Here is a 50,112-nt window from a genome sequence, read left to right as displayed (position 1 = left end):
CATACACCACCGGGACACCCGACTCCGGGAACGACGCCTTCGACACAGCCACCGCCGTATCGAAACGATCACCACCCGCCTGCCGCGACACATTCGGAACCGCCGGGGTGACAGCAGAAGAAGCAGCAGAGGCGGCGGAGCTTCCGATGCTGTTCCGCGCGACGACTGTGAACGTGTACGAGTCCCCGTTCGTCAGACCTGTCACGACGGCCTCAGTGGCCCCAGACGTCGATACGGTCTTGCCGCCCGGCTGGGCCGTCACCGTGTACCCAGAGACCGTCGCGCCGCCGTTTGCGGCCGGCGCGGTCCATGAGACGGCGGCCTGACGATCACCCGCGGTGGCCACCACCCGAGTCGGCGCCCCCGGCCGGGTCGCCTGCGTCGATCCGAACCAGTCAGTGAAGTAGTTGTAAAAGTTCCGGTTGCCGTAGCTGGAGCACGAGTTGCCGGTGCCGTAGCCGGCCTTCAGGGCGGCCGCGTTCGGCTGGTATGGCGTGTAGTAGTACAGCGCCGAGGTCGCCTTGTTCGCAACGTAGACGGGCGAGGTGCCGCACGCGCGGTTGGGGTGGTAGAGGATGTTCCACGTCTTGCCCGGTGCGTACCAGGTGAAGTAGCGGCCTTCCATGTACATCTGCATCTGCCGCGCCGCACCGTAGATCTGGTGGAAGAAACCGACGTACGCCGGGTTGCACGGCGCATCGTCGGGGCACCCCTGACCGAGCGCCTTGTCGTACCGCCAGGCGCTGGGCCACGTGTGCGTCACCAGGCTCTGCTCCTTCTGGAGCATGACGATGAGCACACGCGGGTTGATGTCGCATGCCTGCGACACGCGGTAGATGATGCGTGCGGCACTCTCGCCTTTCGCACCGGTGTACCCCTTGCAGTACTTGTCCGCGGGGCGGTTGACGGAGTCGATGCGGAAGTTCTTGAGGCAGACGATCGGACCCCACTTGTCGGATCCGCCGCGGCAGGTCTTCACCTTGGAGTTGAAGAACGACTGGATCTGAGCCTCGGTCATGGTGCCCTTGTCGGTGAACACCGCGTCGCTGATGATGTTGCCGGCCTTGAAACCGGCGAGCGAGGTCTTCACGGGCCCGCCCGGCGCACGGGTGACGACCGACGCAGAGGCCGACGAGAGGGACGCGGATGCCGCATTCACCGGCGCGGCTGTGCCGAGCACGAGTGCGAAGACGGCGACCAGGGTCGCGACCAACCGCCCTTTTCCGAACGGGTGCGAAGGCCGAGATCCATGCGCAGACATGTGACTAGTGTGACTGAAGTTGCGCCATGATGCCACTGTGGTGACGTTTTCGGTGATTGGACCCGGCGTGTCGCGCCGTTCACGGCGGGCTTTCAGGCGTCGTCAGAGATCCGCGTGCAGGGCCCAGACCCGCTCAGCCGAGCTCGCCCACGAGAACGCCCGCGCGCGGTCCGAGCCGAGCACCCGCAGCCGGCGCGCCCCATCCCCCAGGGCATCCATCAGGGCGTCACCGAGCTCCGCGGCATCCACCACGGCGCCACCGTCCGCGATCACGTCGCGGTGCACGCCTGAGTCCGCCGCGACCAGCGGCGTTCCCATTGCCATCGCCTCCACGGCCCGCCACGGCCAGGCCGAGATCGTGGATGCCGCGACGACCGCTCCCGCTCCGCCGATCACGGCGGCTCGATCGGCATCGCCCAGTGCACCGCGGATGTGCGCGCGCCGCTCGGGCAGACCGGCGGCGGATGCCGCGTCGGCGAGCGCGGGCTCGGCGCCGTCGGCGGCATCGAGCATCACCACGTCGATGTCCGCGCGCGCCGCGGCGCGGAACCCCTCCGCGAGCGCATCGCCCTCCCCCGTCACCACGACGTAGCGCTGCGGCAGCTGAAGATCGTCTCGCCGGCGCTCCGCGTCGTCAGGCACGCGGAAGCCGTCGGGCGGTGCGCCCGCGATCACCCGGATCCGATCGCCGAACGAGGCGATCCCGGCGAGGCGCTCGGCCATCGCGTGCGAGGGCACCACGACCGCGTCGGCGTGCTTGACGGCGCGCTTCAGCATCGCTCGCTGCCACACGACGCTCGCCTTGGGTAGAGCATCCGGCGTCTCCCACGCTTTCAGATCCCACACCGTGACCGTGGTCTGGTCGTTGTCGTGCAGACGGTCGTGACGCACCAGCGGCGCCATCAGACTCGGCGCGTGGATCAGCCCGCCACCCACGCCGGGGGCCATGCCGAGCTGCCATGACGCGGCGAGCTCCCGCCGCCCGAGCGGGAGTGTTCGCACATCGTGCACGCCGCGCAGGTCGACCGCGCCACCCGAAGGCACGAGTGCCGACACGAGGCAGCCTCGCGGCGCCGTCGACACGAGTCCGGCGGTCAGCGACAATGCCGCGCGTGCCTGATCGGCATCGACGACCTGCACCGCCTGATCGAGGACCACCCGCAACTGCACGCTCATGAGGCAAGCCTAAGCGGGCGAGCGAGAGAACCCCCGAGGCGGGGCCGTCGACGCGGCACGATGATCAGACGACGTGTCCCGTCGCAGACGTCCGCCCGGCAGCCGGCTTCACACCTCCGCGCGATCGACCGGCTCGAGCAGATCGCTCTTCTCGATGGCCTCGAGCGAGAGCACGCGGTATCCCTCACTCTCGAAGAACACCGTCATCCGATCCTCCTCGACGGCCATGACCGTACCCGGCCCCCACTCGCGGTGCCGCACGCGCTCATCGACGCGATATCCCCGCTCGCCGGCGCCGCCATCGTGAATCGCGTCGGACGCGCTCTGCTCGAGTTCGAGCTGCGCGGTTCCGTCGGCGCAGGTGTCGCAATTGCCGCACGGCGCGTCGAGCTCCTGACCGAAGTAACTCAGCAGCACCTGACGGCGGCATCGGCGGGTCTCCGCATAGGAGCGCATCATCTCGATCCTGGACTTGTCGATGCGCTCGCGCTCTTCGGCGCGCTCGAGCGCATCCGAGACCGCGTCCTCCTCGGCGCTTCCCGCCAGCAGCCGCGCACCGCCGCGGTTGATGCGCACGTGCCCGGTGTCCGACAGCAGCACGAGCAGCGACGTCACGCGGCGCGGCGAGACGTCTGCGCGCTCGGCCAGCTCGGCGCGGCGACGGCCGGCTCCGTCCAGCGCCCGCACCAGGCTTCTCAGCTCGCCGCCGGCGGGCCGGCGACCGGCGAAGTACTTCCTCAGGCCCAGGTCCTCGGACCGGAAGTGCAGGGTCGCCTGCGCGACCTCGCCGTCGCGGCCGGCTCGGCCCAGCTCCTGGTAGTACGCGTCGACGGATTCCGGAGCATCCGCATGCACGACGAAGCGCACGTTCTCCTTGTCGATGCCCATCCCGAACGCCGAGGTCGCCACGACGACGTCCAGCGCGTCGTCGAGGAATGCGGTGTGCACCTGCGTTCGCCTCTTCGCCGCCATTCCGGCGTGGTAGGCCTCGGCGCGCAGACCCCGCTCGCGCAGCTCGCCCGCATAGCGCTCGGTGTCGCGACGCGTCGCGGTGTAGACCAGACCCGGATGCGGCAGCCGGGCCGCCTCGTCGACGACGGCCGCCCGCTTGTCGGCGTCCTGCGTGTGCCGGCGCACCGACAGCGCGATGTTGGGTCGATCCAGATCGCCGATGCAGAGCACCGGATCCGTCAGGCGGAGTCTGCGCACGATCTCGGCGCGCACCGGCGTCGACGCGGTCGCGGTGAGCGCCACGATCGGGGGCCGGCCCAGTCGCTCCGCGAACGCCCCCAGCATGAGATAGTCCGGGCGGAAGTCGTGCCCCCACGATGCGATGCAGTGGGCTTCGTCGATCACCAGCAGAGAGACGTCCAGCTCGGCCAGGGCGGACAGCACGTCCTCCTTGGCGAGCTGCTCGGGCGCCAGCAGCACGAACTCCGCGCCACCGGCGCGAAGCCTTCGCCACGCCTCCCGCTTCGCCCGCACACCACCGGCGGAGTTCAGCGCCACGGCCTCCGCGGCGTCGGGGGCGTTCTCGATGCCGACGAGCTGGTCCTCCTGCAGGGCGATCAGCGGCGAGACGACCACCGTGACGCCCTCGCGCAGGGTGGCAGCGACCTGATAGACCGCCGATTTGCCGTATCCGGTGGCGAGCACGGCGAGCACGTCCCGCCCGTCGACCGCGGCGGCGATGGCCTCCCGCTGCGCCGGTCGAAGCTCGTCGATGCCGAACGATTCGCGCGCGACGCGCTCGATGTCCTCTGAGGTCACCGGTACATCCGATCGCACAGCGGCGCCGCACGGCAACCGGGTTGCGCGGCTGAGCCGATCACCCTAGGGCGCGGGCGTGGAGGTCGGCGGGTGCAGCGTCTCCTCGATCATCGCGCGGATCTGCTCGTAGTCGGGCTCGTGCTCGTCGACCCCGTTGTCGGGAGTCAGCTCGATGCGGGTGACCGGATGCTTCTTCGCCTTCATCACCAAGTCGAAGAACTCCGGCAGCTTGTCCTTCGGCAGATCGGTGTCCACCAGCGACGTGCCGGCGGCGGCGATCTCGTTGAACCGGGTCAGCACGTTCTCGGGCGTGAACTGCTCGAGGATGGCCACCTGCAACTCCCGCTGGCGTTTCATGCGATCCCAGTCGTCCGTCGTGTACCGCGAGCGCGCGTACCACTGCGCCGTGTCGCCGTTCATGTGCTGCTTGCCCGGCTCGATCCAGCCGATGGCCCATTCGCCGACATCCTCTGGACCGCCATGCCACCCCTCGGGCGGGCCGCCCTTCGGCAAACGCTCGGTCACCTCGATGTCCACCCCGCCGAGCGCATCGACGAGCTGCGCGAAACCGTTCATGTCGAGGAAGACGTAGTACGGGATCTCGAGGCCCAGCACGCCCTCCGCGGCGTCCTTCGTCGCCTCGATGCCGGGCGCAGAACCGTGCGCTGCGGCATCCGGGTAGAGACTCTTGCCGTGATCCTCGCGGCAGACCTCGGCGGCGTTGCGGATTTGGTTCATCCATCCGTTCCACCCGCAGGTCGCACTCGACTGCCCCGCGAAGCCGTCGGGGTACAGCTCGAGCATCGGGCTGCCCTCACTGAACGGGGCGTGCGGCAGCTCGCGCGGGATGCCGGTGATGGTCACCGCGCCGGTCTCGGCGTTCACCGACACCACCGAGATGCTGTCGAACCGCATGGAGTCTCGTCCGTCGCCGCTGTCGGCGCCGAGCAGCAGGATGTTGTAGTAGCCGTCACTGGGCGGCAGGCTCGGCCCGCTGTTGCCGAAGATCGCATCGAGGGCGCCGCGACTCGAGGCCGCGACGGTCGAGGCGTACACCGCTCCCCCGCCGGCCAGCGCCATCACCAAGAGCGAGGCGATCGGCACGACCCATCGCGACACGGCCGGCAGCCTGACCAGCCGCACCAGGCGCAGCGCGTCGACGGTCAGCACCAGCCAGAGCACGGCATAGCCGATCAGCGCGACCTGCGCCAGCGTCAGCACGATCCACGACAGCGGACCGGAGACGAGCCAGATCAACGCCGGGCGGGCGACCAGGGCGAGACCGGCGCCGAACACGAGCAGAAGCCACCCGATGAGGGTCGCGCCGAGGCCGAAGCGACCCAGCCGGCGGTTGCCCGCGAGGACCTGAGCCGAGCCGGGGATGAGCGCGTTGAGCACGACCAGCCACCATCCGCGCCGCCCCATCATCGCGGCATCGCCGAGGTCGGGGTTGCGCAGCGGGCGCGTCTCGATCAGCGGGCGCGCGCCTGGCCGAGAGGTGCGCGGAGCCGCCAGAGTCACAGCGAGTCCTTCAGCCGCTCGTTCTTCTCGCCGACCTGTGCCTCGAGCTCACGCGCGTACGCCTCGACGCGGTCGGCGAGCGCCGCATCGGAGGTGCCGAGGATGCGCGCGGCGAGGATGCCGGCATTGCGGGCGCCGCCGATCGACACGGTCGCCACCGGGATGCCGGCGGGCATCTGCACGATCGAGAGCAGCGAATCCATGCCGTCGAGGTACGCCAGCGGCACGGGCACGCCGACGACGGGCAGCGCGGTCATCGAGGCGAGCATGCCGGGCAGGTGAGCGGCACCGCCGGCGCCGGCGATGATCACCCGGATGCCGCGGCCGCGCGCCTCGCGCGCGTAGCTCATCAGCTTGTCGGGGGTGCGGTGCGCGGAGACCACCTCGACCTCGTGCGGGATGCCGAAGTCCGTGAGCGCCTGCGAGGCGTCGCTCATCACGCGCCAGTCGGAGTCGGAACCCATCACGACGCCGACCAGGGGCGAACTCGAGGAATGCAGCGGCTCAGTCACCATGACAGGCTACGGCCCGCCGCTGAGAGATTCCGGCAGCGGCACGCGTCACGACGGTCCGCGCCGGCTACAGGAACTGCGTGGCGGCCGCGCGGGCGGTGTACATGACGTCGTCGAGATCATCCCCCGAGACGTTCACGTGGCCGACCTTGCGCCCCGGTCGCGGCGCCTTGCCGTACGTGTGGATCTTCGCTTCGGGATGCTCTGCCATGGCCTGTGCGAAGCGATCCTCCAGCGCACCGTCCGCAGGGCCGCCCAGGATGTTGACCATCACCGTCCACGGCGAGCGCGGCTCCGTGCGTCCCAGCGGCAGGTCGGCGACGGCGCGCAGGTGCTGCTCGAACTGCCCGGTCACCGCCCCCTCCTGGCTCCAGTGACCGCTGTTGTGCGGACGCATGGCCAGCTCGTTCACCAGGATGCGCTCGTCGTCGGTCTCGAACAGCTCGACCGCGAGCATGCCGGTCACGCCGATGCCCTCGGCGATCCGGCGGCCGATCTGCTCCGCCATCTGCACGAGCCGGTCGTGACCGTTCGGCGCGGGGGCGATGACCTCGGCGCACACGCCGTCGCGCTGCACCGTCTCGACCACCGGGTACGCCCGGATCTCACCGCTCGGCCGGCGCGCCACCTGCTGCGCGAGCTCGCGGGTGAACGGCACCAGCTCTTCGGCGAGCAGGGCGTCACCCTCACCCGCGGCGTCGAACCAGTCGGCGGCATCCGATCCGGCGCGCACCACGCGCACGCCCTTGCCGTCGTAGCCCCCACGCGGCGTCTTCACCACCGCGCCGCCGCCGTGGTCGTCGATGAACCGCTGCAGCTCGTCGACGTCGCGCACGGCCGCCCAGTCGGGCTGCGGCACATCGAGTTCGGCGAGCCGGGCGCGCATGACGAGCTTGTCCTGCGCGAACTGCAGCGCGTCAGGCCCGGGATGCACCTGTACCCCGTCGGCGACGAGGGCGCGCAGCACCTCCTGCGGCACGTGTTCGTGATCGAAGGTGACGACGTCGACATCCCTGACGAACGCGCGCACCGTCTCGAGATCGCGGTAGTCGCCGATGGCGGTGGCCGCCAGCCGGGCGGACATCCCCTCGTCCTCGGCGAGCACCCGCAGGTCGATACCCAGCTCGACCGCCGGGGCGATCATCATCCTGGCCAGCTGTCCGCCGCCGATCACGCCTACGCGCACCGTCATTCGCGTTCCCTTCGTCGGCCACCATTCTTCCGCATCGGCGGGCACGGCGAGGCCCGGTCTGCTAACACCGGGCATCCGCGCGCCCCTGGCGGTCAGCGCCCGTCGAGCGGATCCGAGGACTGCGCGTCGCGATGCGCCAGGATCTGGTTCACCTCGACCTGATCGGCGAGCGCCTCGTGCACCAGGTTGACGCTGGGCACGTTGAGCAGCCGCAGCGGCGCGTCGACGCCGTTGCTGAGGGTGATGGTGCCGGCTCCCCACATGCGCTGCAGCAGTCCGCGACGCACGGCGATGGAATACCCGCGGGTGTGCGACAGCTCCCGGCGTCGGCGCGCGCCGAGACCTTCGCGCACGATCACCCGCCGGGTCGTGATCGTGTAGGTGCGCGACACCCACACCACGAACGGCGCGACGACGAGCAGAACGATCACGGCCACGGCTGCGACGACCAGCATCCAGTCCTCGAGTGGAGACCGCAGGTTGCCGTAGAAGTACGCGGTGGCACCGCACACGCCGATGAGCACCGCAGCCGACCAGAACAGCCGGCGCGCGTGGCTGCGGAACCGCGCGACCAGCAGCTCCTCGGCGGAAGCGCCGGCCGGCGGCATCATCGGCCGGCCTCCGAGCGTGACGGGCTGGGTCATGCCTCCATTGTGCCCACCGCAGCGCGAGGCGTCGTTCGGCGCGCCGAGGTGCTCACACCGGGCGGACGTGCACCACGTCGCCGGCGGAGACGGCATGCTCGCCCTGGCCGTCGTCGACGACCAGACGCCCGTCCTCGTCGATCCGGGCGGCGGTGCCCACCATCTCCCCGCCGCCGGGGAGATGCACCCGCACCGGCTGCCCGAGGGTGACGCAGCGGGCGACGGCGGCCGCGTGAAGTCCCGAGGCGACCGCTCCGTCGCCGAGGGCGGCGACGATCGCCGCCAGGCGAGTGAGGTAGTCGGCGATCAGCGTGTCGGCGTCGACAGGCGCGCCGAGCGCCGCGAACGAGGTCGCCGTGGGCACCGGCAGCTGCTCGGCGGTCATGGCGGTGTTCACGCCGGCGCCGACGATCACGGAATCCGGCGTCGCCTCCGCGAGGATGCCGCAGATCTTCCTTCCATCGACGAGCACGTCATTGGGCCACTTCAGGCCGACCCGGTGCCCTGGCAGCTGCGCGGCGACGGCATCCGTCATGGCGACGCCCGCGGCGAGCGGGATCCACCCTCTCTCCCGCGCACCGGACGGCAGCTCCCGCAGCAGCACCGACGCGGCGAGCGCGGAGCCGGGTGGCGTCACCCAACTGCGGTCCAGGCGTCCTCGTCCGGCGGTCTGCGTATCGGTGAGCAGCACCGAGAGATGCGGCCACGACACCGCATCGCGGGACGCCTGGCGCAGCTCGGCGTTGGTGGAGGGGCTCTGCGCCGCGACGACGAGCCGCGAGGCGACACCGGCCGCGCGGTCGAGACGCATCAGTCCTCGTCCTCGTCGTCGTCCTCATCGTCGTCGACCTCTTCGTCGACGGTGCCCCGCGCGAGATCGCGACCGTGCCAGTCGTCCCACGCATCCATCAGCTGTTCGATCGCGGCATGGAACTTGGCCGTGGCGGCCCCTTGGGCCGTGTCGCCGAAGTAGTGCTGCACCCAGGTGCGCAGTCTCGCGACCGCCTCGTCGTCGGCGCGCACCCGCTCGACCTCCGCGACGACGTCGGCTGCACCGTCGACCGTCAGCCATTCACAGGCGGACAGGTACCCCTTCGTGTCGATCGACGCCCGCTCATCCGCCGGACGCGTGATCAGCAGCGGGCGACCCGCGGCGAGACGGTCGTAGACCATCGCGGAGATGTCGACGATCGCGACGTCCGCCGCGGCGAGCTGCCAGCCCAGATCCGGCCCGTCGTCGTAGACGTGCTGGGCGGCCGGGTCGGCGGCGTTCGCCTCGGCGATCGCGGCGAGGATGCGGCGGTGCGCCGCGCCGTACTCCGACCTGACCACGCCGCTGCGCGGGTGCGGACGGTAGATGACGCGGTGCGTGCCGGTGGCGAGCAGTCCGCGCACGATCGCCTCACCGTGGCTGGCGATCGATCCGTAGTGCGCCGACGGCCGGTCGCCCTCCCAGGTCGGGGCGTATAGCACGACCGTGCGATCGTCGGGCGTGTACGGCAGGGTTCCGGAGTAGTGGTCGGCCTGCGGCCTGCCGATCTCGATGGTGCGGCGATCCAGGTCGTAGTCCCACAGGGTGCGGCTGAGTCGATCGCGCGCGGCCTGCCCGGCGATCAGCGCGTAATCGTACGCCTTGTACTGGTTGGTGGTCATGTACATCTTGTCGGACTCGCCGTGGTTGATGAACACGTGCCAGCGCCGGCCGTACCGGAACATCTGGAAGTTGCGGGTGTTCTGGTTCACGTACAGCACGACGCGGATGTCCTGCGTGGCGAGGAAGTTCTCGAGGTTGCGCACGGTGGGCACGAAGGCGACCGGCGGGCCGTCCTCCTCGATGAGCTTCTCCGCACCGGTGGGGCTGCGCGAGAGCACGACGACCGGCCAGCGCTGGGCGAGCCCCGCGAGCGGCTTGTACCACTGCCGCATCTGATACATGTTCACCGCGCCGTCCGCGAAGTAGACGGCGATGCGGTAATGGTCGCGCGGGTGCGGTCCCTGGGCAGCGAGTGTGCGCCTGACGTGCTGTACCGACTTGCGCGAGGCGAAAGCCTTGCGCAGCAGTCGAACCGCCTTCTTCCCGTCCGAGACGACACCCATCGTTCCAGAATACGGCTTCACGACGCCGCGCCGTCGCGGGCCGCCTGCTCCTCCCAGGCATCCGCCAGCCACTGGATCACGGCCTCGAAGCGCGCCGTGGCCGCGCCCGGAGTGGTGTCGCCGAAGTACCGGGTGGACCATCGCCCCAGCCGCGCGATCGCCTCGTCATCCGCCCGCACCCTGTCGATCTCGGCGGCCACGTCGGCGGCGGCCTCGGCGCTGAGCCATTCGCAATCGGACAGGTATCCGGTGCGGTCGACCTCGGCCTCAGCACTCACGGGACGGGTCACCATCAGCGGCTTTCCCGTCGCGAGGCGGTCGTAGATCATGGCCGACACGTCGAGGATCGCGACGTCGGCCGCGACCAGCTGCCAGCCGATCTCCGGCCCGTCGTCGTACACGTGCTGTGCACCGCGGTCGGCCGCGTTCGCCGCCTCGATCATCGACACGATGCGCCGGCTCGCGTAGCCGTAGGCGTCATCGATGACACCGGTCCGCGGATGCGGGCGGTAGATGACGCGGTGCCGGCCGGTGGCGAGCAGCTGCTCGACCAGCGTCACGCCGTGGCTGAGCACCGAACCGTAGCTCATCGACGCGCGATCGCCCTCCCACGTCGGCGCGTACAGCACGACCGTGCGATCGTCGGGGGTGTACGGCACCGTCCCGGCGAAGTGATCGGCCTGGGGCCGGCCGATCTGCAGCGTGCGCCGGTCCACGTCGTAGTCCCACAGGGCGTCGGCGAGGCGGTCGTGGGCGGCCTCTCCCGCGATCAAGGCGAAGTCGTACGCTTTGTACTGGTTGCTCGACATGTAGATCTTGTCGGACTCGCCGTGGTTGATGAACACGTGCCAGCGCTGCCCGTATCGGAACATCTGGAAGTTGCGGGTGTTCTGGTTCACGTACAGCACGATGCGGATGTCCTGTCCGTCGACGAACTCCTCGAGGTCGTCGACCCGTGGCACGAACGCCACCGGCAGCGCGCCGTCCCGCAGCAGTCCCTCGGCTCCCAGCGGCGAGCGCGCGATCACGACGACGGGCAGGCGGTCCGCGATCGCCTGCAACGGCCGGTACCACTGGCGGATCTGGTAGAGGTTCACGTCGGTGTCGGCGAAGTAGACGGCGATCCTGTAGCGGCGCTGCGCGTGGGGGCGATGCTCCGACAGCGTCCGCCGCACGCGCGCACCCGCTGCTCGCGTCGCGACCGCCCGGCGGAGCAGGCGATAGGCCTTCTGGGCATCGATGAGCAGATCCATTCGCGGCACCGTAGCGGTTCAACCTCGGAATCGTCCGAGCAGCGCACGCGCCCGCGCATGACATGATCGACGAGTGCACGACAACGACAGTCTCGAGGCCGCGGGGGTCTCGTTCGTCATGCCCGTGCTGAACGAACGGGACTACCTGGAGCACGCGGTCCGGTCGGTGCTGGGTCAGGACGTCGCGGGCCCGACGGAGCTCGTGCTCGCGCTCGGCCCCTCCACCGACGGCACCACCGCGCTGGCCCGGCGCCTGGCCGCCGAAGACGACCGGGTGCGGTTGGTCGACAACCCGCAGGCGCACATCCCGGTCGGGCTGAACGCCGCCATCCGCGCCAGTCGGCACCCCATCGTGATCCGCGTGGATGCGCACTCCGAGCTCTCCCCGGGATACGCGCGCACAGCACTGCAGACCCTGCAGCGCACCGGCGCGGCGAACGTCGGTGGCGTGATGCGCGCCGACGGCCGTACGCCGTTCCAGCGCGCCGTGGCGCGCCTGTACAACTCGCCGGTCGGTCTGGGTGGCGGCGCCTACCACGGTGGTGCACGCGAGGGCGAGGCGGAGTCGGCGTACCTCGGGGTGATGCGCCGGGAAGTGCTCGATGAGGTCGGCATGTTCGACGAGAGCATCCGCCGCGGTGAGGACTGGGAGCTGAACCTGCGCATCCGTCAGGCCGGGCATCTGGTCTGGTTCGACCCGGAGCTGTCGGTGACGTACTGGCCGCGCGAGAGCTGGTGGCGCCTGGCGCGTCAGTTCCGCGCAACCGGCGCGTGGCGCGGCGAGCTGGTGCGCCGCTACGGACGCCGCAACAGCCTGCGATACTTCGCCCCTCCCGCTCTCGTCGTGCTCACCGCCCTGTCGGCTGGCATCGCTGTCCTGCAGCTGTCCGGTGTGCTGCGCGGTGTGGCGGCGCTGATCGCATCGCTCGTCTACCTGCCGCTGGCCGCGTACCTGCTGCTGGTCCTCGCCGTCGGGTTCGGCGGTGTGGGCATCGCACGCGGGCCGCGGGGCATCCGTGAACGACTGTGGACGCTGGCCGTGCTGCCCACCATGCACGTCGCCTGGGGACTCGGCTTCCTCGCCGGCGCACTGCGCGGCGCGCGCGACACCGTCGACGCGTCGCGCCTGGGCGATCGCAACACGCCGTTGCCCTGAGCGGGCGGGTCCGGGCCAGAGGGTCAGACGGTCAGACGGTCAGCCAGCCCTGGTCGAGGATGCGCGACACCACCCGCTCGGCCGCACCGCCGTCGTCGAGACGGTTGAACTGCGCGCGCCAGGCCGCGTAGCGCTCACGGTACGTCTCCGGAACCTCGAGATCGCCGAGAGCGCTGACGAGTTCGGTGTGACTGCGCACCAGGGGACCAGGTGCGCGCTCGGCGAGGTCGAAGTAGAAGCCGCGCAGCTCACCCCTGTAGTGCTCCAGATCGGGTACCAGGAAGCACATCGGCCGTCCGGTGACCGAGAAGTCGAACATCACCGACGAGTAGTCGGTGATCAGCGCGTCGGCGATCAGCAGAAGACGTGCCGTCTCCGGGTATCCGGTGACGTCGATCACTCGCGCACCCGCCCTGTCCCGCCCCGGCCGCAGCGTCCGGGAGTGGCCGCGCACGAGCACCACCGAGTCGGTGTCGGCCGCCAGCCGCTCCGGATCGACGAAGTCCACCATCTCGGCCCGGTCGTCGCGCCAGGTGGGCGCGTACAGCAGCACCCGCTCGTCGACGCCGATCCCGAGGGAGGCGCGCACGGCAGTCGGGTCGCCGGCGGCGAGCACGTCGTTGCGCGGGTACCCCTCGACCCAGATCGGCTTGCCGAAGAAGGCGTACGCCTTCCTGAGGATGCGGGCCGCGTACACGTTCTGTGCGAGCAGCGCATCCCAGCGGCGGGACTCCTTGACGACGGCCGCCATCCGACGCGGGGCGAAGCCGGGGCGATGCAGGGCGAGCCGCTTCAGCGGCGTGCCGTGCCAGGTCTGCAGCACGCGCTGACCCGGCTTGCGCACGAAGCGGCGCCGCAGCCAGTCGTTCACGACGAGCAGCCGGGCGTCGCCTCGAGCGCGCCACCATGCGGGCGACCCCTCCACGACGGCGATCGCTCCCTCGGGCACCTCGACCGACAGGTCGGTCACGCTCCAGTACCGGGTCACGGCGGGGGCGCGTTCGGCGAGCACCCGATCGATGGCCCGCGGGTTGCAGCCGGCGTTCTGGCCGTAGAAGCTCTCGAAGAACACCGCATTCTCGCTCGCCCCGACCTGCGACACGTAGCGCTCCTCGAGCGTACCCTGGCCCTCGGCGGTCTCGTAGATCGGGTCGAGCGGAGGCGCGATGAGCACCGTGGAGCCCTGGACTTCGATCCGCAGGGTCGTCAGCAGCGTGGGGGCGAGCATGACACCGTCCGTGGCGATGCCGTCTATCTGCAGCGTGTAGGTTCCCGACGGCAGCGGCAGTTCCTTGCCGCCCCAGCGCGCCACCTGCAGCCGGAAGGTCGCCTTCCAGGTCTTGCCGCCGCCGGTGATCCTTCCGGCGGTGCGCGCACGGGGACCGTCGAGCGAGGCGGATGCCGGTCGCGCGCCTGTTCCCGAGACGATCAGCGTGTGCGCGTTCTCGTCGACGCGCGCCTGCGCGTCGGTCCGGGCGGTCGTCATCGTGCTCCCTTCGGCGCCGGGATCCCCCGTGCGCGGATGGTCTGGTACACGCGGCGGGCGTTGTGTCCGTCGCGATGTGCGTGCATCAGCGCGCTCAGCGCGGCGGAGCGCGCGGAGCGCCTGGCCTGCTCCTCGCCGTCCTCGAGGAGGGCGTCGAGCTGCGTGATCGCGCCGTCCCAGTCGCGCGCGAAGTCCTCCCCTGCGACCTCCGCGTAGCTGCCGTAGAAGCCCCGGTCGCGGGCGTAGTCCTCGGCATCCGGGGCGAGATACACCACCGGCATGGCCAGCAGCCCGACGTCGTACGCCAGCGACGAGTAGTCGGTGATCAGGGCGTCGAACCTGGGCAGCGCGGGTGTCACATCGGGCAGCAGCGCCGCGCTCAGCATCCGGACCCGCCCGCTCGACCATGGCGGCGCGTACGCCCCCTGCCCCAGCGGATGCGAGCGCACGAACAGCACCGCATCCCGACGTTCCAGCAGCTGCACCAGCCGCACCCACTGCTCCGCTGTGGGGATGGCGGGATCCGGCGCTCCGTCGCGCCAGGTGGGTGCGTACAGCAGCGCGCGCTGACCCGGCAGCAGCGGGCCGGTGCGGGTCAGCAGAGCGGTGGCGGTGACGCGACGTTCTGCGGGGGACCCGGCCGACAGTACGTCGACGCGGGGCTCACCGGTGACGATCACCCGGTCGTCGCCGAGGCCGAAGGCGGACTCGAGGCGGCCTCGGGAGCGATGCGAGGCGGCGGGCAGCACGCGGATGCGCTGCGCGGCAGCACGGTACATGACGGCGATCAGGCGACGCAGCAGCGGGGCGCCGGGCACCGCCGGCACCTGCACCGTCGCCGGCGAGTCCAGTCCGATGCGCTTGAGCGGGATGCCGTGCCAGAGCTGCACCACGAAGGCGCCGGTGACGGCGTAGCGGTTTACGTCGCCGAATCCGTGCGTCACCACGACCACACCCGCCCGGGCGGTCCGCCACCAGCCGCGGAGACTGTCGCGGCGCACCGTGCGGATGCCGAGCGCGCCGGCATCGACGTCCTCACGGGCCGAAGCGGTCAGCCAGGTCACCCGGTGCCCGGCGCCGGCCGCGACGCGGTGCAGCGCGAGGGCGCCGTCGCCGACCCCCGCCCCGCAGCCGATGACCCAGCCCTCGCCGCGTCGCACGAGCAGCGTGCCCAGGCGCCCTGCGGCGTACAGCGGCAGGCGGAGCAGCTTGGCCGCGTTGCCGGTGCCGAAGGAGAAGGACGCCACCCCGCGAGCCTATCGCGGGGTGGCGTCCTTCTCTTGCGCGGGAAGCGCGTCGGCCGCTCGGCTCAGAGCTTCAGCTCGCCGAGCTCCAGCTCGACCTGATGGGTCTCACCGTCGCGCACGTAGGTGACATCGGCGCTGCTGCCGGCGGCGGCCGCTCGCACCTGCGCGGTCAGGTCCGTCGCGCCGGTGATCGGCACGCCGTTGAACTCCGTGACGACGTCGCCCGCCTCGAGCCCCGCCTCCTCCGCCGCTCCACCCGGAGTGGGTTCGGCGATCAGCGCGCCGGCGACGGTGGCGCCTTCCTGACCGGCCGCGTCGCGCACCATGGCGCCGAGCAGTCCGTGCGTCGCGGCGCCGTCGGCGATGATCTCGTCGGCGACGCGCTGGGCGATGTTCGACGGGATCGAGAAGCCGAGCCCGATCGACCCCGACTCCCCCTGGGACGAGCCACCGGCCGTGGCGATGGCGACGTTGATGCCGATCAGCGCGCCCTTGCTGTCGACGAGCGCACCACCCGAGTTACCGGGGTTGATGGCGGCGTCGGTCTGGATCACCGCGATGGAGATCGACTGGGTGGGCTGCTGGTTCGGCATCCCCGGGATGTCGAACTGGAACGGACCGCCCTCGTCGTCGCCTTCGGAGCCGTCACCGGGCTCCTCGCTGTCCGGCACCGTCTCGGGGACGGCGGCGGACGCGACCTGGATGCTGCGGTTGAGCGCGCTGACGATGCCGGTGGTGACCGAGTTCGACAGCCCGAGCGGCGCGCCGACGGCGACCGCCGTGTCTCCGACGTTGAGCTCGGAGGAATCGGCGAACTCGATCGGGGCGAGATCCTTCGCACCTTCGAGCTTGATGACCGCGAGGTCGTAGATCGGGTCGGTGCCCACGACCGACGCCTCGTAGATGTGCCCGTCGGACGTGGTGACGCGGATCGCCGGATCGGCGACGGCTCCGCCCAGGGTGACCACGTGCGTGTTGGTGAGCACGTAGCCGTCCTCGGACAGGATCACGCCGGACCCGCTGCCGCCCGCCTGGGATCCCGCGACCTCGATCGTGACCACCGAAGGCAGCACCTCGGTCGCGATCGCGGTGGTCTCGTTCACCGAGCCGGGGTTGTTGACAGTGACGGTCTGCGGTCCGGACTCGGTCGGCGACGCCGGTGTGGCGAACACGGCATTGCCGATCGCGCTGCCACCGAATCCGGCGGTGCCGCCCACGAGCGCCGCCGCCAGCAGGAGAGCCGCGACCTTGACCGGCCCGCCGCTCTTTCGCTGCTTCGGCTCGGCGTTCGCCGGGGCGGCGAGCAGCGAAGGGTCCAGTGGGACGGTGGCCTGGGTGTGCGCGTGCGCGTCGTAGGGCTGCGGCGCCGCTCCCTGCGCAGGCTGGGGCCCGGCGCCGTGTGGGCCGGCGGCGTAGCCGAAGGCTGCCCCGTGCGCGGTACGGTCATCGGAGCTCGTGCCGGACGGGCTCGGGGCGTACGGCGTGGGCGCCGGTGCGCCGGCCGGCGGCTGCCAGCCCGCCGGTGCGTGCGAGCCGAACACGCCGGGGATGTCATGGCCCGCCTGCGCGGGTGCCGGGTGGTCGGAGCCCGCGGGGCGCTCGGGCGGCGTGGTCGGCTGCGGGGCGGACGCCTCCTGTGCCGGAGTGTCCGGCACGCCTGCGGCGGAAGCGGGCGTACCGGCGGCGCCGGCCGCATCCGCTCCGGGCTGGTCGCGGTCCGGGGTCTCGCCGGGGGTGCTGTTCTCGTTCATGGTGTGCTCCTTGTCAACGCTCCTTCAGCGTGACCCCCGAGTCTGTGCGTTTCGTATGGCGCGCATGGATTTCGCCTATGGTCTTAGCCTGTCTTGCATGGATGTCATCCCCGGCGCCTGGCGGCGCACTGCAGCAGGAGCAGGCCTTCTGTCCCCGGAAGGAGAGGTCGCGCCCACCATCTTCGCAGAGATGTCCGCCGCGGCGGCCCGCACCGGCGCGATCAACCTCGGGCAGGGATTCCCGGATGAGGACGGGCCGCTCGAGGTGCTCGAGGCCGCCCGCGAGGCGATCGCGCAGGGCGCGAACCAGTATCCGCCGGGCCGCGGCATCCCGGCCCTGCGCGACGCGATCAGCGAGCACCAGCGGCGCTTCTACGGGCTCGACGTCGACCCCGAGCGGGAGGTGCTCGTCACGGCCGGCGCGACCGAGGCGCTCAGCGCCACACTGCTGGCCCTCATCGACGGCCCCGACGACGAGGTCGTCGTGTTCGAGCCCTACTACGACTCGTATGCCGCCGCCGTGGCTCTCGCCGGCGCGAGACTGCGCACGGTGCCCCTGCGACGCCCTGGCTTCCAGCCGGACCTCGACGAGCTGGCCGCCGCGGTCACCGACCGCACCCGCATCATCCTCGTCAACGATCCGCACAATCCCACGGGGGCCGTGTTCGGTCCTGAGGTGCTCTCCGAGGTGGTCCGGCTCGCGCACCTCCACGACGCCGTGATCGTCACCGACGAGGTGTACGAACACCTCTCCTTCCACGCTCCGCACACGCCCATCGCGACATTGCCCGGTGCGGCGGAACGCACGCTGACGATCTCATCGGCAGGCAAGACGTTCTCGACGACCGGCTGGAAGATCGGCTGGGTGCACGGGCCCGCCGCCCTGATCACCGCGGTGCTCACCGTCAAGCAGTTCCTGACCTATGTGAACGGCTCGCCGTTCCAGCCGGCGATCGCGGTCGGTCTTCGCCTGCCCGACCCCTACTTCGCCGACGCCGCGGCGGCCCTGCTGCGCAAGCAGGAGCTGCTGGGCGAGGCGCTCACGGACGCCGGCTTCGTTGTGCACGCCCCGCAGGGCGGGTACTTCACCGTGGCGGATGCGGCGCCGCTCGGGGGTGCGGATGCGGCGGCGTTCTGCCGTGAACTGCCCGAGCGGGCCGGGGTCGTGGCGATCCCTCTGACGGCCTTCGTCGCCGCCGAGCACCGTGCGGAGTACGCCGGGCTGGTGCGCTTCGCCGCCTGCAAGCGGGTCGAGGTGCTCGAGGAGGCGGCACGGCGGCTTGCGGGCCTGCGCTGACGGCGGTCAGGATGCCGGGCTGACGCGATAGCGGCGCAGCCGCAGCACGGGGTTCGTCTCGCGTGTGCGCGCGATGAGCGCGGCGTCGACGGAGGCCATGGCGATGCCCTCCCCCGAGCTGGCGCCGGCGACGACGACCCCCTGCGGATCGATGATCTGCGACAGGCCGACGCCGATCGGGCCGGGGTGGTCGGCGGCGATCACGTAGGCGGTGCTCTCGATGGCCCGTGCGGTGAGCAGAGTCGTCCAGTGGTGCTCCTTCAGCGGGCCGCGCACCCACTCGGCCGGCACGATCATCGCGTCCGCGCCGGCGTCCACCAGGGTGCGCGCCACCTCGGGGAAGCGCAGGTCGTAGCAGGTCATCAGGCCGAAGCGGATGCCGTCGACGTCGAACACCGCGGCGGCGCCCGTCTCGCCCGCGGCGAGCCAGTCCGACTCGGTCTGACCGAACGCGTCGTACAGATGCTGCTTGCGGTAGGTGGCGAGCACCCCGGCATCCGACACGGCGACGACCGCGTTGTGCACGCGGCCGGCGTCCGCCTGCTCCACCAGCCCCGCGACGATCACCGCACCGTGCTCGCCGGCCAGCGCCCGCAGGGCCTGCACGAACTCCCCGTCCAGCGACTCGGCGTTCGCCGCCAGCGTGTCATCCATCGGGTCGACGAAATAGCTGGAGTACTCCGGCAGCACGATCACCCGCGCCCCGCGCGCGGCGGCCTCTGCCACCAGTTCCGCGACGCGCTCGCGATTCGCCGCCCGCGAGGCGACGGGCGCGAACTGGCAGACGGCGACGAGCGGAGCGGAGGCGGTCATGGCTTCCATGATGCCGCAGACCCCGGCGGACGCACCGGTCGCGCCTGCGACACGACGAAGGCCCGGTCCTGACGGACCGGGCCTTCTCTTTGTTGCGGGGACAGGATTTGAACCTGCGACCTCCGGGTTATGAGCCCGGCGAGCTACCGAACTGCTCCACCCCGCGGCACGTAAGAAAGCCTAACATGCATCCGGGTGGAGGGCGAATCGGCGCGGATGCGCAGGCGCGCATCCGGGCGCCTGCGCATTGCCGTACCTACTCGGCGGCCTCCTCTTCCTCGTCTGGGCGCGCAGGCGGCTGCCCGCCCATGCCGCGCTGGCCGCCGGTCGTCTCTTCCGGAGCACCCATCCCGCCCGGAGCACCCATCCCGCCTGCACCGGCTTCCCCGGCGACGCCGGTGCTGCGCTGCTCGCCGTCGACGGTGAGCGAATACGTCGCACCGTCGACGATGTCCGGCGAGGAGTACGTGACCGCACCGGCCGTCTTCTCGGCGGTGAACTCCGCCACGGTCGCCCCGGATTCGTCGACGAGCACCGCAGTCTGGGCGGCGGACAGTGATGCGGTGATCTGCACCCACCCCTGCCCCGAGTCCGCCGGTGCCTGCTCCATGTCGCCGGGGCCGAACGCCAGGATCGTGCCGCCGGTGACGGTGATCCCTGCGTTGGCGTCGACCGATCCGTTGCCCCCTCGCGTTGGGCCGTAGACGACGGTGTCGCCTCCGGAGATCGCCAGGGCGCCGTTGGAGTCGAGCCCGTCTCCCTCACTGTCGACCGTCACGGTGCCGCCGCTGATCTCGAGCCGCTCGCCGCTGTCGGCGAACTCTCCGCCCCGACCTCCCGCGGCATCGGTCGAGGTGTCGGTGCCGGTGCCGCTGATGAGCGCCTGCAGGTCGGTGTTGCCCGATGCATTCACGCCGTCATCGCTCGCGACGATGTCGACGGAGCCGGCGCTGATCGCGATGTTCGCCGATTCGATGCCCTCGGTCGAAGCGGTGACCGAGAGCACGGGTGCCGCATCGAGCTCGCCGATTGAGATGACCGCCTCGCTCTTGACGCCGTCGTCGGCTGCGGCGAGCGTGATCTGCCCTCCGCCCAGCACGGTGTCGGTGAACGCCTGGATGCCGTCGTCGCCCGCGGTGATGTCGATGACGCCGCCACCGATGTAGACGTAGCCGCTGGTCCAGTCGATCTCGGTCTCGTCCTCATCGCCGTTGCTGTTCATGCCGTCGCCGGCGGCTGCATCGAGGGTGAGCGCTCCTCCTTCGACGACGAGCGCGTCCTTCCCGCGCAGGGCGTCCTCCGCCGCGGAGACCGCGATCGTGCCGCTCAGGATCACCAGATCGTCGGTGGACTTGATGCCGTGTCCTCCGTTGCCCGTCACCTGCAGCGACCCGGATCCGCTGACGGTCAGATCGGCCGCCGCGTGGATGGCGGCATCGGCTTCGGCATCCTCCACGTAGCTCTGCGCGTCGGAGACGCTGTTCGAGCTGCCATCCGCCAGGTGGACGGCGACGTCGTCCGCCGTCTGCACGTCGATGGCGGGGCCGGAGTCGCTGGCGATGTCGACCCCGTCCAGTATCAGCACGACCTGTGCGTCGTCGGGCGCCGCGACGACGAGCTGTCCGTCGAGCGCGCCGCTGAGCCGATACACGCCGGCCGCCCCGATCGTCACGGTGGAACCGTCGACGGTCACATCATCGGCATCGGTCGTGACGTCGCCGTTCGCGAAGGTGACGTCGACGGCATCCGCCTCGGCCCATTCGTCCGTATTCACGACCGTATAGTCGGCGTTCTCAGCCATCACCGCAGACGGCGCGAGATCCGCGGCGCTGGCGGCGGCGACGGTGGCCTCCGAGCCCGTCGTGACCGTCGTGCTGCAGCCGGCGAGCAGCAGTGCGCCCGCGAGGATGCCGGAGGTGAGAAGGATGGTGCGTTTCATGATCTGCCTCTTCGTGATTGGTTCTGCATTGCTTTCACGCCGCGCCCTCGCGCGACGTGCGGTCCGAGAGCGGTCCGGAGAGGATCCGCGCCCACTTGTTGTGCGGCAGAGCGGGATCGATGGCGGCCATCCCCACTCCGAACTTGCTGATGCCGGTGGGGCGATGCCCTGCACGCCACAGCAGGCGGTCGAGATCGCTCGCACGACCCGCCGACTTCGTCTCCACGATCACGTGATCATCGACCGACACCCGGCGTCGGCCGTCGGCGCCGGACCACCGCAGCGCGGAGTCGACGGTCGCGCGACTGCCGCATGGCAGCAGCAGCGTCGCGCGGCGGTAGCGGTTGCTCATCGATGGTTGCAGGCGGCTCGTCACACCGGCATGGCCGTGCTCCTGCAGGATCGCCTGCACGAACCGCTTGCCGTCGAGTGTGAGCCGCGCCCGGTCCGCGGGCGAGTACGGCATCCGCTCTTTGACGGTTCGCCCGCGGCCGTCCTTCGTCTTCACCTCGAGGAAGCAGCCTCCGGTGTCGGTGTACTCCCGGATGCGCAGCTTGAAGCGGCGCCTGCGGCGCTGGGCCGTGAGCCGGTACGCGAGGTGATCGTCAGTGTCGAAGTACACCGAGTCGTAGCCGAACGCGCGACGACCGTCGATCTCGAGCACCCGGGTTCCCGGGTCCACCAGGTGCAGTATCGCGCCGGCTGCCGCAGCGGGGATCAGGTACTTGCGGTCGACGCGGGTCAGCAGTTCAGCGCGTCCCACGAGCTCGTCGAGCGCGATGGGCTCCAGGTCCTCCAGCGTGACGCCTTGCTCGCGCTCCACGGCGCTCCCGGCGGTCATGCGATCACCTCATGCAGCGGCTGCCGGCGGCCGGTGCTCGACGGGCCGTCGGTTCGGCGGGACGGTGTGCCGATGCGGTACCGGACGTCGACGAGAGTGCTGTCGTTGACGAGATCGAGGTGCTGCACGCTCATCGCGGTCACCGTGCCACCCAGCCGTCGCCCCAGCTCCTCTCGCAACTCGTCCTCGTCGGCGATCGCCCGGTCGAGTCGCACGATCTGCTGGCGCCCTCGAGCGAGCACCGCCGGGTGATCGGCGCACCACATAACGACGAGGATGAGTGCGATGAGCGCGGACGACACCAGCACGGCATCCGTCGCGAGGCCACCGATGAGGCCCATCGCGAGAGCCGCGAAGTAGTATGCGACCTCGCGCTGCGAGATCTCGGACGAGCGCAGCCGGATGATGCTGAGAACGCCGAACAGGCCGAGCCCCAGCCCGAGCGCCACCGTCGTGGACGAGCTCAGCACGGTCGCGACCGCATACACGCCGACGTTCACCCCGAGGAAGGCCACGACGAGGTCGCGACGCCGGTGGCGCCGGTAGTAGACCGCGAGGACGAGAATGAGCGCGGCGGTCAGATCGACCGCCGCGAGAAGCAGGCTGGTGATGGTCACGGGTAACTCCCTGAAGTGTGCGGATTCGGTGGTGCTGCCACCGTGATCCAGTCTTTCCAGCGGTGGTCGGCTGCGCGTCACCCCGGCGCGGGCATTGTCCGTACCGCGATCGCGGTAGTGCGGATACCGCGCCTGCGCGACTCGTCCCGCACAGTCGTCGGCCAGAATGAAGGCATGGCAAGCTCCGCGACCTCGAGGCACTCGCGCATACCCTCGTGGGTGGGCGATGCCGTCGCGGTCTGCGCGGTGGTGGCGCCGGCGCTGGTGCCGGAGCCGCACCGTCCCGGCCCTCGCCCGGAGTTCGAGGCGCTCATGCTCCTCGGCCCGGTCATCGTGGCGATCGGGCTCGTCCTGCTTCGCCGCCGGTGGCCCGTTCCGATACTCACGGTGGCTGTCGTGCTCTTCTGCGCGTCGGTCCTCGTCGATCGTCCGTCGACCCCACTCGGATACGCGGCAGTCCTCACCGCCTACGTGGTCGGCAGCAGGACGACACGGCTCGTCACGCTGATCGCCGGAGTCGCGGCCACAGCGATCGTCGCCGTGCTCAGCGTCACGGTCTCGGACTTCGGCGTCATCGATCCTCGCGTCTTCCAGATCGCGGCGGGTGTCGCCGTAGCGGCTGCGCTCGGTGACAGCTCGCGTTCCCACCGCGAATACGTGCGCGCGGCCACCGAGCGCGCCGAGCGGGCGGAGCAGACGCGCGAGGCGGAGGCGCAGCAGAGGGTCGCTGAGGAGAGGCTGCGCATCGCCCAGGATCTGCACGACACCGTGGCGCATCAGATCTCCGTGATCAGTCTTAACGCCGGTGTGGCTTCACGCGCGCTCGATGACGATGCCGCCAAGGCTCGGCGCGCGCTGGGCACCATTCGCTCTGCCGCGCGCGGTGCGCTGACCGAGATCGGAGAACTGCTGCGCTACCTGCGCACCGACTCCGATGCGGCGAGCGCCGTGGCGCCGCAGCCGACGCTGAAGGACCTGCCGGCGCTGCTGCGACGCCTGGAGGACTCCGGGCTGCGCGTCGAGGTTCAGCAGACGGGGGATGTCGAGCGCATCGCGGACGCCGCAGGTCTGGTCGCCTACCGGGTCATCCAGGAAGCGCTGACGAATGCGCACAAGCACGGCTCCGGCGGCACGGCATCGGTGCGCATCGCCGTCGCGGAGGCGGACGACCAGGTCGAGATCGTGGTCGGCAACCCGGTCTCTGCCGCCGACAGGAACCAGAGCGATCCTCCGGGCGGCGGGCTCGGTCTCATCGGCATCCGGGAGCGTGTCGCCTCGGCGCGCGGCACCGTCGGCACGCAGCGGCTGCCCGACGAGTTCCTCCTTCGAGTGCGCCTTCCGCTGCGAAGACAGGAGCAACCATGATCTCCGTGCTCGTCGTCGACGACCAGGCGCTCATCCGGCAGGCCGTCGCCGACATCCTCTCCGGGCACGACGACATCGACGTCGTCGGAGAGGCGGTCAACGGCGCCGAGGCCGTGCGCCTGAACGCGGCACTACGGCCTGATGTGGTGCTGATGGACGTGCGGATGCCCGTGCTCGACGGCATCGAGGCGACGTCGGCCATCTGCGCGGATCCGGCGAGCGCAGCCACACGCGTGCTCATCCTCACCACATTCGAGGAGGACGAGTACGTGGTCGCCGCCCTGAGGGCCGGGGCGAGCGGTTTCCTCGGAAAGGGTGCGGAACCCGAGGAGATCGTCCGCGCGGTGATCGCCGTGCACGCGGGCGACGCCCTGCTCTCCCCCGTCGCCACGCGCTCCCTGATCACCCGCTACATCTCCGGTCCCGGTCACGTGGCGACGACCTCCGCCACATCGCATCCGCAGCTCGCGTCGCTGACCGAACGCGAGCGTGAAGTGCTTCTACTGGTCGCCCGCGGCCGTTCCAATCAGGAGATCGCCGAGGAGCTGTTCATCTCGCCGCACACCGCGAAGACACATGTCAATCGCATCATGACCAAGGTCTACGCGCACGATCGCGCCCAGCTGGTGATCCTGGCCTACGAGACCGGTCTGCTGATCCCGGGGTCGTAGCGGCCGCGTACACCGCCGTCAACGGGCATGACCGAGCCGAAGGAGCGAGATGGCGTGACGTTCTTCACCGTCGGCCACTCCGACCACAGCCTCGAGGAGTTCATCGGGATGCTGACGGATGCCGGAGCATCCCTCGTCTGCGATGTGCGCAAGATGCCGGGGTCTCGTCGCAACCCTCAGTTCGACGACACCGTGCTCGCCGCGGCGCTGCCCGACGCCGGCATCCGCTATCTGCGGATCGCCGAGCTCGGCGGTCTGCGGAAGCGGGTGCGCAGCGTGCCCGAGGAGACGAACGCCCTCTGGCGCAATCGCAGCTTCCACAACTACGCCGACCACGCGCTCTCCGACGCCTTCCGCGAAGGGCTGCGGATGCTGCGCGAGCATCGCGCCGCGCAACCCGCGGTGATGTGCGCCGAGGCGGTGTGGTGGCGCTGTCACCGTCGCATCATCGCCGATCATCTGCTCGCCGCGGGCGACGAGGTGGTGCACATCATGCCCGGCGGGCGGCTGGATGCCGCGCATCTCACACCGGGTGCCGACGCGCGCCCTGACGGGACCGTCGTCTATCCCGCGTGATACTCGACCTCGCAGTCGGCGCCGGGGAAGATGAGCGACTCACGTCCGTCATCGAACCGCACCAGATAGGGCGGGCCACCGCCGTCGCCGCGCACCTCCCGCACCTCGCCGTGGCGCTCCCCGGCGCCCACGCGTGCGCCGTGGATCACGATCCGGGCACCCACCGCGATCTGCATTCCAGCCTCCTCAGCTCGGGTCGATGCCCTCATTCTGCGCGCAGCCGGCTCTCGCCGCCAGGGGTACTCGGCGTCGAACCATCTCGGCATCGAAACTTCTCGGCACCGAGGGTTCTCGGCGCCGGATGCAGCGAGCGAGGGCGCCCCCGCAGGGACGCCCTCGCTCGAACGGCGGAAGATCACTCCGCTGCGGTCTGCTCCTGAAGCTCGAGCAGCTTCTCGATCGCCGCGGTGAGCTTCTTGTCCTCGATGGCGAACTGCTCCAGATCGCCGGCCTTCAGAGCCGCGTCACGTGCGGCGAGAGCGTCGCGCGCCGCGGTCAGAGCCTGCGCCTCGGCATCCCCAGGCGTATCGACTCCACCCTCGTCGGGCGGGGTCTCGCCCTCGGCTTCACCGTCGCCTTCGCCCTCACCTTCACCGGGCTCGGGCTGGACGTTCTCGTCTCCGCCCGCCGCGCCGGCATCGCCGCCGAACAGCACGTCGAGGGCTTCGGTCAGCGTGTCCTCGAAGGCCACCCGGTCGCCGAACGCGACGAGCACCTTGCGCAGGTTGGGCAGCTTCGTGCCCTCGGATGACTGCACGAACACCGGCTGCACGTACAGCAGGCCGCCGCCGACGGGCAGCGTCAGCAGGTTGCCGTACCTGACCTCGGAGTTTCCGAGCGTCAGCACGTTCAGCTGATCGGCGATCGCCGTGTCGGAGTCGAAGGTGTTCTGCACCTGGCCGGGGCCTGGCACCGTGGTGGCCGTGTCGATCTCCAGCATCCGCAACTGGCCGTACCCTTCGGACTTCTCCCCCGCCGTCGAGCCGGCATCCGAGTCGACGGCGAGATAGCCCATCAGCACCTCGCGCGTCTCACCCTGCTGCGACGCGGGGATGAAGGTGGAGAACATCGAGAATCGCGGCGACTCCTGCCCCGGCATCTGCATCGACAGGTAGTACGGCGGCTGCGAGCGGTTCTCGGCCCGCGGGTCGTCCGGCGTCTGCCAGCGGTTGTCCTCCTGCTGGAAGGAGCGGACGTTGTCGATGTGGTAGACGCCCAGCATGGCGCGCTGCACCTTGAACAGGTCGGTCGGGTACCGCACGTGACTCATCAGCTCGCCCGACATCTCACTGATCGGCTTGACCGTCGACGGGTACACCTTCTGCCAGGCCTCGAGGATCGGGTCCTCGTCGTCCCAGGCGTACAGCGTCACCGAGCCGTCGTACGCGTCGACGGTGGCCTTCACCGAGTTGCGGATGTAGTTGATGTTGTCGAACGCCACCGCCGAGGCCGGTGTGCGCGAGTCGGCGATCGCCTCCTGCATGCTCACCGTCTTGGAGTACGGGTAGCTCGCGCTGGTGGTGAAGCCGTCCACGATCCAGACGATGCGTCCGTCGACCACGCTCGGGTACGGGTCCTGGTCCAGCGTCAGATACGGCGCGACCTTCTTCACGCGGTCACGCGGGTCGCGGTCGTAGAGGATCTGCGACTCGGAGTTCACCAGGTCGGAGAACAGGATCTGCTCCGACTGGAACTTCAGCGCATAGAGCAGTTTGGTGAAGGTGTTGCCGATGCGCGGTCCGCCGTCGCCGGCGAACGTCGTCTTCGTGTCGCTGGCGCCGTCCTCACCGCGCGGGTAGTCGATCTCGACCGGCTCCCTGCCCTCGGGTGCGCCGACGATGGAGTACTCCGGCGACGACTCGCCGAAGTACACCCGCGGCTCGAAGTCCTCGCGCTCGGTGAGGAAGCCGGACGACGGGATGCCGCGCTCCAGGAACACCGGCTCGCCGTCGTTGGTGCGCTGGTTGCCGGCGAGTGCCACCAGGCCGTAGCCGTGGGTGTACACCGCGACGCGGTTGTTCCAGCTGTCACCGCCGCCGAGGCGGCTCATGTCGAGGTCGCGCACCGAGACCACGGTGTCCTGCATCGTGCCGTCGATCTCGTAGCGGTCGACGTCGAGCTCGGGGGCGAACTGGTAGTAGGAGCGATACTGCTCGAGCTGCCGCACCGTCGGGCCGATGATCGCGGGGTCCATGACGCGCACGGATGCCGTGGTCTCGGCGTCCTCGCGCAGCTGACCGGGTTCGGTGTCGGTCTCCGCCTCGAACGGCGTGACTTCCATGTCGGCGAATCCGTACGCCTCCTTGGTGGCATCGATGTTGCGCTCATAGAACGGCGCCTGGTAGGCGTTCTGGTTCGGGTTCACCTGGAAGGTGGTCACGACCCAGGGGTAGCCGACGCCGACCACGAGCGAGGCGACGATGAACAGTGCGGTCGCCGCCAGCGGAAAGCGCCAGCGGCCGATCACGGCGGTGACGAAGAACAGCACAGCCACCACGGCCGCGATGATCGAGAGGATGGCGAGACCGGGGATGCTGGCGTTGACACCGGTGTACGCGGCACCGGTGATGCGACCGTCGTCCTGCACGAGCATGAGGTAGCGGTCGAGCCACAGGCTGACCGCCTGCACGGCGAGGTAGAGACCTGCGAGCACCGCGAGCTGGATGCGCGCGGGCTTCGAGATGCGCAGCTCGCGCTGACCGATGCGCACCGAGCCGTACAGGTACGACACCAGGGCGGTGATCACGAGGCACAGCAGCAGCACCGCCGAGACGAAGGCGAGCAGCACCGAGTAGAACGGCATCGCGAACAGGTAGAAGCCGGTGTCGACGCCGAACTGCGGGTCGAGCGTGTCGGTGGTGACGCCGTTGGCCCACAGCCAGACGACCTTCCAGTTGCCGGCGGAGGCGAAGCCCGCGAACACGCCGAAGAACACCGGCATGCCCCACATGGCCAGGCGGCGCAGCGGCTCGATGATCTCCTGATAGCGGTCGAGCTGGGAGCTCAGCCGCACGTACACCGGACGCAGCCGGTAGGCGAGCTGGATGCAGACGAAGATCGGCACCGCCATGCCGAGGAAGCCGATCAGGAACATCGACGCCGTCGCGATCCACTGCGTGGTGAGCACCGAGGCGAAGTCCAGCTGGTCGAACCAGAGGTACTCGGTGTACAGCGAGGCGAAGATGAAGAAGGCCGCGATGACGGCCGCGATGACGGCCACCGATATCGCGAGGATTCGGCGGGTGGCGTTGGGCGTGGCCGGATTCGGCGCTGAGGTCGTGGTCACCCTTACATCCTAGGCAGGCGGGCTATGACCGGGCCGCGAGATACGCTCAGCGCGGAACACCCGGGTGAGCGCCGCCCGACGGATGCGGATCGGCGTGCGGTCAGCGCGCCGACGCCGCGCACGTGGCGAGCTCAGAGGTGTCGCCGCCCTCGGCGATGACCTCGAGGATCTCGAGGGACTCGTCGAGATCCTCGGTGCGGAACACCTGCAGCCCGTCGGGGACGTGTCCCACCACCTCGTCGCAGTTGTCCGCGGGTGCCAGGAAGTACTCCGCCCCGGCATCCGCGGCGCCGTACAGCTTCTGGCGGATGCCGCCGATCGGGCCCACGGTGCCCGAGCCGTCGATGGTGCCCGTGCCCGCGACCTTCTCGCCGCCGTTGAGCCGGCCGGGCGTCAACGTGTCGATGATGCCGAGCGCGAACATCATGCCCGCGCTGGGACCGCCGACGTTGTCGAGCTGCAGCTTCACCTCGACCGGGAAGTCGTAATCGGTGGTGAGCGTGATGCCGATCAGCCAGACCGCCTCGCCCGCGGCATCCTCGGTCTTCTCCGGGGTGAGCGCCACCGTCCTGTTCTCGCCGTCGCGCTCCACCGTCAGCTTCACCTCGTCGCCGCCGGCCTCCTGGATCGCGTCGCGCAGCGCGGTCGCCGAGCTGACCGCGGAGCCGTCGATGGCGAGGATGCTGTCGCCCTCTTCCAGCTCGCCCTCGGCGGGCGAGCCCTCCAGCGCCTGCACGACCTCGACCGTCGCGCCCACGTCGTAGCCGAGCTCGCTCAGCGCGGCCGCGGTCGCCTCGTGCTGCGAGTCGACCATCAGCGCGGCGTTCTGCTCGTCGCGCTCGTCGGACGTGACCCCCTCGGGGAAGACGGTGTCGATCGGCACGACCGCGCGGGTGCGATCGAACCACGCCATCATCAGTTGGAACCAGGTCGGCGGATGCTGCCGGTTGCCGACCACCTGGACGGTGGTGAGGTCGAGGGCGCCGGCGGTGGGGAACGTCTCGGCGCCCTCCACGTCGATGAGCGGCACCTCGGTGCCGTCCGCGCTCAGCGCGGTGCCGAGCGCGTCGTACACCGGCCCCGGCTGCTGGATCACGTACGGGGTGGGGATGAAGGTCAGTCCCATCAGCGCCACGAGCGAGATGCTGAGCGCGATGATGCCCGAGACCACGCGACCATTGCGGCGTTGGGACACGGCGGACCTCCGGGGCGTTCGCGAGCGGCGTACAGCGATCCGCGCGCGCCGGGGCCCGGCACAGGATCGTGTGACTAGCGTAGAACGCAGACGCTACGGGCATGCTGAGAGGGCGATCGCATGGCAGATGACGAACAGGATCCGAAGGACTTCGAAGAGCTGCTGCGGCGCATGATGTCGGGTGGCCAGATCGACCCCGAGTCGCTGCGCGATGCACTGTCGGGCATGGGCGACGCGTCGTTCGATCCGAGCACGATGTCGGCGTTCATGTCACAGCTGCAGGGCGCGTTCGGCGGCGATCCCTGGCAGAGCGCCGAACGGCAGGCGCTGCACATCGCCAACCGCGACGGGCAGGCCATCACGGACGGCGCGCGCTCCTCGCTGGATGACGCGTTCTCGCTGGCGAACCTGTGGCTCAGCGAGGCGACCACGCTCTCCGAGCTCGGCTCGGCACCCCAGGCGATGACGAGGGGCGACTGGGTGTCGAAGACGCTTCCGGTGTGGAAGGAGATCGCCTCCCCCGTCTCCACCAGCATCGCCGACGCACTCACGGGTGCGCTCGAGGGGCAGGTGCCGGAGGAGATGCAGGGTCTGGTGCAGGGCGCGGGGCAGCTGATGCGGGGTCTGGGCGGCTCGCTGTTCGCCGCCCAGTTCGGTCAGGTCCTCGGCCGGCTCTCCCTCGAGGTCGTCTCGGGCGGCGACGTGGGCATCCCCGTGCTGCCGGCGGGGACAGCCGCCGTCATCCCGCAGAACATCGCGGCCTTCGGCGCGGGACTGGAGGTCCCCGAAGACCAGATCGCCCTGTACCTGGCGGTGCGCGAACTGGCCTACGCCCGGTTGTACCGGCATGCCAAATGGCTGCACCTGCACCTGCTGTCGCAGATCACCGATTTCGCGCGCGGGGTGACCGTCGACGTGGACGCCCTCGAGGATGTGGCCTCTCGCCTCGACCCGACGAACCCCGAGGAGCTGCGAGCGGCGATCGAGGGAGGCGAGCTTCTGCCTGCCCAGACCGAGGCGCAGCGCGAGGCGCTCACCCGCCTGGAGAATCTGCTCGCCACGATCGACGGCTGGGTGGATGTGGTCACCGAGCAGGCGATCGCGCGCCTTCCGGACGGGCCGCGTCTGGCCGAGGCCGCCCGCCGGCGTCGTGCGGTCGGCGGGCCGGCGGAGGACGCTCTGGGCGCGCTGGTCGGGCTGAAGCTGCGACCGCGGCGTCTGCGTGAGGCGTCGGCGATGTGGCGGGCGGTGACGGATGCCGTCGGCATCGTCGGCCGCGATTCACTCTGGGACTACCCCGATCTCATGCCCCAGTCCGCCGACATCGACGACCCCGCGGCGCTGATCGCCCGTCTGCAGTCGATGGCGCGAGGCGAGACGCCGGCGACGGACGAGTTCGACGAGGCGCTGGAGCGGCTGCTCGCCGGTGACGACTTCGGCGGCGAGGAGTCCGACGATGCGGCGGCGGATGCTGCGCCGGGCGATGCGGCGGCCGATGCTGCGCCGGAAGACCCGGCGGTCGATGCTGCGCCGGAAGACCCGGCGCAGGCCGACGCGGCGGAGTCTCTCGGCGACGCTCCGCAGACCGAGGAGACGGATGCCGACGCGCCCGGCGACCCGGATGAGCGTCCCGAGGGAGACCGGCCGGTCTGAGCCGCGCTTCGCGCTGCACATGCCGCGATCCCCTCGGATCTGTCCACAGATGCGCGGATCCGCGGTCGTGCCCGGCGCGCGGCGACGACAATCAGGACATGAGTCCTCTCACTCCCCCGACGCTGACGCGTCTCGATCCGCGCTATCCGGTGCTCTGGCGGGACGACAGCACGGTGCAGTTCGGGATCGAGGACATCGTGCGCGTGCGTGTCGAGGCCGACTGGATCGAGCCGCTGCTCGGCCGTCTGCGGGCCGGTATCCGGCGCAGTGCGTTCGATGTCGTCGCGCACGGCGTCGGCGCGCCCCGTGACGCCGCGCGGCGAGTCTTCGACGCGCTGCGGCCCGTGCTCGTCGACGATCACCCGCCGACGCCGCCGGCGTGGATCGAGGCGGTGAACGTGTCGGACAGCCGGGCAGTGCAGCGCCTGCGGGAAGCACTCGTCGACGAGGGCATCGCACCGGGCGCGAGAGGCGACCGGGACGCGATCGGCGTCATCGTCGTCGAGGGCGCGGCAGCCGCGCTGCAGCTGGTGCCCTACCTGCGCGACGATGTGCCGCACCTGCCGGTCGCCTTCGAACGGGACGCCACCACGGTCGGGCCGCTCGTCATCCCCGGCGAAACCCCCTGCCTGTCGTGCCGCGACGCCCACGAGCGCACGCGCGATGCGGCGTGGCCGATGCTGCACGCGCAGCTGGTGGGCCGCGCCGCGGGGCCGATCGCCGCGACACGCGTCGCGGGCGCCGCCGAGCTGGTCGGCCGCATCCTCCGCACGCCGACGCCGTCCGCCGGACTGATGGTGCGCGTCAGCCCCGACGGGCGCCGCTCCTGGCATTCGGTGCGCCATCACGCAGAATGCCCGTGCCGCGAGACGTGGTCCCGATCTCCGCGAGAAAACGCGACGGCGACCGCTCACCCCGCCCTGCCGACCGCGACCATGACAGTGCCAGGGTTCGCGCGGCCCGCGTGATGCCGACGTACGCGAGCCGGCGCTCCTCGTCGATCTGCTCGAAGGACGTCGCGTACGAGATGGGCAGGAATCCCTCCGACCAGCCGGTGAGGAACACGTGCGGCCATTCGAGTCCCTTCGCCGCATGCAGAGTCGAGAGGGTCACCGTCTGCAGCTCGGGTTCGTGCTGATCCTTCGCTCGCGCCATCAGGTCATCGGCGAACTGACGCAGTGTCGTGCCCGCGGGCGCCTCCTCCGCCAGACGAAGGATCGCGCGGCGCGCCTCCCAGCCGTCGCGCTGGGCGCCTCCCGCCGCGGGCGGCTCGTCGGTCAGGCCGAGACTGCGCAGCACGTCCCGCACGTTCGGCAGGAATCCGGCATCCGAAGGTGCCACGGCTGCCCCTCGCAGGGCGAGCACGGCCTGCCGCACCTCGGGCATGTCGAAGAACCGCGTGCCGCCGAGCACGCTCGTCGGGATGCCGCGCTCGGCGAGCGCCTGCTGGAGCACGCCCGACTGGGCGTGAGCACGGTACAGCACGGCGATCTCGGCCGGAGACGCGCCGGACGAGATGCGGCGCGCGATCGCCGCGGCCACGCCGTCGGCCTCTTCGCGATCGCCGTCGTACCCGGTGACGGTCGGGGTCTCGGCGCCGAACCCGTCGCGCGCGGGCACCAGCTCGAGCGCGCCGGGCCGACCGTGCATGAGGGCGTTGGCCGCGGTGAGGATGGGCGCCTGCGAACGGTAGTTCGTCTCGAGCCGCACGACGGTGGCGTCGGTGTACCGGCGCTCGAACTCCAGCAGATAGCGCTGCTGCGCGCCCGCGAACGAGTAGATCGTCTGGCTCGCATCACCCACCACGCACACGTCGCGCCGGTCGCCGAGCCACAGCTCCAGCAGGCGGTTCTGCAGCGGCGAGACGTCCTGGAACTCGTCGACGGTGAAGTGCCGGTACTGCTCGTGCACCGAAGCCGCGACGCGGGGCTCGGCCTCGAGCATCCCTGCGCAGGCGAGAAGCACGTCCTCGAAGTCCAGCTGGCGGCGTTCGTCCTTGAGCGCCTCGTACGCCGCCTGCAGCTCGATGAGCGCCTCGGCGCTGATGCCGGTGATCGGCCGGTTCTGCTCGGCGTACTGGTCGATCGAGAGCATCGACACCTTGCGCCATTCGATCTCCGAGGCGATGTCCCGCAGGGTCGCGGTGCTCGGTCGCAGTCGCAGGCCGTCCGCCGCCTGACCGAGCAGGCGCACCTTGTTGTTGACGATCGTCGGCGCGGTGTCGCCGGTGAGGGTCGGCCAGAAGAAGTTCAGCTGCGCGAGGGCCGCGGAGTGGAAGGTGCGTGCGGACACGCCGCCGACCCCCAGCGCGCGCAGTCGTCCGCGCAGCTCCCCCGCGGCCTTCGCGGTGAAGGTGACCGCCATCACGCGCGAGGGCGTGTAGGCGCCGGTGTCGACACCGTGCGCGATGCGATGCGTGATGACGCGGGTCTTGCCGGTGCCGGCTCCGGCGAGCACCGCCACCGGTCCGCGCAGCACGGATGCCGCCTCGCGCTGTCGCTCGTCGAGGGCGTCCAGTGCACTCACCGCGAGGTACTCCGCTCGCCCCCGCCGGCGCCTGCGCGCTCCTCGTACCAGTCGCGGATCAGCCGTCGTGCGATGGAGGCTTCGCCGGGCAGACCCACCGGGCCGTCTCCGGCGAGCGCCGCGCCGATCTCGGCTCGGGTGAGCCAGCGCACGTCGATGATCTCCTCGCCGTCGGCCTCGGTGCGGTCATCGACCGCGACGGCGCGGAATCCGATCATCAGCGAGCGCGGATACGGCCAGGGCTGCGAGGAGACGTAGCGGACGCTGCGCAGCCGCACGCCGGCCTCTTCGAACAGCTCACGGTGGATGGTGTGCTCGAGGGATTCCCCTGCTTCGACGAAGCCCGCGAAGCAGGAGTACATCCTGCCGCGCCAGGTGGCGTTGGCGCCCAACAGCAGCCGCTCCCCATCCGCGCTCTCGACGGCGACGATCACGGCCGGGTCCGTGCGCGGGAAGTGCTCACGGGAGCATCCGGCGCACCATCTCGACCAGCCGGCCTGGCGCAGCTCCAGCTGCGCACCGCAGGAGGAGCAGAACCGCGACTCGGCGAGCCATCCGCCCAAGGCGATCGCCGTGACGAACAGCTCGAACTCGCTCGCGGCGAGGCGGTCTCCGGCGTCGCGCAGCCCGAACCAGCTCTCGTCGGGGGCGGCGTCGATGGTGTCCGGCTCCGCAGCGACGGACGCCAGCAGCAGCGGGGTGCCGTCGGCGTCACGCCCGAGCAGGGCCCAGTCCGCCGCATCCACCGCGTCGACCGGCACCCGCACGACGGCTCCCTGCCCCTCGGGATCGAGGCGCACCCGGCCCTCACGCACTGCGACGACCCGCGTGCGCGGATCGGCGCGCAGCCGGTCGATGACGTCGGCATCGCCGCGCAGCTCCGCCGTCCGATCGAGCAGCTCTCGCTCGTCGCTCATCCGGAACTCCCTGCTGTCGTGCGCGGCTGCGCCTTCGGCCGCGCAGCCGGCCGTCTGCCGGTGCGCGGGCGTGGCGTGGGCGTGCCGCCCCGGGTGCAGACCTACCCTGGAGAGCATGGCACGCTCTTCTTTCACTCTAGCGGCGGCGGTCACGGCCGCACTGCCCGGGGCGGAGGTGGTCGGCGCCCGCGCGCTCACCTCCGACGGAGACGGGCGGTTCGACTCGGCCGTCGCGACCCTCGCCGACGGCCGTGAGCTGGCGATCCGCGCTGCCGGCGACGACGCAGCGGCGCGTGAGCTCGCCGAGGAGTCGCTGGCGCTGCGCGCACTGACCGCGGGAGCACGCGAGATGCTGCCGTTCCAGGCCCCCACGTACGTCGGCGAGACGCAGGTCGGTACGGCCAGCGCACTGGTGACCGAGCTGCTGCCCGGCTTCCAGATCGACGCGGCGGACATCCCGGCGGGTCGCGGGGCCGCGATGTCGATCGGGGCGGCCACCGCGGCGCTGCACGCCCTGCCCGCGTCGGTCGTACGCTCGGCGGGGCTGACCGTGCGAGACGCCGCCGGCGTCCGCAAGGACATCGAGGATCTCGTCGACCGCGCTGCGGCGACCGGTCGCGTGCCCGCCCGCCTGACGGTGCGCTGGCGGGAGGCGGCAGGCGACGACGACCTGTGGCGGTTCGAGACCGCGGTGACACTGGGCGGCATGCAGGCGAGCTCGTTCCTCTTCGAGGACGACCCGGACGAGGGCCCGCAGGTCATCGGCGTGCTCGGCTGGCGCGGACTCTCGGTCGGGGACCCGGCCGAGGATCTCGGCTGGCTGTCCGGTGCGCCGGATGCGGCGAACGACGTGCATGCCGCATACGCCGAGACGTCCTCTCGCGCCACCGACGACGCCCTGCGCGTGCGCGCTCGCCTGCACGCCGAGCTCGAGTTCGCCCGCTGGCTGGTGCACGGCGCCGAGATGCGCCGTCCCGACATCGTCGACGACGCGGCGGCGCTCCTGGAGTCGCTCGCGGACGGCCTGCGCAGCGACGATCTGCGGGTCACGGCGGCGTACACCGGAGGGGTGGACTCCGCCCTGGACGTGCTCGACCGGGTGCCGGACACCGCGGCGACGGCGATCGACACGTCGATGCAGACCGACGCCTACCGCGCTTCCGACCTGTGGCCCGACGAGGACGACGTCCCGTCTGCCGGCCGGGACGGCGCCGACGCGCCCGCCGACGGTGCCGCTGACGACGACCGCGGCGCCACGGATGCCGTCGACGCGGCCGGAGGCCGCGACGACGGTGCCGCAGGCGTGTCCGGCGACGAGGAGCAGGAGACGCAGGACCTCACCGAGATCTCGGGTGTGCGCGGCTCATCGCCCGGATCGTCACGGCGAACGCCGGATCGACAGGCGGATGCCGACATCGCCCCGGAGGACGAAGCTCAGCGCGCGGCGCGCGCCGCCCTCCAGCGCTGGACGAGCTCCTCCTCCGAGTAGACCCGGTCGCCGCGGATCACCAGGTCGTCGGCCACGTAGTACAGCACGACGTCGATCTCTTCCAGCGGCACCCCGAAGCGACGGTGGTACGCCAGCCGGTAGAGCGCGAGCTGCAGCATCCGCTCGTCGCGCTCCGCCGCGGTGCGCGGTGCGCGACCGGTCTTCCAGTCCACGATCTCGATGCGTCCGTCGCGCCGATAGACCGCGTCGAGCTTGCAGATCACGATATGGCCCTCCTCGGGCCGGCCCGCGTCGCCCGACGACGCCCCGAGCGCGAAGTCGATCTCCATCTCGACGGCGATCGGCTTGAGGGCCGCCCACTCGCTGCGCTCGAAGCGCTCCTGCAGCTCGGCCAGATCGGCGGCATCCGCATCCGAGACGTCGCCGGAGTCGGGCATCTCGTCATCGGCCTCCCACAGTCCCTCGTCGATGCGGGTGCCGACACCGACCTGCTCGGATCGGCGCTCCACCCAGGCGTGGAACAGCGTGCCCAGCCGGGTCTGCCGATACGGCTTCTCGGGCATCGGGCGCACGATGCTGCCGATGGTGCCCTCGAAGTCGGTGACGTAGTCCTTGAACCGCGATGCCGGCACGCGGGTCGGTACGACGGCGTCCACCCCGCGCAGTCTGGCCTCCCGCTCCGCGAGCAGCCGGGCGAGCTGCGCACTCGGCTCGATGCGGTCGGCGTGGGCGAGCGCGCGACGCACGTCATCGGCCGCGGCGCTGACCACCGCGCGGCGCCCGCCGAGCGGATCGAGCGGCCACTGCGTCGTCATGCCGGTGCCCTCGTAGGGGTTCTCGTCGGGATCGACGGTGCCGATCGGATCGAGGCCCAGCACGTCGATCGCCTCGTTCAGGTAGGGACTCGGCGTGCGGGGGCTCTTCTGGCCCGCCCAGTGGGCGCCGGTGAGCAGCAGGTCGGTGCGGGCCCGGGTGACGGTGACATACGCGAGCCGGCGCTCCTCCTGCTGCTGGTACGCACGGTACGCGTCCTTGAATCGGCGCAGCGCCCCGCCCGACGGGAACGCCTTGGTGACGCCGGCGCACAGCGCGTCCTTCGCCGCCTTCTCACGCTTGACCGGATCGTGTCCGGCGGCGCCCATCGCCTCCTTCGGGTCCCACTCGAAGCGGGGCAGCGCATCGACGTCGCCGCGCAGGGCGAACGGCAGCATCCCGAAGCCGAACCAGCCCGAGGTGTCGCTCACCCGCGACGGCAGCTCGTCGTCGACGAGGCGCACGACGGCGACGGCATCCCATTCCAGCCCTTTCGAGCCGTGGATCGTGAGCAGCTGCACGACGCCGGGCTCGGGCGGCTCGGGACGCGGCATGAGCTCATCGGTGCTCTCGGCCTTGTCGAGCCACGCGATCAGGCTGCTGATCGTGCCGCGCTGGTCGGCCGACAGGAACGCCCGCACCTCGTCGGTGAACGCGCGCAGCTGAGTGGAGGCGACGCGAGCGGGGCCGCGCGTCTCGTTCGCCGCGAGCTCGATGTCCAGGCGCAGCTCGAGCTCGATGAGCCGGAGCAGTTCGGGGATCGGCTGCGTGGCGGCGCGGCGCAGCCGCTCGAGCATCTCGCCCGCCGCGCGCAGGCGCGCCCTGCCCTCCGGGCTGATCTGCGCGAGCAGGCGGTAGTCGTCGCGCAGACTGCGCACCACGTCGACGGCGTCGACGATGGAGACCGCTTCGTCGGCCCCCCGTGAGGCGCGGATGCGGGCGCGCAGCTCGTCGGGCAGCGGCAGCAGCGCGCTGTCGCGCCGGGAGAGCTCGGTCGCCAGGTCGTACAGCGCCGCCATGTCGGCCACGCCGACGCCGAAACGCGGCCCCACCAGGAGCCGGATGAGGGCGGATCCGGCGTTGGGGTCCTGGATCACCCGCAGGACGGAGACGACGTCGACGACCTCGGGCGTGGCGAGCAGGCCGCCGAGCCCGAGGATGCGGTGCGGGATGCCACGGGATGCGAGCGCCGCCGCGAAGGTCTGCATGTGCTTCTTGGAGCGGAACAGGATCGCGCCGGTGTGCGGCTCGCTTCGGCCGGAGGCGGCGTGCTCGGCCCGGCGCGCGGCGAACCAGTCGGCGACCTCACCCGCCTCGTCGTCCACGGTGAACGGGAAGCGCACGGCGACGCTGCCGTCACCCGCGCCGGGCCGCGGCTCGAGCGGGGGCACGTCGAGTCCGGGTCGCTGGAGCGGTGCGAGCACGCGGTTGGCGATGTCGAGGATGCGGCGGTCGTTGCGCCAGCTGGTCATCAGGCTGTACGTGCTCGCGGACTGCTCACGGGCGAACGAGCGCGAGAACGCGTACAGGTTGTCGGCACTGGCTCCGCGCCAGCCGTAGATCGACTGGTGCGGGTCGCCGACCGCCATGACGGCCGTGTCGCGGAAGAGCTCGGCGAGGAAGCGGGTCTGGATGACCGACGTGTCCTGGTACTCGTCCAGCAGCACGACGCGGTGCTGCTCGCGCAGCTCGGCGCGCACGTCGGAGGCGGAATCGATGATGTCGTACGCGCCGCTGACCTGGTCGGCGAAGTCGAGCACACCGCGGCGCTGCTTCTCTGCGATGTACTCCTTCACCAGCGCGGCGAGCGTGGGCACGGCGAGCAGGTTCGACGCCGCCTTCTCGATGTCGACGTTGCCGCGGTACGGCGCGAAGGCCTGCGCCTGCTCGACGGCGATCCGGGCGGCGAGATCCAGATCGGCCCGGTGGTCGAGTGCGTCTCCGGCCAGGCGCTGCACGGCGTCGACGACCGTGTTCACCGTGAAGTCGATGTCCTCGAGCGCGGGCAGGTCGGCCCGCAGCACGATCTCGCGCGCCAGCATCCAGGATCCCGCCTGGCTGAGCATCGCGACGTCCGAGTCCCGCCCGATGCGCGCGGCGTGCTCGCGCACGATGCCGTCGGCGAAGGCGTTGTACGTCGACACCCGCGGGCGGATCATGAGGTCCTCGGCGGTGCGCGGCGCCCCTGCGGTCCATCCGGTGCCGAATCGCACGGCGAGCTCGTCGAGCACGTGGGTGCGCACCAGTTCGCGCTGGCGGCCCGGCGCCGCCTCGTCGACGCGACGCAGCGCATCGGACGTGACGATGTCGGGCAGGTGGGCGAGCAGCCCGCGCCGGCCGTACTCGTCGATCACCGCGAGCCGCGCGGCGATGCGCTCCGCGAGCTCGCCCGCGGCCTTGCGCGTGAAGGTGAGCCCGAGGATCTCGTCGCGGCGCACCAGGTCGTTCGCGACCAGCCAGACGACCCGGCCCGACATGGTCTCGGTCTTGCCGCTGCCGGCCCCCGCGACCACCAGCGCGGGCGTCGGCGGCGCCTCGATGACGCGCTGCTGGGCGGCGGTGGGGCGAGGCAGCCCGAGGGCGGCCGCGACGTCGGTGGCGGAGATGCGGGGCGTCGTCGGCCAGGCGTCGGCGTAAGCCCCGGGCGGTGCGACGGCGCTGCCCGGGTGCAGCGCGGGGATCACGCGCTCACCGCCGGGATCGCGTGGATGCGGCAGGACTTCACTCGCCCCTGGGTGTCGGCGCAGTGCGTCTCGACCTGTGCGGTGAAGCTGCTCGCCGACATGCCCCTGGCAGCGTCGGCCACGCGGTGCAGGAACCGCGCACGGGTCTCGTCGTCGAGGGCCGGCTGGTGCGCGACCCGGTAGTCGCTCTTCGCCAGCGTCTTCGCGACCAGCACCAGCCGCGCTCCCCCGAGTGCGGCGGGATCGGCGCCCTCGATGAGGCCCTGTTCGACCGCGATCTGGTAGGCGGCGAGCTGGGCGTGCTCCGCCACCTTCGCGTCGCTCTCGGGGTCGTGCTTGCCCGTCTTCAGATCGACCACGACCACGCGCTCCCCCTCTCCGCTCATCGGCGTCCATTTCTGCCCGCGCGCCGGCGCGTGCTCTCCGGCACCGGGCGGGTAGGCCTCGACCCGATCGATGAACCCGTGGATCACCGCCCGCCGCGACGCCGCGGCATCCGGCGCCTCCGCGTCGAGCCGCAGCACCTCGGGCACCGCCTCCGAGGGACTCTCGGGCACCTCGACGGCGAAGCGGAACTCCACTTCGCCCGCCAGCATCCGGCCGCCGTCACGGCGCACGTCACCCAGATAACGGTGCAGGCGATCGATGAACTGGTCGGCCCGACGGCGCTCCTTGCGGCCGATCCACTCCGTGTCGAAATCCAGCTCCGGCCAGTGCTCGGCGAGCACCTCGCGCAGCCGCTCGAGCTCGCCGTCGGGATGCCGCTCCATCGCCTCGTGGATGATCGTTCCGATTCCGGCCGCGGGAGGCAGCACCGTGTCGCCGCCGAGGGCCGCCACCACCCAGCCGAGGCCGCACTCCTCGAAGGTCTCCATCTTCGACGGCGACACCCGCGCCGCGTCGATCGCGAGATCGCGCAGCGGGGTGTCGGTCGACGGCGCGGCCACCCCGTACCACTGCTCGGGTGCCGCGCCGGGCACACCCTCGCGTGCGAGCACGGCGAGCTGGCCGGCGGCATCCGCCCTGACCGCGGCCGCGTCGGCGGTCGTGAGGGTGCGCCGATGTCGTGCCACCAGCCCGCGAAGCGTAAGCGGATGCTCGGCGGACGGATGCTGCTCGGCGGGGTCGGTCCGGGGCAGGAAGGCGAAGAACGGGCTCGGCGTGAGGTCGTCGTCATCGACCGCGGTGACCAGCAGGCGGCGGCGCGCTCGCGAGATCGCGCGCACGAACAGCCGCAGCTCGTCGTGCAGCGCCGCCCGTCGGCGATCGAGCACACCGGGTGCAGGATGCTCGACGCCGGTGCGCTGCGCGGTGAGCGCGTCGGCGAGGCGCCAGGTGTGCAGCATCCCGCCGCGCAGGCGCACGTTCGGCCAGACGCCGTCCTGCACGCCGGCGACCACGACGGCGTCGAACTGGGTGCCCAGCGCGGTCGCCGGGGTCAGCAGGGTCACCCGGCCCGGGCGCTCGGGTGCCGACAGCGTGTCCTCGGGGACCTCGCTGCCCAGGATGTCGCGCACGAAGCGTTCGGGCTTCTCGTTCGGGGTGCGCTCGACGAACCGCTTCGCCGCATCGAACAGGGCGACCAGCGCATCGAGCGCCCTGGCGGTCTCGCCGCCGGTCGCCTGCAGCGCGATCTCGCGCCACACCGTCTGCAGCGGCCGTCCGTCGACCGCTCGCGCCGCATCCCACGCGCGCCACAGCAGGTCATGGATCGTCTCGCCGTCCTCGGCCGCCGTCGACATCTCGCGCAGGGTCTTCGCGAACCGGGCGGCGGCACGCGCCTCGGGGGCGTCGATCAGGGAGAGCGGGAACGGATCGGCCATCGCCCGCCGCAGCAGCTCGCGCGCCGGCGTCGCGCCGTCCGCGGCGAGCTCCTGGTGGCGCAGCCTGGCCCGCAGGCGACGCAGTCCGATCGCGTCCATGCCGCCGAACGGCGAGAGCAGCGCCTCCTCGAGCTGCTGCGGGGTGCGCTCGTCCACCGGCAGCAGCGAGAGGCTGACCAGCCCGACGAGGTCGCGCACGGCGCCCTCGTCGCCGAGCGGACGCTGCACCCCGGCCGCCCTGGTGGGGATCTCGCGCGCCGCCAGCTCGGCCTCGAGCATCGACACCTGCCGGGTGTCGTGTGCGATCACCGCCATGTCCTGCCAGGCGACGCCGTGCGTGAGGAACCAGTCGCGCAGCGTGCCGGCGATGCGGTCGAGCTCCTCGTACGGCGATGCCGCCAGGTACGCCGTCACCTCGCCATCCGCGTCTCCGACCCCCTGTTCGGCGGACTGCGGCGGACGCCGATGCTCGATGCGTCCTGCCGCACCGATCGACTGCGTGACGGTGCGGGTGAGCGCCGTGAGCGGCGCCACCTGGCGGTGCGGAGCGTCGAGCACCATCACGCGGCCGAGCTCTGCGGCCAGCTGCGAGAACAGCTCGGGACTCGCACCGCGGAAGGCGCCCGACGAGATGTCGGGGTCTCCGAACGCGAGAACCGACACTCCCCTGGCCCGCAGCGCGCGGACGATCTCGATTCCCCCGCGGGTGAGCTCCTGCGCGTCGTCGATGAGCACGACACGCAGGTCGGCGAGCGGGCCGAGGCCGGCGGCATCCGCCGTGCGCAGCACCGAGGTCGCCTCGGCGACGAGGTCGGCGGCATCGCGGTGCGCCGACCTCATGCCGTCGAGCACGCGACGGTACTCCTCGAGGAAGTCCGCGACCGCCATCCAGGCCTCGTCACCGGTGGCGCGCAGCGCCGCGGCATCCGCCCCCAGCTCGGTGCACTCGGCGAGGAACGCCCGCAGCTCCGACCGGAACGCCTTCGAGGCGCGTACGGGCGCGCCGAGCGCATCGGGCCAGTCGATGACACCGTCCTCGAGGTCGCCCGCGAGCAGCTCGGCGATGATCCGATCCTGATCCGCGCCGGTGAGAAGGGCGGGCGGATCGCCGCCCTCGCGCACCATCGCGCCGCGCACGAGCTGGAAGGCGAACGATCCGAGTGAGCGCGCGAGTGCGCCGGGGGTCGCCTCCCGCACGCGTACGCCGATCCGGTCGCGCAGCGCGGTGGCCGCCTGGCGGCTCGGGGTGAGCACCAGCAGCTCCTCCGGAGCGAGGCCGCCGCGATCGGGATCGAGCAGGTGCACGACACGCTCGACGAGCGCCTGCGTCTTGCCTGTGCCCGGCGCGCCGATGATGACGGCGGACGCCGTCGCGGCGGCATCCACCACGACGCGCTGGCCCTCGTCGATCACGGCATCCTCGGTCACGGAATCCACGCTAGCGGGGCGCGCCGACATCCCCGGCCGATCCCGGCCGCGCGCCCGGACGGCCCCTGTGCGCCCACGGCGAAATCAGCCGCGGGCGCCGATCCCGCGCCGACTCCAGCCGGTAGAGTTGCGATGTCCGACCACCTGGAGGAGAGCGCGTGGAAATCCGCATCGGCATCATCAACACCGGCCGTGAGCTGAACTTCGACACCTCGAGCAGCGCCGACGACGTGCGTGCGCAGATCACCGCCGCGCTCGACCAGAGCGCCAGCCACATCAGCTTCACCGATGCGAAGGGCAGTTCGTACATCGTCCCGACCGCGAACCTCGCGTACGTCGAACTCGGCACCGAGGAGTCGCGCCGGGTCGGCTTCGTCGCCTGACATGTACATCCTCCTCGCGCTGATCGCCGCGTGCGCGTTCGGCGTCGCCCTCCACTTTCTGCTGCCGCACCGCGAACTGCGCGGGGTGGCGGTGACCCCGGCGATCTCGACGGCCGCGGCCGCGGCGATCTACACGATCCTGCAGTGGACGGGCATCGGTGAGAGCAGCGTCTGGCTCTGGGTCGCGAGCATCGGCGGCGGGCTCGTGCTCGCCCTGCTCGTCACGCTGACGATCACGGCGCAGCGTCGTCACCACGACGCCACGGCGAAGCAGGCGCTCGGCATCTGAGCATCCCCTCTCCGATCACGCGGCGGGGGGATGCTACGAGGCGAGCCCCATCGCGTCCATGCGGCGGGCGTGCGCGCCCATCAACTCGGTGTACACCGGCTCGATGCGGGTGTCGTCGGCGGCGAGCCGCTCGGGGCGGAGGGCCCCGCGGCACACCAGCAGCGTGTCGCCGACCAGACGCCTGCCCCACATCGACAGCAGCGAGCGCCACTCCTCGTCGCTCTCGATCGTCGCCTGGATGATGGCGATGATCTCGTGCCTGGCATCGTCCTCGCGCAGGATGCCGGCGACGCGCTGCCCGGTCTCGCCGTAGCTCGACGCCAGGGCGAGGTAGAAGTCGTCGAGCATGCCGGCCGTGAGGTACACCGACAGCAGGGTCTCCTCCGGCCGCGCGCCGATCGTCTTGCGGCGGAACGCGTCGAGGTTCTCGCGGAACGGCAGCATGATCTGCGTGGGGTCGTCACCGCGCTCTGTGATGACCTCGACGATGCCCCGGTGCTTGGCCAGGGCCGCTCCCGCAGCTCGCGACAGCGCCTCCTTGCGATCGAGTTCGAGGGTGCCGCGGATGCCGCGGGTGAGCGTCTCGAAGTAGCCCAGCTGCAGGTACGCGGCCTGACCGAGGAAGCGGTTCAGCTCGGGGGCGAGCTCCGCGAAGTCGACCCGCTGCGCGTCGCCGACCTCACCTCGGCTGCGCAGCGAGAGGGTGCGACGCTGCGGCTTGCGCTTCCGGAACCAGTTGACCACCCGCCCAGATTACCCGCCCGGCCGGATCCCGCCGGGGAGCGCCCCTCCGGTAGGCTGGACCCACCCTGCCATCGGAGCAGGGCCCCGCGCCTGTGACAGCAGTGAGACGGCGTGGATCCGTTACGAGGCGCCGCTGGCGCGGCACGCAGTCGCGCAGCCGCCGGACAGGCAAGAACATACTGTGACTTCATTCGCTGATCTCGGAATCGATCAGGACATCCTCGACGCCCTCGCGTCCAAGGGGATCGTCGACGCGTTCCCCATCCAGGAGCAGACCATCCCGCTCGGCCTTCCCGGGCAGGACATCATCGGCCAGGCCAAGACCGGCACGGGCAAGACCTTCGGCTTCGGCATCCCGGTCGTGCAGCGCCTGGGGCAGAACCCGGAGCACGGTGTCAAGGCGCTCATCGTGGTGCCCACCCGTGAACTGGCCGTCCAGGTCTACGAGGACATCGACCTGCTCACCTCCAACCGCTCCACGAGCGTCGTGGCCATCTACGGCGGCAAGGCGTACGAGGGTCAGATCGACCAGCTGAAGGCCGGCGCGCAGATCGTCGTCGGCACGCCCGGCCGCCTCATCGACCTGGCCAACCAGCGTCTGCTCGACCTGTCGAACGCGACCGAGGTCGTGCTGGACGAGGCCGACAAGATGCTCGACCTCGGCTTCCTCGCCGACATCGAGAAGATCTTCTCGAAGGTGCCCGCCGTGCGCCACACGCAGCTGTTCTCGGCGACGATGCCCGGCCCGATCGTGGCACTCGCCCGCCGGTTCATGACGAACCCGATCCACATCCGCGCGAACGACCCCGACGAGGGCCTCACGCAGGCGAACATCAAGCACATCGTCTACCGCGCCCACTCCCTCGACAAGGACGAGGTCATCGCCCGCATCCTGCAGGCCGAGGGCCGGGGCAAGACCGTCATCTTCACCCGCACCAAGCGCGCCGCGCAGCGGCTGGTCGACGAGCTCGGCGACCGCGGCTTCAACGTCGGCGGCGTGCACGGCGACATGGGCCAGGAGCAGCGCGAGCGCTCGATGGCGGCGTTCAAGGCCGGCAAGCGCGACGTGCTGGTCGCCACCGACGTGGCCGCCCGCGGCATCGACGTCGACGACGTCACGCACGTGATCAACCACACCATCCCCGACGAGGAGAAGACGTACCTGCACCGTGCGGGCCGCACCGGGCGTGCGGGCAAGACCGGCATCGCGGTCACCTTCGTCGACTGGGAGGACCTGCACAAGTGGGCCCTCATCAACCGCGCGCTGGACTTCGGACAGCCGGAGCCTGTCGAGACGTATTCGTCGAGCCCGCACCTGTACGCCGAGCTGAACATCCCCGAGGGCACCAAGGGCCGTCTTGCGACGGCCCCCAAGTCCGAGAAGCCCGCCGGCGAGCGGCGCGGTCGCCAGCCGCAGAAGGCGGCGGATGCCGCGGCCGAGGGCACCTCGGAGGGCACGACCCGCCGTCGTCGCCGTCGCCGGCGCGCGGAGGACGCGGTCGGCTCGACCTTCGCCGAGGGCGCGGATGCCGCATCGGGCGCGTCGGCGGCAGCATCCGCACCGTCCGTCGATCGCGACGCGGAGGGCGCCGGCACGCACGACGGCGACGCCACGCATGAGCACCGCGACGGCAAGCCGGCGCCGCAGCGCCGTCGTCGTCGCCGCCGCAGCGGCGGGGCCGCTCCCACCGGCGCCTGACGCGGCTGCCGAGGGCAGCGGCTCAATCGTCGTCCGCACGACTGTCACACTTTTCAGCGACTGTCACGTCGAACGACGTGCCCTTCGCCGAAAAGTGTGACAGGTGCGGGGTCGCGTCGGCGGGAGCGGGATGCTCGGACGCCGGATGCCCGGATGCGGGATGCTCGGACCCCGGATGCTCGGATGCGGGATGCTCGGACGCGGGAGCCGCGGGCGGATACACCCAGGTCACGAGCACGACCGAGATGATCATCAGCAGGAACCACGACACGATCTTGCTGATCGAGACCGGCTCCCAGCCGGCGACCTGGTTCGGGTAGGCCCACGCGCCCGCCCAGGTGGCGATGTTCTCGGCGAGCCAGATGAACAGGGCTACCCCGGCGAAGACGGCGAGCAGAGGCAGGCGCAGGACGCGCCGCCGGATGCGGGCGTGCATCACCGTCGGCCACCACAACACGGCGACGGCGGCGAGCAGCACCCATCGCGCATCCCACCAGAAGTGGTGGGTGAAGAAGTTCGCGTAGATCGCCGCCGCGACGAGTGCGGTGAGCCACCGGCGCGGGTAGCGGCTGAAGCCGAGGTCGAACAACCGGTGCACCCGCACCATGTACGACCCGACGGCTGCGTACATGAACCCGCTGAACAGAGGCACGCCGGCGATGCGCAGCACGCCGTCGGCGGCATACGCCCACGATCCCATGTCGGTCTTGAAGAGCTCCATCACGGTGCCGGTCAGGTGGAAGAGCACGATCACCCGCAGCTCCCGCACGGTCTCGAGCCGCAGCGCGAGCATGACGACCTGGATCAGCACCGCCGCGATCGTCAGCAGGTCGTCGCGCGCGAGTGCGGCGTCGTCGGGGTAGAACAGCCGGGCCGAGACGATCACGAGCAGCAGGGCGGCGCCGAAGGCGCATGCCCATGCCTGTTTCAGCACGAAGACGGTGAACTCGATCAGGCCGGCTCTGACGCCGCTCTCGGATGCGTCGCGCAGCATCCGGTCGGCGATCGCGTCGATGCGCTGCTCGAGCCCCGTCCCCCGTTGCATGCTTCCGACGCTATCGACGTGCGGCGGCGTGTTCGCGGGGAGAAGGCTGACAGATCGCCCGGAACCGACGTTCCGCCCCGCGAGCGTCAGGGGTGGCGCGGTGCCGAGCCGGTGCCCCGCTCGATGATGCGCGCGAGCATCGCTTCCGTGGTGACGTTCTCGCCCGGGCGGTTGGGCTTTCCGGCGCCGTGGTAGTCGCTCGATCCGGTCACGATCAGGTCGTGACGCACGGCGAGGTCATGCAGCGCACGCTTTCCCGCCGCCGTGTTCTCGCGGTGATCGACCTCGAACCCCGCCAGCCCCTCGTCGATGAGCCGTTCGATGAACGGCACCGGCATCATCCGATCGCGGCCTGCGGTCGCGGGGTGCGCGATGATCGCCACTCCCCCGGCGCGGGTGATCAGCCGCACGGCCGTGACCGGGTCGGGTGCGTAGTGCGGCTCGTAGTATCCCTCGCGGGGATGCAGGATGCCGTCGAAGGCCTCGGTGCGGTCACGGACGATGCCGCGCGCGACCAGCGCGTCGGCGATGTGCGGCCTGCCGACCGTGGCGTCGAGGGTGGTCTGCTCCAGCACGTCCTGCCAGCTGACGTCGTAGTCGCGGGCGATGTTGCGCACGATGCGCTCCGCGCGTCCCACCCGGTCTCCGCGGATCCGCGCGGTCTCGGCGACGAGATCGGCGTCGGCCGGGTCGAAGAGGTAGCCGAGCACGTGCACGCTGCGCCACTCGTGCTTGGCCGAGAGCTCCATTCCGGGGATGAACGTCATGCCGAGCGCGACGGCCGCCTGCCCCGCCTCGTCCCACCCTGTGGTGCGGTCGTGATCGGTGAGGGCGGCGGTGCGGAGTCCGTACGCTCGCGCCTGCCGCATCACCTCGGCGGGCGCCTCGGTGCCGTCGGAGTGATCGGAATGCAGATGCAGATCGACCGGCCCCATGAAGGAGAAGGAGGCGCCGCTCGTCATCCTCTGAGCGTACCGCGGCAGGGAGACCGTCCAGACCGCGTCGCCCAGGGCCGTCACAGTCGTCTCCCCTAGGCTTCTCGGCGATGCTACGACTGGTCGGAATCCTCATCACGGTGCTGTTCGCCGTTGCCTGCGCCGTGCTCGTCTGGCCGCAGTTCTTCCAACTGGAGACGACGTTCCCGATCGCCCAGATGGTGGCCTCTCGTGCCCTGCTGCTGGCCGGATTCCTCGGCGTCGTGGTGCTGGCGCTGCTGCTTCTGCTGGCCAGACCGCTGCGCGGCTTCGCCGCATCCATCCTGATCGTCGCCCTCATCGGCGCGGCCGGCACCGTGCTGGTGGGCGCACTGCGCGGACCGGGCACCGGATCGCTGCCGGAGAAGACGGACACCGCGCTGCGCGTGCTCACCTGGAACACCCAGGGCGCCGCCGTCCCGGCGGAGCGGATCGCCGACGTGATCAGCGAGCAGCAGGCGGACATCGTCGCGCTGCCCGAGACCTCGGAGGAGGTCGGCGAGCAGATCGCGATCATGATGCGGGATGCAGGCACTCCGATGTGGGTGCATCACGTGAACATCCGCCCCGACGTGCCGAACGGACCGCAGGCGTGGCAGACCACCATCCTGATCTCTACAGAGCTCGGCGACTACTCGGTGATCGAGTCCTCACGCAACGGGTCGAGCAACACCGGCTCGGTGCCCAGCGCCGTGGCGATGCCCGTCGACGGCTCCGGCCCGACGATCGTGGCGGTGCACGCCGTCGCTCCGCGTCAGCAGGCGATGAGCCGCTGGCGGTCCGACCTGGCCTGGATCGGCGACCAGTGCCCGGCGGGTGACTTCATCCTGGCCGGCGATTTCAACGCCACCCTCGATCACATGGCGTCGTTCGGCGTCGACGGCGGCGACATGGGTCACTGCCGGGACGTCGCGAGTCGCACCGGCAACGGCATGGCGGGCACGTGGCCGGCCGGTGTCCCCGCACTCCTCGGTGCGCCGATCGACCACATCATGGCGAGCGAGAACTGGGTGCCGAGCGGCTCGGCCGTGCTCGAGGACGCGGGTGGCAGCGATCACCGTGCCCTGGTCGCCCAGCTGGAGCCCGCCGGCTCCTGATCCGTTGAGTGAGAGGATGGACGTATGAGCAGCGCAGAGCACGACACCGCCGTCGAGACCGCCGATGCCGCGACGGCGGAGGCGAAGACCACCAACCGCAAGCAGCCCTTCCCCCAGGGCTTCCTCGACACGATCTCCACCGGCTGGGCGGAGCGGCCGGAGTCGCTTCCCGCGCCGCGCGCGCAGGCGTCGTATGCGGCCGCGCGCCGCGCCGCGCTGTCGGCGATGTTCCCGGGCAAGCGTCTCGTCATACCCGCCGGTGGCTTCAAGCAGCGCAGCAACGACACCGACTACCCCTTCCGCCCGCACTCCGCGTTCGTTCACCTGACCGGCTGGGCGAACGAGTCCGAGCCGAACTCGGTGCTCGTCCTCGAGCCGACGAGCGCCGGCCACGACGCCACGCTGTACTTCCGCGAGCGCGCCGACCGCACCACGGCGGAGTTCTACTCGGATGCCACCATCGGCGAGTTCTGGATCGGCCCACGTCCCTCGCTCGGCGGGGTCGCCGCAGACCTGGATCTGACGACCGCGCACATCGACACGTTCGCTCCCGGCGACGATGACCTCGTCGTGGATGCGGACGGCGAGCTCACCCGCGCCGTCTCGGAGCTGCGGCTCGTCAAGGATGAATACGAGATCGCGGAGATGCGCAGGGCCGTTGCCGTGACGGCATCCGGGTTCGACGACGTCATCCGCGACCTCGACCGTGCCGTCGCGCACCCGCGCGGCGAGCGCGTGGTGGAGGGCGTGTTCCATCAGCGTGCCCGCAGTGACGGCAACTGGGAGGGGTACGACACCATCGCGGCATCCGGCCCGCACGCCTGCTACCTGCACTGGACCCGCAACGACGGCGCGGTGGTGCCCGGAGACCTGATCCTGATCGACGCCGGCGCCGAGGTCGACAGCCTGTACACGGCCGAC

The 50,112-nt window shown here is 71.0% G+C and carries 39 protein-coding genes and 1 tRNA gene (1 of these 40 running past the window's edge); 12 read left to right on the top strand and 28 right to left on the bottom strand.

Going from position 1 to position 50,112, the window contains the following annotated elements:
* The 10 genes from ACFWH5_RS13850 to ACFWH5_RS13805 all read right to left on the bottom strand — a co-directional run.
* The coding region (locus tag ACFWH5_RS13850) for a fibronectin type III domain-containing protein (RefSeq protein WP_378835513.1) at window positions 1–1,213 on the bottom strand (1,213 nt) is incomplete at its 3' end.
* 150 nt (window positions 1,214–1,363) lie between these two features.
* Entirely contained in the window at window positions 1,364–2,437 is a 1,074-nt protein-coding gene (locus ACFWH5_RS13845) for a glycosyltransferase (RefSeq protein WP_378835512.1), read from the bottom strand.
* Between the two features lie 108 nt (window positions 2,438–2,545).
* On the bottom strand, window positions 2,546–4,207 hold the full coding sequence (locus ACFWH5_RS13840) for a RecQ family ATP-dependent DNA helicase (RefSeq protein ID WP_378835510.1): 1,662 nt from the start codon (window positions 4,205–4,207) through the stop codon (window positions 2,546–2,548).
* A 63-nt stretch (window positions 4,208–4,270) separates the two neighbouring features.
* Window positions 4,271–5,728: an LCP family protein gene (locus ACFWH5_RS13835; protein ID WP_378835507.1), complete on the bottom strand. Its 1,458-nt coding sequence runs from the start codon at window positions 5,726–5,728 to the stop codon at window positions 4,271–4,273.
* Window positions 5,725–6,192: a 5-(carboxyamino)imidazole ribonucleotide mutase gene (gene purE / locus ACFWH5_RS13830; RefSeq protein WP_378835808.1), complete on the bottom strand. Its 468-nt coding sequence runs from the start codon at window positions 6,190–6,192 to the stop codon at window positions 5,725–5,727. Before purE ends, ACFWH5_RS13835 begins: the two co-directional genes overlap by 4 nt.
* Window positions 6,193–6,307: 115 nt before the next feature.
* Window positions 6,308–7,432: a 5-(carboxyamino)imidazole ribonucleotide synthase gene (locus ACFWH5_RS13825; protein ID WP_378835505.1), complete on the bottom strand. Its 1,125-nt coding sequence runs from the start codon at window positions 7,430–7,432 to the stop codon at window positions 6,308–6,310.
* Window positions 7,433–7,524: 92 nt separating this feature from the next.
* Window positions 7,525–8,076 (bottom strand): PH domain-containing protein, encoded by a 552-nt coding sequence (locus tag ACFWH5_RS13820; RefSeq protein WP_378835503.1) that lies wholly within the window; start codon window positions 8,074–8,076, stop codon window positions 7,525–7,527.
* 52 nt (window positions 8,077–8,128) lie between these two features.
* Window positions 8,129–8,887 carry a biotin--[acetyl-CoA-carboxylase] ligase gene (locus tag ACFWH5_RS13815; RefSeq protein ID WP_378835500.1) on the bottom strand — a complete coding sequence of 253 codons (759 nt, stop codon included), beginning with the start codon at window positions 8,885–8,887 and terminating at the stop codon, window positions 8,129–8,131.
* Window positions 8,887–10,173, bottom strand: a complete 1,287-nt coding sequence (locus ACFWH5_RS13810; protein WP_378835498.1) for a CDP-glycerol glycerophosphotransferase family protein — start codon at window positions 10,171–10,173, stop codon at window positions 8,887–8,889. Before ACFWH5_RS13810 ends, ACFWH5_RS13815 begins: the two co-directional genes overlap by 1 nt.
* A gap of 17 nt (window positions 10,174–10,190) precedes the next feature.
* A complete protein-coding gene (locus ACFWH5_RS13805; protein WP_378835495.1) occupies window positions 10,191–11,426 on the bottom strand; it encodes a CDP-glycerol glycerophosphotransferase family protein in 1,236 nt (411 codons plus the stop codon).
* Window positions 11,427–11,544: 118 nt separating this feature from the next.
* Here ACFWH5_RS13805 and ACFWH5_RS13800 point away from each other — a divergent pair, with 118 nt between their 5' ends.
* Window positions 11,545–12,582 (top strand): glycosyltransferase family 2 protein, encoded by a 1,038-nt coding sequence (locus ACFWH5_RS13800; RefSeq protein WP_378835806.1) that lies wholly within the window; start codon window positions 11,545–11,547, stop codon window positions 12,580–12,582.
* 31 nt (window positions 12,583–12,613) lie between these two features.
* Here the strand turns inward: ACFWH5_RS13800 and ACFWH5_RS13795 are convergent, their stop codons facing one another.
* The 3 genes from ACFWH5_RS13795 to ACFWH5_RS13785 form a co-directional block, all read right to left on the bottom strand.
* Entirely contained in the window at window positions 12,614–14,068 is a 1,455-nt protein-coding gene (locus ACFWH5_RS13795; protein ID WP_378835492.1) for a CDP-glycerol glycerophosphotransferase family protein, read from the bottom strand.
* A complete protein-coding gene (locus ACFWH5_RS13790; RefSeq protein WP_378835490.1) occupies window positions 14,065–15,315 on the bottom strand; it encodes a CDP-glycerol glycerophosphotransferase family protein in 1,251 nt (416 codons plus the stop codon). Before ACFWH5_RS13790 ends, ACFWH5_RS13795 begins: the two co-directional genes overlap by 4 nt.
* Window positions 15,316–15,377: 62 nt before the next feature.
* On the bottom strand, window positions 15,378–17,066 hold the full coding sequence (locus tag ACFWH5_RS13785) for a trypsin-like peptidase domain-containing protein (RefSeq protein WP_378835487.1): 1,689 nt from the start codon (window positions 17,064–17,066) through the stop codon (window positions 15,378–15,380).
* Between the two features lie 97 nt (window positions 17,067–17,163).
* Between ACFWH5_RS13785 and ACFWH5_RS13780 the strand changes: the two genes are divergently transcribed.
* The gene (locus ACFWH5_RS13780; protein ID WP_378835485.1) at window positions 17,164–18,363 is read left to right on the top strand and encodes an aminotransferase class I/II-fold pyridoxal phosphate-dependent enzyme; all 1,200 of its coding nucleotides are present in this window, start codon (window positions 17,164–17,166) and stop codon (window positions 18,361–18,363) included.
* Window positions 18,364–18,369: 6 nt separating this feature from the next.
* Here ACFWH5_RS13780 and ACFWH5_RS13775 read toward each other — a convergent pair whose 3' ends face one another.
* The 5 genes from ACFWH5_RS13775 to ACFWH5_RS13755 form a co-directional block, all read right to left on the bottom strand.
* The gene (locus ACFWH5_RS13775; protein ID WP_378835482.1) at window positions 18,370–19,176 is read right to left on the bottom strand and encodes a carbon-nitrogen hydrolase family protein; all 807 of its coding nucleotides are present in this window, start codon (window positions 19,174–19,176) and stop codon (window positions 18,370–18,372) included.
* Between the two features lie 92 nt (window positions 19,177–19,268).
* A tRNA-Met gene (locus ACFWH5_RS13770) sits at window positions 19,269–19,342 on the bottom strand.
* A 90-nt stretch (window positions 19,343–19,432) separates the two neighbouring features.
* Window positions 19,433–21,115 (bottom strand): carbohydrate-binding domain-containing protein, encoded by a 1,683-nt coding sequence (locus ACFWH5_RS13765; protein ID WP_378835480.1) that lies wholly within the window; start codon window positions 21,113–21,115, stop codon window positions 19,433–19,435.
* A 34-nt stretch (window positions 21,116–21,149) separates the two neighbouring features.
* The gene (locus ACFWH5_RS13760) at window positions 21,150–21,956 is read right to left on the bottom strand and encodes a polyphosphate polymerase domain-containing protein (protein ID WP_378835477.1); all 807 of its coding nucleotides are present in this window, start codon (window positions 21,954–21,956) and stop codon (window positions 21,150–21,152) included.
* Entirely contained in the window at window positions 21,953–22,573 is a 621-nt protein-coding gene (locus ACFWH5_RS13755) for a DUF4956 domain-containing protein (RefSeq protein ID WP_378835475.1), read from the bottom strand. Before ACFWH5_RS13755 ends, ACFWH5_RS13760 begins: the two co-directional genes overlap by 4 nt.
* Before the next feature lie 174 nt (window positions 22,574–22,747).
* Here ACFWH5_RS13755 and ACFWH5_RS13750 point away from each other — a divergent pair, with 174 nt between their 5' ends.
* From ACFWH5_RS13750 to ACFWH5_RS13740, 3 genes are read left to right on the top strand one after another with little or no spacing between them, the layout of a single operon-like run.
* On the top strand, window positions 22,748–23,938 hold the full coding sequence (locus ACFWH5_RS13750) for a histidine kinase (protein WP_378835473.1): 1,191 nt from the start codon (window positions 22,748–22,750) through the stop codon (window positions 23,936–23,938).
* Complete coding sequence (locus ACFWH5_RS13745) at window positions 23,935–24,609, top strand: response regulator (protein ID WP_378835470.1); 675 nt, start codon at window positions 23,935–23,937, stop codon at window positions 24,607–24,609. Before ACFWH5_RS13750 ends, ACFWH5_RS13745 begins: the two co-directional genes overlap by 4 nt.
* A 27-nt stretch (window positions 24,610–24,636) precedes the next feature.
* The gene (locus ACFWH5_RS13740) at window positions 24,637–25,185 is read left to right on the top strand and encodes a DUF488 family protein (RefSeq protein WP_378835468.1); all 549 of its coding nucleotides are present in this window, start codon (window positions 24,637–24,639) and stop codon (window positions 25,183–25,185) included.
* On the opposite strand, the gene ACFWH5_RS13735 is transcribed toward ACFWH5_RS13740, so the two are convergent.
* The 3 genes from ACFWH5_RS13735 to ACFWH5_RS13725 all read right to left on the bottom strand — a co-directional run bounded on the left by ACFWH5_RS13735 (window position 25,173) and on the right by ACFWH5_RS13725 (window position 29,666).
* Window positions 25,173–25,361, bottom strand: coding sequence for a DUF1918 domain-containing protein (locus tag ACFWH5_RS13735; protein ID WP_378835465.1), 189 nt, complete (start codon window positions 25,359–25,361; stop codon window positions 25,173–25,175). The two genes, ACFWH5_RS13740 and ACFWH5_RS13735, sit on opposite strands and share 13 nt — an antisense overlap.
* 179 nt (window positions 25,362–25,540) lie before the next feature.
* Window positions 25,541–28,471: a UPF0182 family protein gene (locus ACFWH5_RS13730; RefSeq protein WP_378835463.1), complete on the bottom strand. Its 2,931-nt coding sequence runs from the start codon at window positions 28,469–28,471 to the stop codon at window positions 25,541–25,543.
* A gap of 100 nt (window positions 28,472–28,571) precedes the next feature.
* Window positions 28,572–29,666 (bottom strand): PDZ domain-containing protein, encoded by a 1,095-nt coding sequence (locus tag ACFWH5_RS13725; protein ID WP_378835460.1) that lies wholly within the window; start codon window positions 29,664–29,666, stop codon window positions 28,572–28,574.
* Window positions 29,667–29,786: 120 nt separating this feature from the next.
* Between ACFWH5_RS13725 and ACFWH5_RS13720 the strand changes: the two genes are divergently transcribed.
* Window positions 29,787–31,319, top strand: coding sequence for a zinc-dependent metalloprotease (locus ACFWH5_RS13720; RefSeq protein WP_378835458.1), 1,533 nt, complete (start codon window positions 29,787–29,789; stop codon window positions 31,317–31,319).
* An 804-nt stretch (window positions 31,320–32,123) separates the two neighbouring features.
* On the opposite strand, the gene ACFWH5_RS13715 is transcribed toward ACFWH5_RS13720, so the two are convergent.
* The gene (locus tag ACFWH5_RS13715) at window positions 32,124–33,845 is read right to left on the bottom strand and encodes an ATP-dependent helicase (protein WP_378835456.1); all 1,722 of its coding nucleotides are present in this window, start codon (window positions 33,843–33,845) and stop codon (window positions 32,124–32,126) included.
* On the bottom strand, window positions 33,842–34,879 hold the full coding sequence (nudC, locus tag ACFWH5_RS13710) for an NAD(+) diphosphatase (RefSeq protein ID WP_378835453.1): 1,038 nt from the start codon (window positions 34,877–34,879) through the stop codon (window positions 33,842–33,844). Before nudC ends, ACFWH5_RS13715 begins: the two co-directional genes overlap by 4 nt.
* Here nudC and ACFWH5_RS13705 point away from each other — a divergent pair.
* Window positions 34,878–36,251, top strand: coding sequence for a phosphotransferase (locus ACFWH5_RS13705; protein ID WP_378835451.1), 1,374 nt, complete (start codon window positions 34,878–34,880; stop codon window positions 36,249–36,251). The two genes, nudC and ACFWH5_RS13705, sit on opposite strands and share 2 nt — an antisense overlap.
* Here ACFWH5_RS13705 and ACFWH5_RS13700 read toward each other — a convergent pair.
* On the bottom strand, window positions 36,197–39,631 hold the full coding sequence (locus tag ACFWH5_RS13700) for a UvrD-helicase domain-containing protein (RefSeq protein ID WP_378835804.1): 3,435 nt from the start codon (window positions 39,629–39,631) through the stop codon (window positions 36,197–36,199). The genes ACFWH5_RS13705 and ACFWH5_RS13700 overlap by 55 nt on opposite strands.
* Before the next feature lie 74 nt (window positions 39,632–39,705).
* Window positions 39,706–42,960: an ATP-dependent helicase gene (locus tag ACFWH5_RS13695; RefSeq protein WP_378835449.1), complete on the bottom strand. Its 3,255-nt coding sequence runs from the start codon at window positions 42,958–42,960 to the stop codon at window positions 39,706–39,708.
* Window positions 42,961–43,118: 158 nt separating this feature from the next.
* Here ACFWH5_RS13695 and ACFWH5_RS13690 point away from each other — a divergent pair, with 158 nt between their 5' ends.
* Together ACFWH5_RS13690 and ACFWH5_RS13685 are read left to right on the top strand one after the other, a co-directional pair.
* Window positions 43,119–43,343 (top strand): DUF3107 domain-containing protein, encoded by a 225-nt coding sequence (locus ACFWH5_RS13690; protein ID WP_378835447.1) that lies wholly within the window; start codon window positions 43,119–43,121, stop codon window positions 43,341–43,343.
* A 1-nt stretch (window position 43,344) separates the two neighbouring features.
* Window positions 43,345–43,632 (top strand): hypothetical protein, encoded by a 288-nt coding sequence (locus ACFWH5_RS13685; protein ID WP_378835445.1) that lies wholly within the window; start codon window positions 43,345–43,347, stop codon window positions 43,630–43,632.
* A 33-nt stretch (window positions 43,633–43,665) separates the two neighbouring features.
* On the opposite strand, the gene ACFWH5_RS13680 is transcribed toward ACFWH5_RS13685, so the two are convergent.
* On the bottom strand, window positions 43,666–44,376 hold the full coding sequence (locus ACFWH5_RS13680) for a ferritin-like fold-containing protein (protein WP_378835442.1): 711 nt from the start codon (window positions 44,374–44,376) through the stop codon (window positions 43,666–43,668).
* Window positions 44,377–44,557: 181 nt separating this feature from the next.
* On the opposite strand from ACFWH5_RS13680, the gene ACFWH5_RS13675 reads away from it, so the two are divergent.
* Window positions 44,558–46,075, top strand: a complete 1,518-nt coding sequence (locus ACFWH5_RS13675; protein ID WP_378835440.1) for a DEAD/DEAH box helicase — start codon at window positions 44,558–44,560, stop codon at window positions 46,073–46,075.
* Between the two features lie 22 nt (window positions 46,076–46,097).
* On the opposite strand, the gene ACFWH5_RS13670 is transcribed toward ACFWH5_RS13675, so the two are convergent.
* Both ACFWH5_RS13670 and ACFWH5_RS13665 read right to left on the bottom strand, forming a co-directional pair.
* On the bottom strand, window positions 46,098–47,120 hold the full coding sequence (locus tag ACFWH5_RS13670; protein WP_378835437.1) for a DUF817 domain-containing protein: 1,023 nt from the start codon (window positions 47,118–47,120) through the stop codon (window positions 46,098–46,100).
* Between the two features lie 86 nt (window positions 47,121–47,206).
* A complete protein-coding gene (locus ACFWH5_RS13665) occupies window positions 47,207–48,082 on the bottom strand; it encodes a PHP domain-containing protein (RefSeq protein ID WP_378835435.1) in 876 nt (291 codons plus the stop codon).
* 83 nt (window positions 48,083–48,165) lie between these two features.
* Between ACFWH5_RS13665 and ACFWH5_RS13660 the strand changes: the two genes are divergently transcribed.
* A complete protein-coding gene (locus ACFWH5_RS13660) occupies window positions 48,166–49,191 on the top strand; it encodes an endonuclease/exonuclease/phosphatase family protein (RefSeq protein WP_378835432.1) in 1,026 nt (341 codons plus the stop codon).
* 24 nt (window positions 49,192–49,215) lie between these two features.
* Window positions 49,216–50,112, top strand: partial view of an aminopeptidase P family protein gene (locus ACFWH5_RS13655; RefSeq protein WP_378835429.1) — the 5' portion only. 525 nt of this gene lie beyond the right edge of the window; the window shows 897 of its 1,422 coding nt (coding positions 1–897); its start codon is at window positions 49,216–49,218; its stop codon lies off the right edge, out of view.

This window comes from Microbacterium sp. NPDC058345 (assembly GCF_042723855.1).
Lineage (GTDB): Bacteria > Actinomycetota > Actinomycetes > Actinomycetales > Microbacteriaceae > Microbacterium.
Note: the sequence above shows the minus strand (reverse complement) of the source record. Positions and strands in the feature narration are given on the sequence as shown.

Bases quoted from the DNA above. Each gene is read 5' to 3' on its own strand.
- ACFWH5_RS13810 (WP_378835498.1), bottom strand. From the start codon at position 10,173: ATGGGTGTCGTCTCGGACGGGAAGAAGGCGGTTCGACTGCTGCGCAAG.
- ACFWH5_RS13660 (WP_378835432.1), top strand. From the start codon at position 48,166: ATGCTACGACTGGTCGGAATCCTCATCACGGTGCTGTTCGCCGTTGCC.
- ACFWH5_RS13750 (WP_378835473.1), top strand. From the start codon at position 22,748: ATGGCAAGCTCCGCGACCTCGAGGCACTCGCGCATACCCTCGTGGGTG.
- ACFWH5_RS13745 (WP_378835470.1), top strand. From the start codon at position 23,935: ATGATCTCCGTGCTCGTCGTCGACGACCAGGCGCTCATCCGGCAGGCC.
- ACFWH5_RS13760 (WP_378835477.1), bottom strand. From the start codon at position 21,956: ATGACCGCCGGGAGCGCCGTGGAGCGCGAGCAAGGCGTCACGCTGGAG.
- ACFWH5_RS13805 (WP_378835495.1), bottom strand. From the start codon at position 11,426: ATGGATCTGCTCATCGATGCCCAGAAGGCCTATCGCCTGCTCCGCCGG.
- nudC (WP_378835453.1), bottom strand. From the start codon at position 34,879: ATGCTCTCCAGGGTAGGTCTGCACCCGGGGCGGCACGCCCACGCCACG.
- ACFWH5_RS13670 (WP_378835437.1), bottom strand. From the start codon at position 47,120: ATGCAACGGGGGACGGGGCTCGAGCAGCGCATCGACGCGATCGCCGAC.
- ACFWH5_RS13775 (WP_378835482.1), bottom strand. From the start codon at position 19,176: ATGACCGCCTCCGCTCCGCTCGTCGCCGTCTGCCAGTTCGCGCCCGTC.
- ACFWH5_RS13685 (WP_378835445.1), top strand. From the start codon at position 43,345: ATGTACATCCTCCTCGCGCTGATCGCCGCGTGCGCGTTCGGCGTCGCC.
- purE (WP_378835808.1), bottom strand. From the start codon at position 6,192: ATGGGTTCCGACTCCGACTGGCGCGTGATGAGCGACGCCTCGCAGGCG.
- ACFWH5_RS13795 (WP_378835492.1), bottom strand. From the start codon at position 14,068: ATGACGACCGCCCGGACCGACGCGCAGGCGCGCGTCGACGAGAACGCG.
- ACFWH5_RS13665 (WP_378835435.1), bottom strand. From the start codon at position 48,082: ATGACGAGCGGCGCCTCCTTCTCCTTCATGGGGCCGGTCGATCTGCAT.
- ACFWH5_RS13740 (WP_378835468.1), top strand. From the start codon at position 24,637: ATGACCGAGCCGAAGGAGCGAGATGGCGTGACGTTCTTCACCGTCGGC.
- ACFWH5_RS13765 (WP_378835480.1), bottom strand. From the start codon at position 21,115: ATGAAACGCACCATCCTTCTCACCTCCGGCATCCTCGCGGGCGCACTG.
- ACFWH5_RS13800 (WP_378835806.1), top strand. From the start codon at position 11,545: ATGCCCGTGCTGAACGAACGGGACTACCTGGAGCACGCGGTCCGGTCG.
- ACFWH5_RS13820 (WP_378835503.1), bottom strand. From the start codon at position 8,076: ATGACCCAGCCCGTCACGCTCGGAGGCCGGCCGATGATGCCGCCGGCC.
- ACFWH5_RS13825 (WP_378835505.1), bottom strand. From the start codon at position 7,432: ATGACGGTGCGCGTAGGCGTGATCGGCGGCGGACAGCTGGCCAGGATG.
- ACFWH5_RS13705 (WP_378835451.1), top strand. From the start codon at position 34,878: ATGGCACGCTCTTCTTTCACTCTAGCGGCGGCGGTCACGGCCGCACTG.
- ACFWH5_RS13735 (WP_378835465.1), bottom strand. From the start codon at position 25,361: ATGCAGATCGCGGTGGGTGCCCGGATCGTGATCCACGGCGCACGCGTG.
- ACFWH5_RS13720 (WP_378835458.1), top strand. From the start codon at position 29,787: ATGGCAGATGACGAACAGGATCCGAAGGACTTCGAAGAGCTGCTGCGG.
- ACFWH5_RS13785 (WP_378835487.1), bottom strand. From the start codon at position 17,066: ATGAACGAGAACAGCACCCCCGGCGAGACCCCGGACCGCGACCAGCCC.
- ACFWH5_RS13815 (WP_378835500.1), bottom strand. From the start codon at position 8,887: ATGCGTCTCGACCGCGCGGCCGGTGTCGCCTCGCGGCTCGTCGTCGCG.
- ACFWH5_RS13845 (WP_378835512.1), bottom strand. From the start codon at position 2,437: ATGAGCGTGCAGTTGCGGGTGGTCCTCGATCAGGCGGTGCAGGTCGTC.
- ACFWH5_RS13780 (WP_378835485.1), top strand. From the start codon at position 17,164: ATGGATGTCATCCCCGGCGCCTGGCGGCGCACTGCAGCAGGAGCAGGC.